At 45.3% G+C, this 57,671-nt stretch carries 52 protein-coding genes (1 of these 52 running past the window's edge); 5 read left to right on the top strand and 47 right to left on the bottom strand.

Annotation, left to right across the window (positions count from 1 at the left end; translation table 11 throughout):
* A protein-coding gene (gene polC / locus AAC978_RS10505; protein WP_341547989.1) for a DNA polymerase III subunit alpha crosses the window boundary here: on the top strand, positions 1-2,038 show its 3' end. It extends 2,354 nt beyond the left edge of the window; only the last 2,038 of its 4,392 coding nucleotides appear in the window; the start codon falls outside the window, past its left edge; it ends in the stop codon at positions 2,036-2,038.
* Between the two features lie 194 nt (positions 2,039-2,232).
* On the opposite strand, the gene AAC978_RS10500 is transcribed toward polC, so the two are convergent.
* From AAC978_RS10500 to AAC978_RS10485, 4 genes are all read right to left on the bottom strand, one after another.
* Positions 2,233-2,637: a hemerythrin domain-containing protein gene (locus AAC978_RS10500; RefSeq protein WP_341547988.1), complete on the bottom strand. Its 405-nt coding sequence runs from the start codon at positions 2,635-2,637 to the stop codon at positions 2,233-2,235.
* Positions 2,638-2,881: 244 nt separating this feature from the next.
* On the bottom strand, positions 2,882-4,408 hold the full coding sequence (locus tag AAC978_RS10495) for a sensor histidine kinase (RefSeq protein WP_341547987.1): 1,527 nt from the start codon (positions 4,406-4,408) through the stop codon (positions 2,882-2,884).
* Positions 4,405-5,088, bottom strand: a complete 684-nt coding sequence (locus AAC978_RS10490) for a response regulator transcription factor (protein WP_341548025.1) — start codon at positions 5,086-5,088, stop codon at positions 4,405-4,407. Before AAC978_RS10490 ends, AAC978_RS10495 begins: the two co-directional genes overlap by 4 nt.
* 98 nt (positions 5,089-5,186) lie before the next feature.
* The gene (locus AAC978_RS10485) at positions 5,187-5,519 is read right to left on the bottom strand and encodes a hypothetical protein (RefSeq protein ID WP_341547986.1); all 333 of its coding nucleotides are present in this window, start codon (positions 5,517-5,519) and stop codon (positions 5,187-5,189) included.
* A 268-nt stretch (positions 5,520-5,787) separates the two neighbouring features.
* Between AAC978_RS10485 and ilvA the strand changes: the two genes are divergently transcribed.
* Positions 5,788-7,035, top strand: coding sequence for a threonine ammonia-lyase IlvA (gene ilvA, locus AAC978_RS10480; protein WP_341547985.1), 1,248 nt, complete (start codon positions 5,788-5,790; stop codon positions 7,033-7,035).
* A 136-nt stretch (positions 7,036-7,171) separates the two neighbouring features.
* Entirely contained in the window at positions 7,172-7,702 is a 531-nt protein-coding gene (locus AAC978_RS10475) for a DUF6512 family protein (protein WP_341547984.1), read from the top strand.
* Between the two features lie 62 nt (positions 7,703-7,764).
* Here AAC978_RS10475 and AAC978_RS10470 read toward each other — a convergent pair whose 3' ends face one another.
* The 3 genes from AAC978_RS10470 to AAC978_RS10460 form a co-directional block, all read right to left on the bottom strand.
* The gene (locus AAC978_RS10470) at positions 7,765-8,454 is read right to left on the bottom strand and encodes an aspartate/glutamate racemase family protein (protein ID WP_341547983.1); all 690 of its coding nucleotides are present in this window, start codon (positions 8,452-8,454) and stop codon (positions 7,765-7,767) included.
* 152 nt (positions 8,455-8,606) lie between these two features.
* Entirely contained in the window at positions 8,607-9,389 is a 783-nt protein-coding gene (locus AAC978_RS10465) for an energy-coupling factor transporter transmembrane component T family protein (protein ID WP_341547982.1), read from the bottom strand.
* Positions 9,383-11,086: an ATP-binding cassette domain-containing protein gene (locus tag AAC978_RS10460; RefSeq protein WP_341547981.1), complete on the bottom strand. Its 1,704-nt coding sequence runs from the start codon at positions 11,084-11,086 to the stop codon at positions 9,383-9,385. The genes AAC978_RS10465 and AAC978_RS10460 overlap by 7 nt, the downstream gene beginning before the upstream one ends.
* Before the next feature lie 417 nt (positions 11,087-11,503).
* Here AAC978_RS10460 and AAC978_RS10455 point away from each other — a divergent pair, with 417 nt between their 5' ends.
* Positions 11,504-12,040: a biotin transporter BioY gene (locus AAC978_RS10455; protein ID WP_341547980.1), complete on the top strand. Its 537-nt coding sequence runs from the start codon at positions 11,504-11,506 to the stop codon at positions 12,038-12,040.
* 311 nt (positions 12,041-12,351) lie between these two features.
* Here the strand turns inward: AAC978_RS10455 and AAC978_RS10450 are convergent, their stop codons facing one another.
* The 3 genes from AAC978_RS10450 to glnA form a co-directional block, all read right to left on the bottom strand.
* A complete protein-coding gene (locus AAC978_RS10450) occupies positions 12,352-12,855 on the bottom strand; it encodes a putative immunity protein (protein WP_341547979.1) in 504 nt (167 codons plus the stop codon).
* Positions 12,856-13,087: 232 nt separating this feature from the next.
* A complete protein-coding gene (locus AAC978_RS10445; protein ID WP_341547978.1) occupies positions 13,088-13,660 on the bottom strand; it encodes an ANTAR domain-containing response regulator in 573 nt (190 codons plus the stop codon).
* A gap of 36 nt (positions 13,661-13,696) precedes the next feature.
* Positions 13,697-15,025 (bottom strand): type I glutamate--ammonia ligase, encoded by a 1,329-nt coding sequence (glnA, locus tag AAC978_RS10440; protein WP_341547977.1) that lies wholly within the window; start codon positions 15,023-15,025, stop codon positions 13,697-13,699.
* 323 nt (positions 15,026-15,348) lie between these two features.
* Between glnA and asnB the strand changes: the two genes are divergently transcribed.
* On the top strand, positions 15,349-17,202 hold the full coding sequence (gene asnB, locus AAC978_RS10435; RefSeq protein ID WP_341547976.1) for an asparagine synthase (glutamine-hydrolyzing): 1,854 nt from the start codon (positions 15,349-15,351) through the stop codon (positions 17,200-17,202).
* A 316-nt stretch (positions 17,203-17,518) separates the two neighbouring features.
* On the opposite strand, the gene AAC978_RS10430 is transcribed toward asnB, so the two are convergent.
* The 37 genes from AAC978_RS10430 to AAC978_RS10250 form a co-directional block, all read right to left on the bottom strand.
* Positions 17,519-19,612, bottom strand: coding sequence for a putative bifunctional diguanylate cyclase/phosphodiesterase (locus AAC978_RS10430; RefSeq protein WP_341547975.1), 2,094 nt, complete (start codon positions 19,610-19,612; stop codon positions 17,519-17,521).
* 378 nt (positions 19,613-19,990) lie between these two features.
* Positions 19,991-20,965, bottom strand: coding sequence for a 2-hydroxyacid dehydrogenase (locus AAC978_RS10425; protein ID WP_341547974.1), 975 nt, complete (start codon positions 20,963-20,965; stop codon positions 19,991-19,993).
* 34 nt (positions 20,966-20,999) lie between these two features.
* Positions 21,000-21,620, bottom strand: coding sequence for a fumarylacetoacetate hydrolase family protein (locus AAC978_RS10420; RefSeq protein WP_341547973.1), 621 nt, complete (start codon positions 21,618-21,620; stop codon positions 21,000-21,002).
* A gap of 41 nt (positions 21,621-21,661) precedes the next feature.
* Positions 21,662-22,570: a 4-hydroxy-tetrahydrodipicolinate synthase gene (dapA, locus tag AAC978_RS10415; protein ID WP_341547972.1), complete on the bottom strand. Its 909-nt coding sequence runs from the start codon at positions 22,568-22,570 to the stop codon at positions 21,662-21,664.
* Positions 22,571-22,604: 34 nt separating this feature from the next.
* Positions 22,605-23,225, bottom strand: a complete 621-nt coding sequence (locus AAC978_RS10410; protein WP_341547971.1) for a hypothetical protein — start codon at positions 23,223-23,225, stop codon at positions 22,605-22,607.
* Positions 23,222-23,947 (bottom strand): DUF362 domain-containing protein, encoded by a 726-nt coding sequence (locus tag AAC978_RS10405; protein ID WP_341547970.1) that lies wholly within the window; start codon positions 23,945-23,947, stop codon positions 23,222-23,224. Before AAC978_RS10405 ends, AAC978_RS10410 begins: the two co-directional genes overlap by 4 nt.
* Positions 23,944-25,470, bottom strand: a complete 1,527-nt coding sequence (locus tag AAC978_RS10400; RefSeq protein WP_341547969.1) for a tripartite tricarboxylate transporter permease — start codon at positions 25,468-25,470, stop codon at positions 23,944-23,946. Before AAC978_RS10400 ends, AAC978_RS10405 begins: the two co-directional genes overlap by 4 nt.
* A 12-nt stretch (positions 25,471-25,482) precedes the next feature.
* Positions 25,483-25,935 (bottom strand): tripartite tricarboxylate transporter TctB family protein, encoded by a 453-nt coding sequence (locus AAC978_RS10395; RefSeq protein WP_341547968.1) that lies wholly within the window; start codon positions 25,933-25,935, stop codon positions 25,483-25,485.
* A gap of 1 nt (position 25,936) precedes the next feature.
* The gene (locus AAC978_RS10390) at positions 25,937-26,590 is read right to left on the bottom strand and encodes a hypothetical protein (RefSeq protein WP_341547967.1); all 654 of its coding nucleotides are present in this window, start codon (positions 26,588-26,590) and stop codon (positions 25,937-25,939) included.
* A 13-nt stretch (positions 26,591-26,603) separates the two neighbouring features.
* Complete coding sequence (locus AAC978_RS10385) at positions 26,604-27,344, bottom strand: DUF362 domain-containing protein (protein ID WP_341547966.1); 741 nt, start codon at positions 27,342-27,344, stop codon at positions 26,604-26,606.
* Between the two features lie 134 nt (positions 27,345-27,478).
* Positions 27,479-28,501 carry a tripartite tricarboxylate transporter substrate binding protein gene (locus AAC978_RS10380; protein WP_341547965.1) on the bottom strand — a complete coding sequence of 341 codons (1,023 nt, stop codon included), beginning with the start codon at positions 28,499-28,501 and terminating at the stop codon, positions 27,479-27,481.
* 109 nt (positions 28,502-28,610) lie between these two features.
* Positions 28,611-30,278 (bottom strand): dihydroxy-acid dehydratase, encoded by a 1,668-nt coding sequence (ilvD, locus tag AAC978_RS10375; RefSeq protein ID WP_341547964.1) that lies wholly within the window; start codon positions 30,276-30,278, stop codon positions 28,611-28,613.
* Between the two features lie 31 nt (positions 30,279-30,309).
* Positions 30,310-31,122 (bottom strand): sugar phosphate isomerase/epimerase, encoded by an 813-nt coding sequence (locus tag AAC978_RS10370; protein ID WP_341547963.1) that lies wholly within the window; start codon positions 31,120-31,122, stop codon positions 30,310-30,312.
* A gap of 44 nt (positions 31,123-31,166) precedes the next feature.
* A complete protein-coding gene (locus AAC978_RS10365) occupies positions 31,167-32,063 on the bottom strand; it encodes an NAD(P)-dependent oxidoreductase (RefSeq protein WP_341547962.1) in 897 nt (298 codons plus the stop codon).
* Between the two features lie 13 nt (positions 32,064-32,076).
* Positions 32,077-33,096, bottom strand: coding sequence for a 4-hydroxythreonine-4-phosphate dehydrogenase PdxA (locus tag AAC978_RS10360; RefSeq protein WP_341547961.1), 1,020 nt, complete (start codon positions 33,094-33,096; stop codon positions 32,077-32,079).
* Positions 33,097-33,408: 312 nt separating this feature from the next.
* Positions 33,409-35,283: a sigma 54-interacting transcriptional regulator gene (locus AAC978_RS10355; protein WP_341547960.1), complete on the bottom strand. Its 1,875-nt coding sequence runs from the start codon at positions 35,281-35,283 to the stop codon at positions 33,409-33,411.
* A gap of 33 nt (positions 35,284-35,316) precedes the next feature.
* The gene (locus AAC978_RS10350) at positions 35,317-36,363 is read right to left on the bottom strand and encodes an Ldh family oxidoreductase (RefSeq protein ID WP_341547959.1); all 1,047 of its coding nucleotides are present in this window, start codon (positions 36,361-36,363) and stop codon (positions 35,317-35,319) included.
* Positions 36,364-36,378: 15 nt separating this feature from the next.
* Entirely contained in the window at positions 36,379-37,476 is a 1,098-nt protein-coding gene (locus AAC978_RS10345) for an AbrB family transcriptional regulator (RefSeq protein WP_341547958.1), read from the bottom strand.
* A gap of 247 nt (positions 37,477-37,723) precedes the next feature.
* Positions 37,724-38,500, bottom strand: a complete 777-nt coding sequence (locus tag AAC978_RS10340; RefSeq protein WP_341547957.1) for an acyl-CoA dehydratase activase — start codon at positions 38,498-38,500, stop codon at positions 37,724-37,726.
* Entirely contained in the window at positions 38,497-39,651 is a 1,155-nt protein-coding gene (locus tag AAC978_RS10335) for a double-cubane-cluster-containing anaerobic reductase (protein WP_341547956.1), read from the bottom strand. The genes AAC978_RS10340 and AAC978_RS10335 overlap by 4 nt, the downstream gene beginning before the upstream one ends.
* Before the next feature lie 162 nt (positions 39,652-39,813).
* Positions 39,814-40,020: a hypothetical protein gene (locus tag AAC978_RS10330; protein WP_341547955.1), complete on the bottom strand. Its 207-nt coding sequence runs from the start codon at positions 40,018-40,020 to the stop codon at positions 39,814-39,816.
* Positions 40,021-40,182: 162 nt separating this feature from the next.
* Positions 40,183-40,479 (bottom strand): mercury methylation ferredoxin HgcB, encoded by a 297-nt coding sequence (gene hgcB, locus AAC978_RS10325; RefSeq protein WP_341547954.1) that lies wholly within the window; start codon positions 40,477-40,479, stop codon positions 40,183-40,185.
* A gap of 29 nt (positions 40,480-40,508) precedes the next feature.
* A complete protein-coding gene (hgcA, locus tag AAC978_RS10320; RefSeq protein WP_341547953.1) occupies positions 40,509-41,513 on the bottom strand; it encodes a mercury methylation corrinoid protein HgcA in 1,005 nt (334 codons plus the stop codon).
* An 18-nt stretch (positions 41,514-41,531) separates the two neighbouring features.
* Positions 41,532-41,945, bottom strand: a complete 414-nt coding sequence (locus AAC978_RS10315) for an arsenate reductase ArsC (protein ID WP_341547952.1) — start codon at positions 41,943-41,945, stop codon at positions 41,532-41,534.
* Positions 41,946-41,994: 49 nt separating this feature from the next.
* On the bottom strand, positions 41,995-43,071 hold the full coding sequence (gene arsB / locus AAC978_RS10310; RefSeq protein ID WP_341547951.1) for an ACR3 family arsenite efflux transporter: 1,077 nt from the start codon (positions 43,069-43,071) through the stop codon (positions 41,995-41,997).
* Positions 43,061-43,378, bottom strand: a complete 318-nt coding sequence (locus tag AAC978_RS10305) for an ArsR/SmtB family transcription factor (protein WP_341547950.1) — start codon at positions 43,376-43,378, stop codon at positions 43,061-43,063. Before AAC978_RS10305 ends, arsB begins: the two co-directional genes overlap by 11 nt.
* Positions 43,379-43,494: 116 nt before the next feature.
* Entirely contained in the window at positions 43,495-44,454 is a 960-nt protein-coding gene (gene msrB / locus AAC978_RS10300) for a peptide-methionine (R)-S-oxide reductase MsrB (RefSeq protein WP_341547949.1), read from the bottom strand.
* Positions 44,455-44,556: 102 nt separating this feature from the next.
* Positions 44,557-47,691, bottom strand: a complete 3,135-nt coding sequence (locus AAC978_RS10295; RefSeq protein ID WP_341547948.1) for a DUF3427 domain-containing protein — start codon at positions 47,689-47,691, stop codon at positions 44,557-44,559.
* A 98-nt stretch (positions 47,692-47,789) separates the two neighbouring features.
* Entirely contained in the window at positions 47,790-50,045 is a 2,256-nt protein-coding gene (locus AAC978_RS10290) for a DEAD/DEAH box helicase (protein WP_341547947.1), read from the bottom strand.
* Between the two features lie 18 nt (positions 50,046-50,063).
* The gene (locus AAC978_RS10285; protein WP_341547946.1) at positions 50,064-50,381 is read right to left on the bottom strand and encodes a nucleoside triphosphate pyrophosphohydrolase; all 318 of its coding nucleotides are present in this window, start codon (positions 50,379-50,381) and stop codon (positions 50,064-50,066) included.
* A 373-nt stretch (positions 50,382-50,754) separates the two neighbouring features.
* Positions 50,755-51,975, bottom strand: a complete 1,221-nt coding sequence (locus AAC978_RS10280; protein ID WP_341547945.1) for a uracil-DNA glycosylase family protein — start codon at positions 51,973-51,975, stop codon at positions 50,755-50,757.
* Positions 51,976-51,985: 10 nt separating this feature from the next.
* Positions 51,986-52,996, bottom strand: a complete 1,011-nt coding sequence (locus AAC978_RS10275; protein WP_341547944.1) for a radical SAM/SPASM domain-containing protein — start codon at positions 52,994-52,996, stop codon at positions 51,986-51,988.
* Positions 52,997-53,006: 10 nt separating this feature from the next.
* Positions 53,007-53,750, bottom strand: a complete 744-nt coding sequence (locus tag AAC978_RS10270; RefSeq protein WP_341547943.1) for a thymidylate synthase — start codon at positions 53,748-53,750, stop codon at positions 53,007-53,009.
* Positions 53,751-54,060: 310 nt separating this feature from the next.
* Positions 54,061-55,968 carry a heavy metal translocating P-type ATPase gene (locus tag AAC978_RS10265; RefSeq protein WP_341548024.1) on the bottom strand — a complete coding sequence of 636 codons (1,908 nt, stop codon included), beginning with the start codon at positions 55,966-55,968 and terminating at the stop codon, positions 54,061-54,063.
* Between the two features lie 236 nt (positions 55,969-56,204).
* The gene (locus tag AAC978_RS10260) at positions 56,205-56,828 is read right to left on the bottom strand and encodes a flavodoxin family protein (RefSeq protein WP_341547942.1); all 624 of its coding nucleotides are present in this window, start codon (positions 56,826-56,828) and stop codon (positions 56,205-56,207) included.
* A 281-nt stretch (positions 56,829-57,109) separates the two neighbouring features.
* Positions 57,110-57,385 (bottom strand): metal-sensing transcriptional repressor, encoded by a 276-nt coding sequence (locus AAC978_RS10255; protein ID WP_341547941.1) that lies wholly within the window; start codon positions 57,383-57,385, stop codon positions 57,110-57,112.
* 13 nt (positions 57,386-57,398) lie between these two features.
* Positions 57,399-57,542 carry a hypothetical protein gene (locus AAC978_RS10250; RefSeq protein ID WP_341547940.1) on the bottom strand — a complete coding sequence of 48 codons (144 nt, stop codon included), beginning with the start codon at positions 57,540-57,542 and terminating at the stop codon, positions 57,399-57,401.
* Between the last annotated feature and the right edge of the window lie 129 nt (positions 57,543-57,671).

The following is a 57,671-nucleotide window of genomic DNA, read 5'->3' as shown; positions in this document are numbered from 1 at the left end:
GCCCCCTCTCTATCTCAAAACCACCGATGAAATGCTCGAGGAGTTCTACTATTTGGGCGAGGACAAAGCCTATGAGGTGGTGGTCACCAACACCAATCTCATCTCTAATTGGTGTGAGCCCATCAGTCCTATCTCTCAAGAGAAAGCCACCCCACATATCGAGGGCTGCGAGAATACTCTTAGGGAAATTACCTACAGCAAGGCCCATGAGCTCTATGGTGATCCCTTGCCAGAGATCGTCGAGAAAAGGCTGGAGCGCGAGCTGGATTCTATTATCAAAAACGGCTTCTCAGTCATGTATATCATCGCCCAAAAGCTGGTTTGGAAATCCAACGAGGACGGCTATCTGGTCGGTTCCCGGGGATCGGTGGGTTCTTCTGTAGTCGCCTATCTGACCGGGATCACCGAAGTCAACGCTTTACCCCCTCATTACCGCTGCCCTAGCTGCCACTACTCGGACTTCTCCGACCATGACCGGCGAATCGGCTTTGACTTGCCCGATCGAGACTGCCCTGAATGCGGCACTAAGCTCGACAAGGATGGCATCGATATCCCCTTTGAAACTTTCTTAGGCTTTAACGGCGATAAGGAGCCTGATATTGACTTAAACTTTTCAGGAGAATACCAAGCCAAGGCTCATAAATATACTGAGGTCATCTTCGGTAAGGGCACCACCTTCAAGGCGGGAACCATCGGCACCATCGCCGACAAAACAGCCTTTGGCTACGTGAAGAAATACTTCGAAGAAAAAGGCGGCACCGCCAACAAGGCAGAAATTGTCCGCATCGCCAAAGGCTGTACAGGTATCAAAAGAACCTCGGGGCAGCATCCGGGGGGCATCATCGTCGTGCCGAAGGGCCGGGAGATCTTCGAATTCTGCCCTGTTCAGCATCCTGCCGATGACCCCAACTCGGACATCATCACGACCCATTTTGACTACCACTCCATTGACCAGAATCTGTTGAAACTGGATATCCTGGGACACGATGATCCTACGGTTATTCGCATGCTGCAAGATATTACCGGGGTAGACCCGAAAACGATTCCCATGGACGATCCGGAGACCATGTCCCTTTTCTCCTCCACCAGAGCTTTAGGGGTCAGCCCCGAACAAATCAATTCTAAGGTGGGAACTTTCGGGGTCCCCGAATTTGGCACCCGATTCGTGCGAGGCATGCTTTTAGACACTATGCCCAAGGCCTTTGAGGACTTGATCTGTATCTCGGGACTTTCCCACGGAACAGATGTCTGGCTGGGTAATGCCAAAGACTTAATCGATGCCGGTACCGTGACCTTGAGTGAGGCTGTCTGTACACGTGATGAGATCATGACTTACCTGATTCGTAAGGGCCTGCCCCCCAATACCGCCTTTAAAATCATGGAGCTGGTGCGGAAGGGTAAAGCTTTAAAGGATGCCAAATGGCCGGAGTATGAAGCCCTAATGCGCGAGCATAATGTTCCGGAGTGGTATATCGATTCCTGCCGCAAAATCAAATACATGTTCCCCAAAGCCCACGCGGCAGCCTACGTGATGATGGCCTTCCGGATCGCTTGGTTTAAGGTCCACATCCCCTTGGCCTATTACGCCGCTTACTTCTCCATCCGCGCCAAAGCCTTTGACGCTGAATTTATGATCTATGGTAAAGAAAAAGTGAAGGCGAAGATGAAGGAAATCGAGGCCCTTGGCAATCAGGCGGCACCGAAGGACAAGGATCTCTTCGATGACTTGGAAATCGTCCTAGAAATGTATGAGCGCGGCTTCTCCTTCCTACCCATAGACCTTTATCAATCCCACGCCACGAAATTCCAAGTGGAGGGAAATGCCCTAAGACCGCCCCTAAACAGTATCTCTGGCATGGGAACGGTAGCTGCCGAAGGACTCTATAACGCCGCTCAAGAAAAACCCTTCAACTCCATCGAGGATGTAAAAAAACGCGGTAAGATCGGCAATTCCACCATCGATGTCTTGAAGAAATTCGATTGCTTCCAAGGGATACCGGAAAGCGATCAAATGAGCTTCTTTGATTTGATTTCATAAAAAATTATAGCCACGATTCGATAGTCTAGGTAGGCTCCCCTTTCGGTAACAGATTTATTGTTAATCTGCCTACCTTTGGGAGCACACCTTCTAAACCGAATCGTGGCCGTTTATTATCTCATGGACTTTTTAGGCCCATGGGCTCATCTTTGCATATTTCATATATTATTTTATATTTATTTTATTTGTTACTTTTAGATGAGCTGATATATTCTGCGATCTTCAGTGTCTAAACGTTTTGTCAAAGCTGAAATAATCTTTTTAGAAGCCTCTATAAATTGAGGGATATTCTCCTTAATTTTTACTGCAGACATATATGTAGTCTTATACTTCATGAATTCTCCCGCTAAGGTACCCATTTCCGAATAGAGCTGTTGTGCAGTCTTGCGCATTTCCTCATTTTCTGATCCTTTTAGGTTGGGATAGAGGTAATCATCCTCAGATTTTAAATGTAGGACCAGAACACCGGATAGCTTGCTTATCTTTAAGGACAGATCAAAGGCCTTTTGCTCCAGATTCCCAGAGTTAAGCTCTTGGTCAATCTCCTGAACAAGCTGGCGAATATTCGTATGTTGTTTTTTCAGTAAATCATGACTCATTTCTATTCCTCCCTAATGCACCGGGAAGCGATGCTTTATATCCTAATTTAAGGTTACCTTAGGGCGCAACAAAGTGCCGTGACCTGAGTCACGACACTTTGTTATTCTTATCATGCTTGTATACTTTTGAGTCTTGCAAAGCTTGCGAGTCTTGCGAGACTTATGCAAAGCTTGCGAACCTTGCGCGACTTATGATGCCATTATATTTGTGCTTCCATTATTTTTGTCCCTCTTGTCTTCCTCATCAAGCCTTGGGTAGCCTAACAACAAAGCGGCTACCCTCGCCTACTTTGCTTTCGACCCAGATGGTTCCCCCATGGAGCTCTACTAGGGACTGGGTTATGGCTAAGCCCAAGCCTGAACCGCCGTATTTGCGGGCCCGCGAGGAATCACTGCGGTAAAAACGTTCAAAGAGATGGGCCAAATGCTCTTCGGAAATTCCCGGCCCGTTATCCCCTACCGCTAATTCCACACCCGATTCCATAGACTGCAAGGAAAGGCGAATGCTTCCATGGTTCTGATCCGTGTGCTGAACTGCGTTCTGGAAAAGATTAAGAATGACCTGCTTAATTTTATCCACATCGATAGGGACCGGCCCCACCGAGGCCAAATCCAGCCTAACCTCACGGTCCTCAGCCAGCATCCGCAGTTGGGGCTCCATCTCTAAAATCAGGGATTTTAGATCCTTCCCTTCTTTTTCCACGTCAGGAGAACGATCGAGCTTTGCCAGTAGGAGCAAATCCTGAATTAGCTTTTTCATTCGTCCTGATTCGGCATACATGCTCTTCAGGGACTTGTCCAGCATATCCGGTTGGTTCTTGGCTCCGCGTTGCAGAACCTCTAGAAAACCATGGATGGAGGTCAAGGGTGTCCGCAGCTCATGAGAAGCATCGGCTACAAATCGCCGCATCTGTTCCTTGGCTTCCTTTTCTGCAGCAAAGGAGGATTCTAACCGCTCCAACATTCCGTTAAAGGAATGCGCTAAGCTGTCGATCTCGGTTTGCCCTTGGGCCACAGGCAGGCGCTCATCGAGATTCCCAGAATCAATGCTTTCCATGGTATCCACAACATTAGACAAGGGAACCAGCGTCCTCTTAATAACTGCTTGGTAAGCCACTAACCCTCCTGCGAGGGCTAATAGAGAAAGCACCATGAAGATGAATACCTGGCGAAATAACACATTATTGACGAACTGAGTGCTCATGCTCACCTGAATCTGCCCGATCAGGCGACCGCGAAAATTCAGAGGCTGAAGCACCACCATCAGCTCTTCACCCCCGGAGGTCTTAACCACCATATAGTCACGAAAGCTCGTTTCCATCAGACCTTCTTGGTATTGATCAGCACTGAGTTGGGGCGATAGGGATGAGTTTCCCCCGCTGTTAAGGGGAGTAACATTTCCGTTCAGATCCACGTAGGCAATGGCTGAATCCATCAGATTCATAGGAACACCCCTAGGCGGATTCTCCGGAGTTCGACCCGGCGCTAATTCCCCCGGCCCATTTTCAAGATTGAAATTGGCATTGATTTCGGCATAGATTAACATCTGGGTCCAAGTCTCTCTGGGCACTGACGCCATCTGGGAGCGGATGCTGGATGCTGTGCTGGATAAAATGAACCCCTTGAGGAAGACATACTGAAATATACCAATCAATACGAGAATGATGGCTAAGAAGAAAAGCGAGCGAGCAAGAAGTTGGAATTTTAAAGAATGGGGATCAACGCTATTTTTTAGAGAAAATCGGTCTTTGCTTGCCTGCCATCTGCTCATAGCAAATCCATCCGATAGCCGGCTCCCCGCAAAGTGCGGATCAAACGATGCTCTTTATCGCCCAGCTTTTCACGCAAGGAGCGAATATACACCTCGACAATATTATCATCCCCGACAAAATCATAGCCCCAAACCTTATCCAGAATCATGGACTTGCTTAACACCAGCCCTTGGTTAAGGATCAAGAACTTCAGCAGCTCATACTCCGTGGGGGAAAGTTCCAAGGCCTTTTCATGAAAAAGGATTTCCTTGCGCCGATCGTCCATGCGCAAAGGACCTACCGCAACTTCTTCCAACAGATGGGGAAACTGATTGCGGACCCGGGCATAGATACGCGCCAGCAACTCCTCGAAGCTAAAGGGCTTGGCCATATAATCATCGGCACCTGTCCTTAAGCCTTTCACTCGATCCTCGACTTCATCTTTAGCAGTCAGCATAATAATGGAGACCTGTTCTAGCTTTTTTAGCATCCGACACACTTCAAAGCCGTCCATACCCGGCATCATAATATCCAAGATAATTATATGGGGATGGAATTGCTTAGCTAAAGTAATCCCAGCCATCCCATCGGGAGCCGTCTGTACCTCAAACCCTTCGTTCAGCAATCCCATGGCCAGGAACTCTAAAATATTGGGTTCATCATCAATAATCAGGATTTTTATTCCTTTGAGCTTCTGGATAGGTATCACCTCTTTACACGGATTGGAGCTCACACCCTCATTATCTACTACCCTGTTGAAATGATTCTGAGGACTAACTGAAAGTTTGCTGAAGAATACTACTCCTTGGGTAGAGAACTCTGTGAATCGCTTATTTCTTCCACATTCATATCGATAACTTCCCCGTCGGCAAAGCCTCGCGGGGACGGCTGACCAACGGTTGGGTCGAAGCCTTTGAAATTGGTATTGGTATAGACTTTATAAAAAACGCGCCCATTCTGCCCGGACTTCTGAAAGCTCGTTCCTTTTTTCTTGAGGAAAAAGTAAGCGTAGAGGCGATAAAGGGTATAGAGTACCGCTCCAATAATGACGATCCAGACGGAGAAAACCACGGTAGTGATGGCTACAAAGAAAATCGCCAAGCCCCACATGATTCGATAAAGCAAAGGCATACAAAGACCTCCTTAGTATTTGAACAGAATTATATTGAGTTAATTGAGTTAATCGAGTTAATTCATTTAGTTCGTCTATATAAATTGTAGCATACTTCGCACCGGGTTTGAAGTTTTCTCAGCCTTTGTCAACTTTGTGCGGTTGACTTCCCAAAAAAGCAAGAGTATCATAAATAGATAACCTATTATAGAATAGATAGATTCGATGTTCAGCGGAGAAGGTTTAATATCATCCGTGGTAAAGATGGGAAGGGGTAATAGAAATCTGATGGCAAAAGTGGTTTTAGAGGATATCATTAAAGCGGGTCAAACCCTTAAAGGAGTTATTAACAAAACACCCTTACATCGTCATGACCTTCTTTCGGAGAAATACCAATGCAATATTTTTTTGAAGCGTGAAGATCTACAAGTGGTTCGTTCGTTCAAGCTCCGTGGAGCTTATAATATGGTCCAAAGCATTCCCCAAGAGCGACTAAGCAATGGAGTCGTCTGTGCCAGCGCGGGTAACCATGCCCAAGGAGTCGCCTACTCTTGTAAAGCTTTGGGTATTAAAGGCAGTATCTACGTGCCTTCCACTACTCCGAAACAAAAAATCTCCTCCATTAAACGCTTTGGCGGAGAGTTTGTGGAAGTGATTCAAACTGGTGATACCTTCGATGATGCTTTTAACCAAGCCAAAGCTCATTGCGAAGAAGCCAATAAAACCTTTGTCCATCCCTTCGATGATCCATTAGTCATCGCCGGTCAAGGAACCATCGCCATGGAGATCCTCAATGATCTGGAAGTCCCGGCGGATTTCGTCCTAGGTGGGGTCGGCGGGGGCGGTCTTATGTCCGGTGTGGGGATTGCTATGAAAAGCTTAAGCCCCAATACTCAGATCATCGGTGTGGAAGCGACCGGTGCCGCCTCCATGAAGGAAGCCCTGCAACGAAGTGAAGTGATCACCCTCGATACGATCGATAGCTTCGTCGATGGCACCGCTGTCAAACGAGTCGGAGATTTTACCTTTGACATCTGCCAAGAGGTCCTTGATGATGTTATCGTCGTAACTGAAGGCAAGGTATGTACCACCATCCTGGAAATGTATAATGATAGTGCCATCGTAGTTGAACCGGCTGGTGCTCTTTCCATCGCTGCCCTCGATACTTATCAGGACAAAATCAAAGGCAAAAACGTGGTCTGCATCATCAGCGGCGGCAATAATGATATCGAAAGAACTCCGGAAATCAAAGAGCGCTCCTTACTGGATCAAGGGTTAAAGCATTACTTCATCGTGAATTTCCCCCAAAGACCCGGCGCCTTAAAGGAATTCGTCGTGGATGTCCTGGGACCCCATGATGATATCGCTCGCTTTGAATATATCAAATCCAACAATAAGGAAAAAGGCCCTACCCTCATCGGCATTGAGCTTACCCGTAAAGAAGATTATCAATCCCTCGTAGAAAACATGGATAAAAAGGGCTTCCAATATACGGAGATCAATGATAATCCTGAACTGTTTGGCTTGCTGATTTAACAAATACAAGTTTTGCTCGTAAATTATAAAATCCAAGGACTACCTCACCGGTAACCCTTGGATTTTTTGTAGGTATTAGAGGGTAATATATAATATCTTCACTAAGAAACACTATAACTAAAAGGTGGCCGATTATATGCAACAGAAGAAGATCAGGAAATGGGAAATTGTCGGAGTATTTTTCCTCGTCGGTGTTGGTACCTTGTTACATTTTATCTATGACTGGTCCAATCAATCCCAATGGGTCAGTATTTTTAGCCCCATCAATGAAAGCATCTGGGAGCATCTGAAGATGGGCTTTTGGGCATTAGTGCTTTTTTCGCTCCTCGAGTATAGGTTCATTAAAAGCAAAACTCAGAACTTTTTCCTTGCAAAGGGTTTAGGCAGTCTGACTTTACAAGGGCTGATTGTCATTGTCTTTTATTCATATACTGCATTTACAAATAAGCCTATTATGTTTCTTGACATCTCTTCCTTTGTCGTAGGATGTATACTCTGTCAGCTAGTAAGTTACAAAATTCTTACTAAATCAAGACCCAAGCCCGTATTAAATTGGCTTGGGCTTGGCATTCTCCTTGCCAGTGCCACTCTTTTCGTCATTTTTACTTTTGCTCCACCGGAGCTCATCCTGTTCCAAGAGCCCAGCACCTATCTAAAGGGCAAATAACTAAGAATCAACGCGTTGATGGCTGACGATGGGTTCGCTGAAGAGCAGCTGCCATACAAAGATCATTCGAGGGCGAAGCCCACTGCTCCAATTGCATGAAGTAAGGTGGTATCAAATAAGGGCACAGTCGAGTCCTCAGGTTTAACCAAGAGGCCGATTTCTGTACACCCTAGAACGATTCCTTCTGCACCCTGTTCGATTAAGTCCTCGATGATGCTTTTATATTTGGCACGTGATTCATCGACAATCTGACCTAGGCATAGCTCGTTATAGATTACAGTATTTACTATTTCCCTATCAGCATCCTTAGGAATCAACACTTTGATACCCTTAGCCACTAAGCGCGATTTATAGAAATCCTGTTCCATAGTATATTTTGTTCCCAAAAGCCCCACGGTCTTAATTTCTTTAGCAAGAACTTGTTGAGCGGTAATATCTGCAATATGCATTATAGGAATATGGATACCGGCCTGTATCTCATTGGTGACTTTGTGCATAGTATTGGTGCAGATGAGGATAAAGTCCGCACCAGCTGCCTCAAGACTACGGGCAGCCTCTGTTAAGATCTGAGCGGCTTTATCCCATTCGCCATCGCTTTGGCAGACTTCTATCTCCTCGAAGTCAACGCTGTAGAGAACACATTTGGCCGAATGCAGACCGCCAAGCCTTTGCTTAACTTCTTCATTGATGATGCGATAGTATTCAGCTGAGGATTCCCAGCTCATTCCTCCGATTAGACCGATGATTTTCATGGTTACCTCCTGGATGAATATTTTATTAGGTTTGGGGACTTATGATTTCACTACGCTTTTATTAATGAATATTATAAATGGTTTTTCTGAATCTGTATGCCATCATAATAAGGAGTTACTCAAGACTCCTTTTTATTTTGACCTTCTATAAATCAAATCGGAACCAACCAACCATCGATCACAATAGCAATGATTCCAAAAAGCACGAGGAAAACCGCTCCCCAGGTATCACTTCGCTCCCAATCCTTTGTGCCTAGGACTCGATACCCTCCGGAGACATAGCCCCTGGCCACGAGATTTTCTGCCAGTTCTTCGGCCCGACGCAAAGTGATGCGGAGCAGTGGTAGGAGGAGAAAAGCGAGATCCTTGACCTTCCCGGACCAACTTGAAGGCAAGCTTCCTTTTGCTAAACGGGCTTTATAGAGCAAGCCGGCTTCCTCTAGGAGCAAGGGGATGAAGCGCAGGGTCAAAGTGATCAGCAGTGCGAAATCCGCAGCCTTATCCGTGAATCGGGAGAAGGGCGCGACAAAGAAAGCAATGCCTACCCCTTGTTCTGAGGGAAGAGTGACGGCTGTGAAGATCCGAGTGAGCAGGAAGACGAGAAGAATGCGCCAACCAATGATTAAGCCTAGCCGTACTCCTTCTATGGACCAGTGGCCTTCCCAAAAACGCCAGTCCCCTCCCCAGTTCCAGCCCATCATCAGGATATAGAAGGTACCTAACAGGAGGGTGGCCTTTAGAACTGCTTGAAAGTCTTTGGGGGGAATATGACTTATTGCTAACAGAAAGATAAAAGCAATGGTTAAGATGAGCAGGCCTCCCCATTCAACTGTGGTCATCAATAAACCCAGTCCTACCAGACCACCGATCTTCAACCGGGGGTCTGCTTTATGCAAGGGACTTTCACCGGGTAAATATAGCTCTTTTCCTAGCAACGAACCCCAGCCTCCTTAAATCGTCCTACCTGTTCATCGATACCCTTCGCTGGACACTTGAAAGAGACTTTTCCCTCTTCAATTAACCACACTTCGTCAGCCAGATCGCGAATCTCTAACAAATCATGGGTGACGTAAACAATGGTTAGTCTGCCTTTTAATTCCCTGAGCAGTCCGCGAAACATCGTCCATCCTTGTGCATCTAAGCCCAGCAGGGGCTCATCTAGCAAAAGTACCTCGGGCAGAGATTCCAAAGCGGCTGCCAAGGCTATCCGTTGGCGCTCTCCTCCGCTTAGACGTTCAGGGTAGGCGGTGGCTAGCTCGCGAGGAACTCCAAAAACCTCAAGGTAGGCTAGGTTAAGATCAGCCTTGGCCTCCCTCTCTTTTCTACTTTGAAGGTAGAAGACTTCATCTTCTACCGTGTTCCCCAAAAAATATTCCCCGGACTCTTGGAGAATAAGCCGTACTCTCTGCCTTAATTCCCTATTCTCAAAAGTAGCATCCTTTCCAAAGGCGCAAAACTTGCCTTCCGTGGGCTTGATCAAGGCGATTGCACTTTCCAGCAGAGTGGATTTTCCTGACCCCGAGGGACCAAGGATGGCCAAGAAGCACTTATCTTTGATGGTCTCGGTAAGGAATAGTCGTGAGGGGTAATTTGCCACTTGCCACTCCAGAGGGTTACTACCTACGCTTTTTGCTGGCTTAGGATCAGCATTCTCCGCCCGACTCAAAGTTTGGATGCTAAAATATTTATCCCGTAAACTGTCATTTGGGTTACTACTTTCTGGATATCTACTCTCAAAATTGTGACTCCTTGAATTACGATTTTCTGAATTAGCACCCTCAAGATCACCGCTCTCTGAGTCACTACACCCTGATTTACTATTCTTGGGATGACTGCTCTGTGAGTTATGACTCTCTGAATTAATGCTCTCTAAACTATGACTCCCTGAATTACTACCCGCAGAAGTTCTACTCCCTAATAAAATTGATCTACGGAGAGAGCGAATGGAAAGGTTATCGCAAAACTCTCGATCCTGAAGAGCAGAGTGTGGCAAGCCAACATCTATGAGTTTCCCTTCCTTCATCACCCAAATGCGATCTGCTTTGGCAGCTAGCTCAGGATCATGGGTGATCCAGAGTTGAGCCATTCCCTTGCCTTTTTCTTTTAGCTGAGCAAGGCATGCTTCTTGAGCCCTTTCATCCAGCATGCTCAACGCCTCATCGAGGATAAGAAAGGAAGGTTTTATGGCTAGGATGGAGGCCAGAACGAGTCTTTGTCTCTCTCCCCCGGAAAGTGTGGAGGGTGATTGATTAAGCTGATCCCCCAACCCCATTTCACGGGCTATCACCTTCACCATTTCCTGCACTTTTTTCACTTCATAGCCTAAGTTTAAGAGACCAAAGCCTAATTCTTCAGCCACAGTTGCCCCGATCGTCTGGCGGCGGGGATGTTGACCGATGATCCCGATTTCTTGCCAGCGCTTCACCTCTGTCCAGGGTTTGAGGACGTCATCTTGGAGTAGCCTAAGCTCCCCCTCCTCCGGCGCAAGGGAACCGGCCAAGATGCGCGCCAAGGTGGTTTTCCCTGAACCATTGGGTCCCATAAGAGCCACCACCTCCCCTTGCTGCATGGAAAAGTCGATTCTCTCTAGAACGCCATAGCTAATATTTTCGCCTCTTAAGGTCTTATTCATAGTTCGTTCACTCACTTCACAATCTATAACTCAAACTGATCAATTCACTGCATATACTACTGAGTGATTCTTATAGAATACTACAAAGCATCAACATAGCATTCATATTGAGACTCTCCATAGCGTTTATGCTGAGCGTCATCTTCATAACAGTAATATCAAACATCTTCACAACCTATATTCCAGGGTTTTCTCAGATTCATCCGACTAAAGTTATTTCAAATCTCATGTCAATTACTCTCCAAAACACTCTTGTCAAATATCTTATCATATTGTAAACTAAAATTCACTATCAGGTTTACAATACATATCCGTTTCAAAAGTATGTCTGTACATCGCTCTACTCTACACATTTCCACTCCATATCACTCAAAGTAAAAGACTAAATAGCTCACACAGAAAGGATGACTTGCACCTATGGATATCCGCTCCCTTGCTAAAACTGCTGCCATGGCTGCTCTACTTTGCTTAGCTGGAATGCTTGCCCGTTGGGCTTCGGCTGCTTTGATTCCTTTTAGTTTGCTCCCTCTTTTCATTATGCTGACCGGCCTTATTCTCGGACCAAAGTATGGTAGTCTAGCTGTCACAGTCTATGTATTTTTAGGTTTGCTTGGCTTACCTGTCTTCGCCAGCGCTCCCTTTGGGGGAATCGGTTATATCTTGAAACCATCCTTTGGCTATCTTTTAGGGGATATTGTCGCTGCCTATGTGGTCGGTAAGCTCTACAACCGTAAAAGCTTCCTTTCCGCCATGCTGGCGGTCATCGCCGGGATTGGTGCCTTATATATCGTTGGCCTCAGTTACTTCTACCTCGTCATGCACTTTGTTTTAGATAAGCCTACCACAGTGGCTCTCGTCGTTTCCACCGGATTCCTTCCCTTTATCTTCGGCGATCTAGTTAAAGGATCTATCGCCGCCTGGGTCGGTAATCAAGTGGTCAAGCGTTCTGTTTAGGATCTTATTTATAGAATTGTGCATAAGGCCAAAAAAGGAACAAATAGTGAAGGCCAAAAAATAAGTCCTATAGTAGATCACAAGAAATATCTCAAACAATATCGCGGTAGAATTTTAGCTAAAAGCTCAAAGAGGAAAAGCCAGAAAAGAGGAAGAGCCAGACTTAACAAATCCGGCTCTTCTTCTTTTCTTATATGCTTACCATCAGTTATGCTTACTTTTGTTATATGTTTACCATCGGTTATGCCTACTATCTCTTATGTTTACCATCGCTTATGCTTACTATCGGCTATGCTTACTATCGTTTATGATTACAATTCATTCTGTTTCAGACTTCGCTTTTCGCTTAATAATCTTTCCTTATTGGGACGGGTATCATCAGCTAAAAAGTCCGCCCACTCATATCCAAGTTTGTCTGTATTGTTCTGCCAATAAAGAAGGCGCTGATAATAATAGTCAATTTTCTCGCTTACTGGCTTTTGGTATTCTTTCTTGTCGCACTTTAAAACAATAGCTGTTAGTTCATAAATAACAAGTCCTAAAGCATGGGTTTCAACATGAACTGTCGCTCCCGCATGGCCGATTGCATGAGCTAAGGCACTGTACTCATCATCGTTTATCTCTTTTGCTACAGCATGTGCATCTAATATGGCTCTCTTGGCAATTGGCATTTTGATTTTACCCCTCGCCCAATCCTCGCAAAGCTCTAAACAGGTTCTGGGTCTTCGTTCATCGGCATACTTCGTTTCAAATCGCTCCAAGGTCAGTTTTGCGCAATCCAGCGCCCACATCACAAGGGTTCTGTGATTTTGCAACTGAATTAGGTTTATCAATCTTTGTAAAGATTGGCTGTCACGAGAAAACAATATTTTGTTTCTTTTTTTAATTTGAGTTCCACATCCGAAAACACTGTATCGCTCCCCTTCCTCAAGCTATGCCATTAGCCATACATGCTTAAACTCAACAAGATGTTCCTGGTCGTTAGCTTTCATTATGCCTCCGATTTAATTTCTTTGTTAGTAATCTTAATGAGTTCTGCGAGCACTGCTACTCATATTTCTTGATAATATCTTCCGCTACCTGAAGCTGTGGGAGCCGGAGATCCATGGCTTGCTTTTGAATAAAGCGGAAGGCCTCGGGTTCACTCATCTTCCCCTTCTCCACAAGCAGCCATTTCGCTTTTTCAATGAGCTTCCGCTCCTCCATACGTTTCTTTAGGCTATCGCGCTCGTTCTTTAACTGGAACAGAGAATTCCTGACGGATAAAGCAAAGCGGGCGCTTTGGGTTAGGGTAAGGCGATTGATGGGCTTTGGGAGGATCATGGCCCCCGTGGATTCTAGGGCATGCTGCATATAGGGGATTTGGTCCGGTCGAGCGATAACGATAATTCCCGCACCTGTTTTCTCGTGGGCATCCAAGACAAGATCGATCCCAGGTTCGTCAGGAAGTGGTGTACTGATGATAATTAAATCAGGCTGAGTATTAATAAACTGCCGCCGTGCCTCGTTGGCCGAATGAGCGCAGCTTACCGGATAATATCCTTCTTTGATCAACGTGCTTTCCATACTGCCGGCTACTTCAGATTTTCCACAGACGATAAGAACATTCCCTGCGCTCATGATTAATCACCCCTTTAGGCAGCAGGGCTTCGATGCTCAATAGTTTTTGAGATAATGATCAATCTCCCACTGATGAACCGTCGTATCATAGTCCCGCCACTCTTGGGCCTTAGCAATGGTATATTTCGTAAAGATATGCTCGCCGATGGTGGCATGGATCAAGGGGTCCTTCTTCATTTCTTCAAGGGCGATTTGGAGATTGGAGGGTAACCGATCCAGTTTTAAGAATTTCTCCTCATCGGGAGTTAGATTATAGATGTTGATATTGACCGGTTCAGTCACCTGAAGGTCGCGGTTTAGGCCATCGAGACCAGCCTCTAAGAGCAAAGCTAAGGTCAAATACGGATTACAGCTGGGATCGGGGCTGCGCAGCTCAAGACGGGTTCCCTCACCCCGTGGGGAAGGTACACGCAATAAGGGGCTGCGGTTCATGGGCGACCAAGCGATGTGGACCGGTGCTTCATAGCCCGCAACTAAGCGTTTATAGGAGTTGACTAAAGGATTGGCGATGGCCGTAATCCCTTTGATATGCTCTAATAATCCCGCGATGAATTGCTTTGCTGTCGCCGAGAGCTCCCCTTGAGTCTCAGGATGGTTAAAGACATTTACCCCATCTTTGGCTAGGGACATGTTGATATGCATGCCCGACCCATTAACCCCTTGGAGTGGCTTGGGCATAAAGGTCGCATGGAGGCCATTGCGTTGGGCAATGATTTTGACTACATATTTGAAGGTCATGATATTATCGGCTGCCGTTAGGGCATCCGTATATTTAAAGTCGATCTCATGCTGTCCGGCGGCGGATTCATGATGAGAGGTCTCAATCTCAAAACCCATCTCTTCTAGGACCAGACAAATCTCTCGTCGGGTGTTTTCCCCTTGGTCAATGGGGGCTAAATCGCAATAGCCAGCGCTGTCATGGGTCGTGGTGGTCGGTTGTCCCACATCGTCGGTATGGAATAAAAAGAATTCGCACTCGGGGCCCACTTGGAAAACATAACCCTTTTCTTGGGCCTTTTGCAGGGTTCGCTTAAGAATATAACGGGGGTCCCCTGCGAATTGGGAGCCATCATGGTTCTTGACATCGCAGATGATTCTTGCCACTTTCCCTTGTTGCGGACGCCAAGGAATCAAAGCAAAGGTACTGGGGTCGGGGAGCAGCAGCATATCGGAGGCCTCAACTCCCGCAAACCCCGGTACAGCCGAACCATCAAACATCACTCCCTGCTCGAGGGCTTGCGGAAGCTGGTTATCCGTGATGGCAATGTTTTTCATCCGACCAAAAATATCCGTAAACTGCAGACGAATAAAACGGACATCATTCTCTTGGACAAATTTCAGGCACTCTTCTTTGCTAAACTGCATGAACGACACTCCTTTCTAATGGGCCAAAGGGTACAAAAAGGGCGCACCAAGTTCCCTATTAGGGTCCTTAGAACGCCTTTGTTCTATTCCTAATCTTATAACATTATCCCTTGCATCTAACACTATCCTTTGCCTAAAAACGAAACCCTACGATTTATCTTATACTTTGCGTAAGTCCTCTGTCAATATGAGAGCGTCATGGATGCTGTATTCATTCGGGAAGACTAGCACGCAACTCGAGCTCTTGCATATATTGAACAGAGACAAAGGAGTACTCTGCCGGGTGCTCCTTTGTCATTTTTTATTTGTGAGGTGCTTTGCTGATGTGCTCTATACTCGGTTTAATAAATTTTTCACGGAAGCTATTACCCCCAGATATTCAATATCTTAACCAGGCGGGGAAAACTCTGTCCCATCGGGGTCCGGATCAAAATGGCCTTTATTATGGTGAGCATTTTGCTTTTCAACATAATCGCTTAGCCGTCATTGATATTGAAAAGGGCAGACAGCCCATGACGACCAACCACGAAGGTTTCGAATATACCATCGTCTACAACGGGGAGCTCTATAACACAGAGGATCTACGCCGAGAGCTGCACGGTTATGGTGTCAAGTTCGAAACCCATTGTGATACAGAAGTGGTGCTGTACAGCTATATCATTTGGGGTGAGCAATGCTCCGCCAAGCTCAACGGCATTTATGCCTTCGTGGTTTATGACTCCCGACAAGGGCGAGCCTATCTTGCCCGGGACCGCTTCGGGGTCAAGCCCTTCTTCTATACCTTCGTGGACGGTGCCCTGCTCTTTGCTTCGGAGCTGAAGGCGATCCTACAGCATCCCCAAGTGAAGTCTCAATTGGGTTACGAAGGTTTATGGCAACTCCTCTATATGATGCCCGTTAAAGAAGAAGGCGCCGCTCTTTTTAAAAACATCTTCGAGCTTCCGCCTGCCTCCCATGGGTTTTTCTCACCAGACTCCGCAGGCGAGCCACAGGGTTTGCGATCCTCCAAATACTGGACCTTGACGGCCTACGAGAACAAGGAGAAAGAATCTACCATCGTCGCCACGACACGCGAGCTTTTGGTAGATGCCATCCAACGTCAGCTGGTCGCCGATGTCCCCCTCTGCACCTTTCTCTCGGGAGGACTCGATTCCTCAGTTATTACGGCAGTAGCCGCCCAAAGCTATCGGCAGAGAGGAGCGCAGCTCTCCACCTACTCCTTTGAACACGCCGGGAATAAAGAGCATTTTCAACAAACCCTATTTCAGCCGCAAAGTGATGATGAATATGCCGTCTATTTGGCCGGCTACCTAGCTACCCACCATCAGATCCTTACGGCGCAGAAGGAAGATTTGGTCGAGGCCTTAGAGGACGCCGTGCGCTATCGGGATTACCCCGGCATGGCGGATATCGACTCTTCCCTGCTCTACTACTGCCGCGAGGTCAAGAAACAGCATACGGTTGCCCTCTCCGGCGAGTGCGCTGATGAAGTCTTCGGAGGGTATCCTTGGTTCTATCGACCCGAGATGCTCAGCTCCGGATTCTTCCCTTGGATTCATGATCCCTATGCCCGCATCAGCTTATTTAGGCCTGAGGTAGTTCGCCCCCAGGAGGGATTTGGGTATACCTCAGAGCTCTATCGCCAAAGCGTGGCGACCTGTCCAGTAGTTGCCGGAGAGTCAGAGGCGATGCGCACCTCGCGGATTGCCAGCTGGCTTTCCATCAATTACTTCATGACCTCACTGCTAGAAAGAAAGGACCGCATGAGCATGGCCTCCGGGCTGGAAGTGCGGGTCCCCTTTGCTGATCATCGGCTGGTCGACTATGTCTATAACGTGCCTTGGGACATTAAATACAGAGATGGAGTAGAAAAATCACTGCTCCGCGCTGCTATGGAGGATTATCTCCCCGGCAAAATCCTTTATCGCAAAAAGAGCCCCTTCCCGAAAACCCACGACCCTGAATATGAAGCTTTAGTGTATCATCTTTTCCAAAAGCGCTTCGAGTCGGGGAGCGGGATGCTGGCAGAGCTCTTACAGCAGGATGTGCTTGATCGCCTTGCCAGCCCGGGGAATAACACCTGGTTTGGGCAGCTTATGGGAGCACCCCAACTCATGGCTTGGCTGGTTCAGCTGGATTTTTGGTTTGAGGAGTATAGGATTGAGCTATGCTTGTAAGGGAAGGATTCAGCTGAGCGTGATAAAATCTGCTGCATGTTAATAACTACTGTGATAAGATCTACGGCATGATAAGAATTACAGCAAAAAAACAAGCGTCGGCATATGAACTGGGTTCGGTTCATATGCCGATGCTTTAATAAAACTGAACTGCTACTTGTCAAACACGCACTAATCCGGGCTTATCTCCGCCTCTATAGACGGCGGGTGGCAGCGAATAGGCCAGTCCAGTATGGTCTCGGCTAACGTTAAGAAGGGTTCAATCCACCTCTGAACGAAGCCTCGTTCAAAGGGCCCATATAAATAGGCTAAACTCTTAGGATGACGCGGCAATCTGCCGAGCAGAGGGTGGAGTTTTCTCATCTGAACTACTGGGCTGGATGGTTCCCTTTTTCATCAATTTCTCAAACTCTTCCTTGCGAACCGGGCGGCTGTAGAAATAACCCTGCCCATAATCACAGGCCATATCTTTGAGGATAACCAATTGCTCTGCTTCTTCAATCCCCTCCGCCACGACCTTCAGATTCAAGTCATGAATCAGATTAATCATATGTTTGACGATCAGGTGGTCGTACTTAGTGGTGGAAATATTTTTAATGAAGCCGATATCAAGCTTAACCACATCAATGGGCAATTTTTTCAGGTAGGTTAAGGAAGAGTAGCCGGTGCCAAAGTCATCCAAAGCAATTTCAATGCCCATGGCCTTTATCTCTTTGAGATTCCTTCTAGAGGTCTCCAGATCCTTCATCAAGGATGTCTCTGTGACCTCAAACTGAACGTTTTGAGCTTCGAGTCCTGTTTCTAGTAACAGCTCCTTGACTTCCTCGTTCATCTCGACGGAGGTAAGGCTCTTGGCCGACAGATTAATCGAGATTTTTACATCAGGATACTGAGATTCCAGCCACTGCTTTTTCTGCCTTAAAGCTGTTTTTATAACCCACTTTTCGATATTGTAGATTAGTCCTGTTTCCTCTGCTAAGGGGATAAACTGATAGGGAGGAATAAAGCCGAGCCTTGGGTGGGCCCAGCGAATCAGGGCTTCGGCACCGATTATGCTCTCATCTGCCATATTGATGATCGGCTGATACAAAAGATGAAATTCATCATATTCAATGGCATGCCTTAAGTAATTAATTAAGGCAAGCTGCTCTAACATCTTGTTTTGCGCTTCTAAGGAGTAAAAACGATAATAATCTTTTCCGTTCCTCTTCACAAGATACAAAGCAATATCGACATTCTTAAATAAGGTCGCCAGATCCTCCCCATGTTCCGGGTAAAGGGCGATCCCAATACTTGTGGATATATAGAATTCATGATTATCCACTGTCCAAGGCCTTCTTAAGGAGTTTTGCAAATCTAGGACTGTAAGGGTGATGTCTTCTTTTTCATCTATCCCCTCATAGATAATCGCAAACTCGTCTCCCCCCAATCTGGCTACAAAGTCAGCGGGGCTTGTATGCTGCTTGATTCTATCTGCAATATGCTTGACCAGTAGATCTCCAGAGGCATGGCCTACTGAATCATTAACATTTTTAAAATTATCGATATCCATGTAGAGTAAGGCGAACTTCTGCGCCCGATTCCTGCTAATAAGCTCATTTACTTTCTCTTCAAAAAAGAACCGATTAGGCAATCCGGTAAGACTGTCATAGTAGGCCGAGGCATGAAGCCTATCTTCTAAGAGCTTCTTCTTCGTTATATCTGTTTGGGTACCGGCAAGACGGATAACCTTATGCTGATCATCACGGATCGCCCTCGCCTTACAAAGGATCCAGATATACTCTCCAGTGCTTCTCTTCATTCGATAAACGATTTCCAAGAAGTCACTTTCCGATCGGAGATAGTCCTCTATCGTTTGCAGGGTCTCTTCCCGATCATCAGGATGAAGCGAGGCAAGCCAAGCATCGTAATTAAAATCAACCTCACCCTCCTTATAGCCGAGAGTGTCGGTATATTTTGCAGAAAAATAATAGACATCACTCTCTAAATCCCAGTCCCAAATACCACAGTCCGAGCCTTCAACTGCCAGTTCCAATCTTTGTTCACTTAGGGCCAAAGCATTGCGATGTTGCTGTAGTTTCTGAATACTGTCAGCTAACTCTTTGATTGCTATTTTAAAAAGGTTCAGTCTACTGGAAACCAAGAAAAACAGTAAAAGCATGGTTAAAAATACATAGACCACACCCTTATAGGTCTGCATCTGTTGATAGACTTCCATACTGCCGCCAGCAAGACTTTTGGTCAATTGATCAGAAAACAAAATCCAGAGCATACCAAAAAGCCCATAAATCAAGGTGATTTTTACAGACTCTAATAAGGGATTAATTTTGTATTCATTCTCTATGAAATAGCCGAATCCCTCGAGCTTATTTTTTCCAAAGTAGAGCTTCAGTCGGTCACGAATCCCCAATGTTTCTCAACTCCTGTTCTAAGTGAGTATGAGACCCTCCGGCGAATACTATTTTAAAAGCAATGTAAAAGCTATATAAAAGTCTGTATATGTCAGGTAAATATGTGAAAAATGGTCCATCTCAGCCAAAAATAGCCAATTCCATTGTATCGAACTCGATGCGAAAAAACAATAGATAATAGAGATTTTGTAGTATTTTGTCTATTTTGAGGATTGATTTAACATAAGAGCCTCATGACATAGTAAAAAGGACCAAGGCAAAGCCTTGATCCGCTTCAAGAGACTTAGGAAATTCAACCTTATAGGGGGGAACTAGGGAGATTCAACCTTATAGGGGTAGGCAGATTTAACCTTTAAGAGGTCTAGACAGGTTAAGCCTTATATAAGGGACTGTAGTTCAGGGACAATATGGGGAGGTCTTTCACCTTTCAAACCTTTCACCAGGTTTTCCGCTGCCAACATCGCCATCGCAAAGCGTGTACTTGCCGTGGCCGAACCGAGATGGGGTAGGGTCACCACATTCTTGAATTGGAGTAAGGGATGATTAGGGTTGACCGGCTCTTGCTTATAAACATCAAGACCTGCGCCGCGGATCCTTCCCTCACGAAGAGCTTCCGCCAGCGCCACTTCATCCACTGTTTCACCCCGTGAAGCACTGATAAAAATGGCCGATCGCTTCATGAGGCTAAACTCTCGGGAACTCATGAGATTCACTGTTTCTGGAGTTAGAGGGGTGAGAAGCACGACAAAGTCAGCTTTGTGAAGGAGGTCCTCAAGGGAGCAATATCGGGCTGCATACCGTTCCTCTGCTTCGGGTTTGCGCGAACGACTATGATAAAGAATGTTCATAGAAAAGCCCAACCTTGCTCTTTGGGCGAGAGCATTGCCGATGCGTCCCATCCCGATGATGCCTAGCGTTTGATGGTGAACATCGATACCGAAAAGCTCGGCCGTGACCTTCTTGTTCCATTGGCCGTCCTTTACATAGCGGTCTAGCTCTCCTATGCGACGGGCAGTGCCCAGCATGAGGCCAAAAATCAAATCAGCGACAGTGTCATTCAATACATCGGGGGTATGGGTTCCCAGGACCTTCTTAGCTTTCATATCCTCAATAACGAAATTATTATACCCTACGGAAATATTAGAGACTATTTTCAGCTTCGGTGCAGTAGCAAGAAGTTCCTGATCGATTCTCTCTTGATTGATCAAGAGCCCCTTGACTTCCCCTAGCTGCTGGAGAAGCTCACTTCGGGGCATTTCCCCGACACCCTCCCACTTTGTATATTCGCAGTGCTTGCCGATAAAGTCCTCAACCTCCTGGGGGACCTTTCGTGCGATAAAAACTTCAGACATCAGTACACAACCTTCCGAAACACGCGATCCTCACTTAGTCACCGATGAACAGCTCTCCCACTTTTTCTTCCTTCCATCTTAACACAAGATGATCCCCTTTAGCTGTTTTTCCCACCCCGGCCGGTGTACCCGTAAAAATGATATCGCCTTCATCTAACCCGAAGTGTTTCGCTGAAAAATCTAGGATCGTAGGAATATCAAAGATCATCTCTTTGATATTTCCTCTTTGCATCTCGACACCATTCATCTCCAGGGTAAAGTCAAAGCTAGCCGCAGCCTCAAGGCCTTCGAAGGGAAGCCATTGTGATACAACTGCAGAATTAGGGAACCCTTTGGCCAGCAACCAAGGCAGTCCTTTTTTCTTCAACTCATCTTGTACCTCTCTTAAGGTAAAATCGATTCCTATAGCGATTTTATCAATAAGTTCTTCAGCCCTCGTTCCGGGTTCATACCTTTTACCGATATGGACAACGAATTCTACTTCGTAATGCACATCTCCCTGATCCTGTGGCATTGAAATCGTCTGCCCCTGCCCTTCAACTAAGGCATGGGTGGGTTTTGCAAAAAGGAACGGAGAAGTAGGTACTGTATTCTTGAGTTCCTTTGCATGCTGCATATAATTGCGGCCGACACAATAAATGTTTTTGATAGCCATTTCCATTCCTCCATAATATAGCATTTTATTACTTTTACTGATTAGTTACACGGTACTTTTACGCGGCACTTTTCCTCGGCTCGCCTAATAATAGTCCTAAGCTGCTCTCTATCTTCGTCCCCTAAAGGCAACAAAGGCTTCCGGGGTTCTCCACCATATAAACCCATAAGCTCCAGGGCAGCCTTTAAGCCACTCACGCCCCAGCGAGCAGTTACCGAATTATTAGCCTCAATCAGATTCAGTTGTAGAGCTCTGGCCTCTGCAAATTGGCTATTCTCTACAAACTCTTGAATCCGTGCACATTCGTTGGGAAAAACATTGGCTAAGGCTAGGGTTCCTCCAACAGCACCTAGGGCTATGCTTACAAACAAGAAACTCGCAGACCCCGCAAATACAGAAAAGTCATCCGGCGTAGTGTGAATAATCTCCGCAATCTGGACAATATTGCCGCCGGAATCCTTGATGCCGATAATATTCGGATGGGTAGCCAATTCAGCGACCAGTTTAGGGGATAGATTAATGCCGGAGTTACCGGGCATATTGTAGAGAATGATAGGGATGGGGCTAGCCTCTGCCACCTCCAAGTAGAACTCCTTCAGTACACGATCGTTCATAGCCTTTTTGAAATAGTTAGGACTTAATACCAAAGCTGCGGAAGCACCTGCTTCGGCAGCCAGCTTATTTAGTTCGATGGTTCCATGGGTTGTCTCGGTACCTGTCCCCACAATAACCGGCTTCCTGCCTTTAGCTTGAGTACACACCGCGCGAATAAGCTGTTGCTTTTCCTCATCGCTTAGCATGATGAACTCACCGTTGGAACCCAATACCACTATGCCCTCGAGTTTGGAAGACAGCCAATACTCTAAATTACTTTCCAGTTCAGCAAAAGCAATCTGGCCATCTTTAAATGGAGTAGGAATCGGGGCATAGATACCACAAAGTTTGAACATACTTTTTTCCTCCTATCTATGGCGATTGCCGTGGTTACTTTTGAGCAAGTAACTTTTCGGCCCGTTTTTGATTGAAAATTCCACAATAACAGGGCCTAGCCAGAACTGTTGATGCTTCTCTAGGTGTCATTCGTCCATCGGCAACAGCCTTTTTTACCTGTCTGACAAGACCGGCTGCAATCATGCCATGACCGCACATGGTGCTAAGGCACATCACATCTTCTTCCGGTAGCAAATCCGTGGCACCATGAATGCCTAATGAAATACCCGCGGAATGAGGCTTCAAACCCACTACCTCGCAAATTTCCTGTACTTGATCGACAAGCCCCGTGACCACCACAGACAAGCCAACCTCTTCCTCCTTTAGCCGTTCAAGAACATGAATCACCTTTTCACGTTCATGGAAAACGCACATAACTGGGGAGTTATCTTCGGTCTTAGCTATCAAAGCCTGGGGATCAATGCCTAAGGTAAGGTTTTCCTGGGTAGTCAGAGAGCCTAGATTTGTTGGACCTTCCTCAAAAACAAGCTCTAATGTGCGTTGCACCTTGGGAGTACAGCCAACATGGTTAATTCCCATGGCCGGTCTGGAGATGAACACAAAATCCTCCGTAAAGCTCGCTTCTGGTCCTACCCGATGCAGTGAGTGAGTCATATTCTATCCTCTCCCTTCGGCCGCCCGAGCCCCACATTAACTTTCATATTCCGAGGCACATTGATGCCTAGTTCAGCTAAACGTTCCACTACAGGCAGGCTGCCGTCCGGTTCAAACCGTGCCACAATCCCCCAAGAAAAAATACATCGAGCCCGACTAGCAGCTTCCGTAATTTTACCCACACAATCCTCTAATTGAGATTCAGGAATAACAAACTCCACAATAGCGGATAAGACCTTTTCGTTGCGCACATCTTCCTTGATACTACCCGTATGGGCATCCTCCATGAGATGGGTTAAAGGATTATTCGGCTCGAATTCGACTCCTGCTTGAGCCAGGGTAGTGGTTATTACCTCAACATCACCTAAGCGAGTACCTACCCCAGGTCGGCCAAATTCTAAGGCCATGCCCAGGTATCCCCGCTTAAAGCGGTCGGTTACATCGTTGGTTTTGACCTCCTCCGTACCCCGTCCACGCACTCCTGTATTTTCATGTTTGGCTGTGGGATCGCTAAATACCTTACGCACAGAACGTGGCCACTTCATTGTCTCCGGCGATTCATAAAACGCTTCACCCGGGCATTCGATTTGGCGAATGCAGATACCACATTCTACACATTCATCTTGGTTAATCTGAGCCGTATCCCACATCTCTATAGCCCCCAAGGGGCAATAGGGGATACATTCACCACAGCTCATGCATAATTCACCATCGATTTTCACTTCAGTCCCTCCCCAACAGAAGGTTTACCGCTTTTTCTCATCCGATCGATAATCTTTTTAATAAATGGCCAAGACACAGCGAGGATGGCGATGGCTAAAATTGTCCCTGAAATAGGTCGGGTGAAGAATATCGCCGGGTTGCCATTGGAAATAATCAGGGATTGTCTTAAGGAGGTTTCTAGCAAGGCCCCTAATACCAGCGCCAACACCATAGGAGTCGCAGGAAACCCCAACTTCTTCATGAAAAAGCCCAGTACCCCGAACATAATGGTCAAACCCACATCAAACATGCTGTTGTTTAGGCTATAAGCTCCGATGAGGATGAACCCCATAACGACAGCATTGAGAACGGGTGAAGAAACATTCAATACCTTGACAAATAAGGGTACGGCCAGCAAGGCGAGAACCAACAGCAGGAAGTTGCCAATATACATACTACCGATCAGACCCCAGACAAAGTCTGGATTGTTCGTAAAGAGCAGGGGGCCCGGGCTTAAACCAAACATCATCAATGCCCCTAACATCACTGCTGTACTCCCCGATCCGGGAATGCCTAAAGTAAGGAGGGGAACCATAGCACCAATGGAAGCGGCGTTATTGGCTGATTCCGGTGCAGCAACTCCCTCAATGACTCCAGTCCCAAATTTATCACCACGTTTAGAAACCTTCTTGCCTACTCCATAGGAGATAAAAGAAGCGATGGTCGCACCGGCCCCCGGAAGCATGCCAATTAAGAAGCCAATTCCGGTACCTCGTGCAATATGAGGTGCTGAGTATTTCCAGTCTTCTTTAGTAGGAAGCTGTTTGCGCCAGCTCAAATCCTTTTTGCTAAACTTGATCTTTTCCCCTTCTTCGCCGATCACGAGCAGTTCCGCAATGCCAAAGAGGCCCATGGCAACCGGGATAAAATCTATACCCTCATAGAGTTCATAGGTTCCGAAGGTAAAACGGGGAATTCCTTGAACCAGATCTAAGCCGATGGTTGCTATGAAGAGGCCGATCAAGGCTGACATATAACCTTTAGCCGGAAATTTACCGGTCATCCCCCCAATGGTGGTTAAACCTAGGACCATCAAAGCAAAGTATTCCGGCGGACCAAAAGTAATGGCAAACTCAGCTAGGGCCGGAGCCAAGAACATGAACATTATGACACAGGCGGTTCCACCGATAATCGAGGCAAAAGCAGCCATACCTAAGGCCTGACCGGCCCGCCCTTGCTTAGCCAGTGGATGACCATCCAAAGTAGTCATCACCGCTGAGGCATCGCCAGGTACATTGATCAAAATAGAAGTAATAGATCCACCATACATAGCACCATAATATATCCCAGCCAGCATAATAATTCCGGCGACGGGTTCTGTCCCAAAGGTCAGCGGGAGGAGAATTGCAATCCCTGCTGATGGCCCAAGTCCCGGTAGAGCGCCAATGATGATTCCGAACACGACCCCGATAACACAATAAAGCAGGTTCATGGGATCAGTTGCTACAGATAAACCCATGGCCAGATTTTGTAGAGTTTCCATTTATTCCACCCCCTAGAATCCAAAAATACCGGTAGGCAGCGGCACCCCGAGAACTGTATCAAAAAGGATGTAAGCAGCGATGGGAGTCACCACAGTAATGGCAATCACCTTTTTCCAGCTTGTTGGTCCTGTGAACTTAGCGATGGCTCCTGCCATCAAACCAATGGCCAGACTAAGACCAAGAAGCTTCGTTAAAAGCATGACGGCAACAGCACTTCCGATAATAATTCCCGCGTTTTTAAATTCACTAGAATTAAAAGGTTGGCCCTCTTCAACTTCATATTTGGTAAAGCTTTTAAAAAAAGGCACTAAGGCAAGCACCATGATGAGTACTGCCACCCACCGCGGGAGAAAACCGGGACCGGGAATTCCTTTTAGGATATAGTCTAATTTCTGAGCTCCAATAAAGACTGCGAGCCCAAATAAAAAGATAATGATGCTAGTAATCCGATTGGCCATGCGCATATTACAAGCCCTCCCCTCCACTATCTTCATTATGAGGAGCCACTCTCGCCAAGATGGCTTGAGCACGGTCTGGGTTATAAATACCGCAGACGCAGGGATGACCGATTTTGATGGCTGCCTTCGCTGGTGACATTTTACCCTCACGCACTTTTGTGACAGTCTCCTCCACAAGGATCTTAGAAATCAAGCTATGCCCGCACATGGTGAGAAGCTCTAACGCCTCCTCGGGAGGTAATTTCTTTTTTTTTCCCCAAATATCTAAGGAGAAGTTAACGGAATGAGGCTTAATTCCATATTCCTTACACAACTCCAGAATATCCATCGTGGGGCCGGAAACTGTAACCGACATTCCCAAATCTAATTCCAGCAGGCGTTCAATAGCCTGACGTATTTTCTCCTTACTCGCAAAATTACAACGCACACGCGGAATGTCCATTAAATTCGCTCTAATCTCCTCGATGTCCACGCCGGAAAGTATAGTTCCCGTTTCATTTGAGCCAATATTGGTGGGGCCGATTTTCCAAACCTCTTCTAGGACTTGCCGCAATTTATCCTTTGAACCGACATGATTGATGCCAGAAGCTGCCGTAACCAGCAGGACATAGTCGTTTTTTAAGTCAGCTTCTCCACCTCGACGATGCAATGAATGGGTCATCCTCTATCCCTCCCTATGCCTCACGGACAATTTTGTAAGGTCTGCCCATGCCTAGATTGACTTTGGCGTTGGCTCTAGGCTTCATTCCTAAACGTTCTAGTTCCGGCAACGCTGGTACACTACCATCCTCTTCAAAGCAACAGATAAGGTCGAGGGAAAAGGCTGTATCCAATTCCTTGGCTGTGCCTTTGATGGTTTCTAAAATTTCCGCCATATGTTCGAGCTTAACCGTAAATTCCACAATGGCGGAAAGAACACTTTCACTTTTATATACTTCTTTAAAAACACCCTTAGCTCTGTCTTCTAATAGATGAGTCAATGGATTGCCTTCTTCATATTCAATACCGTAGGGAGCTAAGGCCTTAGTCAGCTTCTCCACTTCGGCAAAGGTGGTTCCGATACAGGGTCGCCCCATTTCGATAGCAATACCGACCTCACCACGGCACACACGGCCAGTGACATCGTTGGTCTTGACTTCCTCAGTTCCCCTGCCAGGTACTCCGGTCACCCCATGGACTGTGGCAGGATCACTGAAGTAGCGTCTCACTTCTCGGGGCGTTCCTTTGATTTGTTCATAGGGTTCGTAGATAGCTTGAGGCGAACATCTTACCACTCTGGGGCGAATACAATTGCCACATTCCACACAGAGCACTTGATCGATCGTAGCCTTTTTATCCGACATACTGATGGCTCCCGTCGGGCAGTAGGGTACACATATCCCGCAGCCAATGCACTTCTCTTTATCAATGAGCATCAATTTCCCTCCTTGAGTGTGTACTGTCACATTTAAGTGCATGAATTCACAAGGCCTTCTAGCTATTGATCATGGGAGGACGAGGAGGAGGCTTCAGCTTCAAAAAAGCCTCCTCCGATGGTGCTATTGAGTCATTACTTTTCTACTTTGTCTAAGTACTTGGTATACATATCATTTTGGGCTTGGCTAGCTTGCAAGAACTCATCCGGTCCCATAAGCTTTTCTTCCATGAAATTATTCTTGACAAATTCTTTCCATGCTGGAGTATCAGTAGCTTTTTTGAACATATCATGCAGATAAGTCACAGCCTCTTGAGAGATACCGGAAGGAGCTACAACACCCCGCAGCTGAGATAAGACCACATCATGACCCAGTTCTTTTAAGGTAGGAACATCCTTCAGAATCCCACCGGCACGATCTTCGGTAGTAACTGCTAAAGCTCTCATTTTACCCGCTTCAAGCTGTGAAGCTGCTTCGCTTGGCCCTAAGAAGCCGAAGGTAACATGGCCGCCAAGGACGGATGTCATGACTTCCCCACCACCGGCAAAAGGCACATACTTCATTTGCACCCCTGCACTATCACTGAGGGCATAGAATACAACAGCATCCATGGAGAGACCGCTAGAACCACCGGCACTGATGGTTTCCGGTTTGGCTTTAGCTGCTTCTAGAAGTTGTTCCATGGTTTGATAAGGAGAATTTGTCGGGACAACGAGCAAAGTCGGGTCTTCAGCTACAGCGATGATATGGGTGAAATCTTTATAGGATACGGGGGATTGGCCCGATAAAGGACCCGTATAGAAGCTAGAGCTCACTGTACTTAACTCATAAGGGTTACCTTTGTGATCATTAGCCACATAGGACCAGCCTATGGAACCAGAGCCACCAGGCTTATTAATGACGTTAATGTTGGTGGGATTCAGCTTATTATCAGCAACAGTCTTCACTAGAGTACGACAGAATACATCGCTGCCACCGCCCGCTCCCATGGGCACTATAAATTCAAAATCCTTTTCAGGAAAACTTGCAACTTTTTCCGTGCCGGAACTTGAGCCTTTTGCTTGATCACCACTACTACTGCTGCTACAACCCGCTATCGAGCCTAACAAAAGTAATAGTGCGGTTATCATCACCATTGACCGAAAATACTTTTTCATAGCTCCAACTCCTTTTAACTTTGTCGTTAATATAAGAACCTTAGCCCTTCCTCCCCGAATACCGTAGCCTACCTTTTAGACCCACCTCACCTCCCTCCAACTCGCTAATTTACTCAAGAATTGCACCTTTGTCCGCCTGACTAACGTTGCGTGCATAGACCCCTAAAAATCCCTTAACCGTTGACTTTTTTTGTGGAGGGAGGTTCGCTAGGCGCTTGCCGATCTCTTCCGGACTCACCTGCAGGTTCAGTGTCTTGTGTTCGATATCGATTTCTATGGAATCACCATCCTGGACAATAGCAATCGGTCCTCCGACGCAGGCTTCTGGGGCAACATGCCCAATGCAAAAGCCGCGGGTCGCTCCGGAAAATCGGCCGTCGGTGATCATGGCAACACTGTCGCCCAGACCCATGCCCGTGAGCAAAGCAGCGGGAATGGACATTTCTCGCATCCCCGGCCCCCCGGCGGGTCCCTCATTGCGGATGACTAATACATCCCCCGGTTTGATTTCCTTGGTCATGATGTGCACCAAGAGATCCTCTTCCGATTCGAAGGTTTTGGCGATCCCCACCTGGCGTTTTGGTGCGTCTTTTACACCGCTAACCTTGATCACAGCGCCATCCGGTGCTAGGTTACCCCTCAGGACCACGATTCCTCCCTTAGGCTGCAGGGGATTATCTAGGGGGCGAAGGGTTTGCCACTTTTTAACCTCACTAAAATGCCCTTCGATGGTCTTGCCAGTCACTGTTAGTACCTCTTTATGGAGCAAGGGGGCAATAATCTTGAGGATGGCCCCGACTCCCCCGGCCTGAAAAAAATCCCACAGGGTGTATTTACTAGAGGGCTTATACTTGGCAACACAGGGGGTGTGTTCCGAAAGTGTATCGATATCATCAAGGGTTAATTCCACACCTGCCTCCTTCGCAATGGCCGGTAAATGCAATATGGTATTGGTTGAACCACCAATGGCCATGACAAAACGCACAGCGTTAGCTATACTCTCCACATTCATAATCTGACGGGGACGCAAATCCTCCTTCACCATCTCCACGATACGCTTTCCCGTCTCCTTGGCTTGGCGTCTCTTTTCCGCATAGACCGAAGGAGTCGTCGAGGTGCCGGGGAGGGACATCCCCAACGCTTCGATTAAACACCCCATGGTGTTTCCGGTTCCCATCATTCCGCAAACGCCCACTGTGGTGCAGGTGTCTGTTTCAATGGCTTTGAAGAGCTTTTCATCAATCCGTTGCTTCTGGAAAGCCCCCATAGCTTCCTTAATATCCGACATCACCCATTGTTGACCTTGACTGTCAAAGTGGGGAAGCATAGGACCCGGGGGCAGAAAGATGGTCGGTAGATTAAGGCGGGCGGCAGCCATCAGCATGCCTCCGGGGGATTTATCACAGGAGGGAAGCAACACTAGACCATCAAATCCACCTGAGCCCACCATCAACTCAATTTCCGCAGCGACAATTTCTCGGCTGGGCAGGGAATAGTGCATGCCTACTCCTTGAGCTATGGCATCACAGATAGCTAGGGTGTGGAACTCCACTGGTGTTCCACCGGCGGCCCAAACTCCTGCCTTCACGAATTCGGCAAGCTCTTTATTGGGGTAACTGCCGGGATGGATTTCCGACCATGAGCTGACGACGCCAATGACCGGTTTCCTTAGGTCTTCCTGGGTATAACCCACTGACTTAAACATGGCTCGAGGATAAGCGCCCTTGATTCCCTTAAACAATTCTCGAGAATTGATTGTTTTATTGTCTAGTTCCATTGCCTTATCACTTCACTTTTTCTAGGATCACTCAATTATCGTCGATGAGTGTCTGAATATAGGTATAGGCTTTGGCGGCTGCTTCATAGCTGCTGGGCGTCTGCTCGATCTCCAACGAAAGATAGCGATTATACTCTAAAGCCATTAAGATTCGGATTATCTCAGGGAAATTCAGGCTTCCCGTTCCCGGAACACCCCTTTGGTTATCTGCCAGGTGGATATGGATCGTCTGCTTCTTGGCTTCGATAAAGCTGGCTGCGATGGATTTATCTTCGATATTCATGTGAAACACATCAAGCATGAGGTACAAATTAGGCAGTTGCTGCTCTTGGAGCCAAGCCAAGGCCTCCTGGGTGGAATTAAGGTTGTTGATGGCAAATCGACATTGGGGCTCTAGGGTGATCAGCACATTTTTAGCTACAGCGTAGTCACTCAGCTCCTTAAATGCACAACTCCTCAGGTGTTTTGAACGCGCCTCATCTCCTCGGACAAGATCTCCACGCAATTTACCTACATTAACTTGGGATCCAAACCGGGCGGCTAAATCAATGACTGCCTTTGTCCTCGTTATCGCCTCAATCCGAATCGTCTCATCCGGGGAGGTAAAACATAATCGATCTTCGGAAACCATAGGACCTGTACCGAGGGCAGCCAATTCCAGCTGATTAAGCTCTAAGAGCTGTTCTAATTTCCTCGGGTCGATTTCCCGCGGATCGCGAACAAATAACTCGACTCCCTGGTAACCAATCTCATGCAAGCTGGCTAATATGTCCTTCAAGGCTCCTCCATAGGCTAGATACTTCGCCTTGGTATCCGGCCCGCTTATGGTATAGGCTAATTTCATCCGAGTCCTTCCTTCCCTGTTCACCGCAATCGGTCTAACACCCATTAGTTTTCGGTTGGGGATTTACGGTATTGTACCTGAAGCAGCTCCTCAAACACTCCGATCATACCGCCTTTATCCCGATCACCCAGTCCCCTAAGCAAGGCAACCTGATAGGTCGTCGTCGCCGCGCTGAGTACAGGCATGGGGATACAGAGGTTGGCTGAGATTTCCGCTCCACTGGCCAAATCCTTATAGGCCTGTTTCATCGGATACCCTCCGGTAAAGCTACCCTTAAGAATCGCGGGGATGAAAAACTCCGAGGCATAGCTCCTACCCGTTCCACTGTTGACGACCTCCCCCACCTTCTCGGGATCAAGGCCGAGTTTAACGGACATAGGGAGAATTTCAGCCAGAGCAGCTCCATTGATATCAAATAACAATTGATTGATAAGCTTAGTCAGCTGACCACATCCGCTCTTGCCCATATAGAGGATCTTGTCGGCAATCCATCGGAGATAGGGAGTCACTTTGGTGAAAACCTCGTGCTCGCCGCCGCACATTATGGTGAGGGTTCCCTCCTTAGCGCGCGCCTCCATTCCTGAGACCGGCGCATCGAGAAATTCCACTCCCAGTGCCCCCAATTCCTTAGCAAGGTCCAGCGTGGTACTGTACTTGATAGTGCTCGTATCCACGATGATTTGCCCTGGCCGGAGGAACTGCTTGAGTCCTTTCTTCCCCAGCACTACCTCATACACAATTTCACTGTTGGGGAGAGAGCAAAAAATAATCTCCGCTTCTGCCGTATCCTGTAGTACTCTGGCTACCCGTGCCCCCTGTTGTTTAAACTCGGGGTAATTGTTCGGTGCCTGATCATAGACGATTAATTCATCCCCGCTTTCAAGTAAATTTAAGGCCATCGGTTTACCCATTTGACCCAGGCCGATAAAACCTAGCTTCACTGATTTACCCTCCCTAGCACCTATGTTGTCGATCCATCTCGGCCATTTTAACCACAAGCTCATAGGCACTCTCCCATGCCCCAGGGCTGGCAATCCCTTGACCTGCGATATCAAATGCAGAGCCATGTGAACAGGTGGTAACTGGAATGGGTAAGCCTGCCATCACTGTAACCCCCTGATCAAATCCTTTGAGCTTCATGGCAATCTGGCCCTGATCATGGAACATCGTCACTGCCGCATGATATTCCTTATTGAACAGCTTAATAAACAGGGTGTCGGCGGGAAATGGGCCTTCGGCCTTAATGCCCAAGGCTCTGGCTCCCTCAATAGCTGGGGAAATGATCTCAATCTCCTCCCTACCGCAAGTGCCATCTTCCCCCCCATGGGGATTTAGGGCTGCCACTGCGATGTGAGGGTGGGCAATACCCGCCCGCTTAAGCGTCTTATTCACTAAGTGAATGGACCTGAGTATTCTCTCCTCGCTCAATTGAGCACTAATCTCTTTCACAGGGATGTGACTGGTAACACGAGCAGTCCAGACATCGTCTAGCACGTTCAATTCGCCGCGGTTGCCTTCATACTGAAAAAAGCCTGCCAACAAATCGATCGCCCCCTGCAAGACAAAGCCCGCCTTCTTCATAGCTGCCTTGTTATTGGGAGCAAAGCAGAGTCCATCCATCAACCCTTGCCGACAATACTCCACACAGGTTTGGAGATTGGTTGCTGCATCCTTCCCGCAATCAGCGCTCAATTCACCCATGACTAAATCCGCAGGATTAAATCTCTTAGTATCTAAAACGACGATCCCCTTCATCCTTAAGGCTTCATCCAAAGTTGAGGCTACTTGAAAATCTACGTTGACCCTGGCAATCTGCATTCCATATTTAAATAAACGCTGATCCCCTACGATAATGGAACGAGCATCCCTATCCAAGATTCCCGCGGCAGCAGCTTTAGCCACAATCTCCGGCCCGATTCCTGCCGGATCACCCATGGTGATACCGATAACTGGTTTCATTTCACTGTTTATCAAAACGAGATTCCCTCCCATCCTCAGCGCTACACTATGTAAGTGCAAAATCCATGCCAACTCACTAAATATTCCGAAAACTCTCTATCTTAAACTGCACAACTTTTCTATTTGCCCATACGAAGTAACCTTGCTATATCATATTTCGAATACATTTGGTATATTCTGCCAATTCGAACTATTTACTCAAAATCTCCTTTCGCTTTTCGTGATTTTCTTAACATTTTTTTGCACTGTGCAACTGTTTATTGTTTCATAGAGTTTCATTTGTTTTTTCACCCATGCACAGACATAAAAAAAACCATACTTCCGCTGTTAACGGTCGTATGGTCTAATCTGCTCCCTTTTTCGGCGCCACAAGGTGGTGCGGCTTATTCCTAGCATCTCTGCCATCTGTTGTTGAGTTATTTTACTTGGTTTTTCTTGCTGTCGTTGATTTCGGGTATCCGATAGCGGTGTCATTAGAGTTAACCGAGGCGCCTCTTTAATCCGCAAAACATCCTTGACCTCTTGAGCCCCAATCATTTTGTTCTCAGAGAGTACGGATAAACGTTCACAAACATTGCGCAGCTCACGAATATTACCCGGCCATTCATATTGCATGAGTTCAAAGAGCCCCTCGAAGCTTAGGGAGATTGGCTTATGGCCCCGAGGAAAGTCAGCCAAAAAGGCCTTCGCAAGATCTTTAATGTCTTCCTTACGCTCGCGTAGGGGTGGAATGATTAAGCTGAGTATATCGATGCGATAGAGAAGGTCTTGACGAAACTTACCATCTTGCACTTTTAAACGTAAATCTTCATTGGTAGCCGTAATAATTCGTACGTCAACGGGAATGTTCTTGTCATCTCCAAGTTTGCGGATTTCCCTTTCCTGCAATACCCGCAAGAGTTTTGCCTGTAAACCAAGAGGCATATCGGCTATTTCATCTAAAAAGAGAGTCCCTCGATGAGCTAATTCAAAAAGTCCCACTTTTCCGCCTTTAGCCGCCCCTGTAAAAGCTCCCCCCACATAGCCGAAAAGTTCACTTTCCAGTAACTGTTCAGGAAGTGCCGCACAATTTATGGCAACAAAAGGTTGGTTGCGCCGCATACTGTTGTTATGAATACTTTGGGCAAATAGCTCCTTTCCGGTCCCTGTTTCGCCCATAATCAACACATTGGAGTTCGCAACAGCATATTTTTGGGCAATTCGAATGGTTTTCAGAATAACTTCACTGCGACCGATGATCGCGTCAAAATTGTATTTTGCTGCTAAGCCTTTCTTGTTTAATTTCTGGCGCACATCAATCTCTGCCTTTTGCAAAGTATCGACGTTTTGCAGCATCAATACCGCGCCCTGATTTTTTTGTTCAATGATAATGTTTCTTTTATTGATCACAACCACGCGGTTGTTAATGGTGATGACTTCGTTATTTGTATAGCTTTCCTTATTCAGTTGGGCTTCTTTATAGTGTGGCAAGATGATAGAGAGCTCTTGGCCCGTTAGAAGCTCGTAGGTAGGGATATCCAAAATGCCATAGACCGCCTGATTGTATGCCATGATTAATCCCTGATTATCGTAAGCGATAACCGCTTCATCAGTGCTTTCAAGAATGATCTTAAAAAGCTCGTTTTTCTTGCGTTCTTCGATGATGGCCTTGGCTACGCTGAATGCCTCATTGAAGGCTAAATGATTCGCTTCATATCCCATAGTTATGGCTACAGAATGGATGCCCTCGCTTTTGGCCATGCGAAAAACTGTAAACCCACCAAGAATAACATCGAAGCCTAGACGCTTGACGAAGCTAAAAACATCCGCCACATGACCATAATCCTTGACCGGAAAAACCGTGAGCTGAACATCCAGTGTGTCCTCAATAAAGCTTTTCTCGACCTGAATAGTTTCCGAGAGGATAATGGCAATTTTTCGGGCCTGATAAACATTTTTACACTCCACAATTCCCCTCATGATATCATAGCCGGTGACAGCTAGTTCAACGACACGTGCATGCCTAAATCTCTTACTGAGAGTTAGGAAGTAAATTCCACGGGCAATCACGATGGTATTGTCAACGTCATACTCCATTAGCTCTTGTGGACTGGCCGTTTGTAAGACCTCTATAGAGACATCCTTGGACTCCTTGGCAGATATCAGTTTATTGATAATATCCCGATTGTGGCCAAGGGTCATGGTATAGACAATTCTGATCATAAGTAATCCTCCTAAGTAAGAAGACAATATGACCTATAGCTTGATATTCAACTCTTGTGCAATCACCTGAAGCGAGGCAAGCAAGTCATCGTCCAGAGTGACCCCCTGAACTACTGAGCGCTGCTCTTGTTCCCATTCACGCTCCCCAGGTAGCTTGATTTCTTGGTACCCCGGTGCCAAAGGGATCTGTTTGATTTCTTCAACAAACTGTTCCGTGCGCTGATGATAGGCTTCCAAGGTCAAAAATGCCTCGGCCTTGACTAAAATGACGAAATGACCCACATTAGCCGGCTTATTCTCTTCACTGTATTGCCATGCCACTTCTTTGCCAAATCCTGCACCCACCATGACACCTGCTAAATGTTCCACCGCTAAGCTCAGGGCATAACCCTTGGCACCGGCCATAGGCAGCAAAACACCCGCCAAGGCGGCCTGGGCATCAGTTGTAGGAAGGCCTTCTTTATCAAGGGCCCATCCCTCAGGAATTACTTCCCCTTGGGCGGCTGCTCGGATAATCTTACCACGCGCTACAAGAGAAGTAGCTAGATCCACGATGATATGCGGTTTTTGGGCTCGCGGCAGGCCAAAGGCAATGGGATTCGTCCCAAAATAGGCCTCCTTACCTCCCCAAGGCGGCGTCGCTGGTGGTGAGTCCGTAAGGATTATAGAGACGAAGCCCTGCTCTGCAACAAGCTGACAATAGTAGCCTGAGGCCCCAAAATGGTTGCTTCCCTTCATCCCAATGACGCAGACCCCTGCCTGCCCAGCTTGTTCCATGCCTCGGTTTAGAGCGTGCAGCATTCCCACAGCGCCCAATCCGTTATCCCCATCCACCGCTAATATGCCGGGGGCCTTTTGCTCGATAGTTATCTGCGGCTGGGGATTCACCGCCCCCTTTTGAATACGGCGTAAATAGATAGGAAAGCGGCTTACACCATGGCTCTTGATCCCACGCAGTTCCGCGTAGAGCAGGTTATCACTGACAATTCTCCCATCGGCCTCAGGTACTCCACAGGCAATAAAAGCTTGTTCCATGAACCTTCTTATGACATTGACTTCATAGGTGTTATTGTCTTGCATCACTTCACTCCTTAATCAAATAAACATAGCCGCAATAATCGGGATGCAGGTAATAATGATTAAAAGACGTGCTAATTGCAGTATGCTGATGGTCAGGGTATCGGCCTTCATCTCTTCAGAAACCACGAGCATTTGATTCAGACCACCGGGAGCCGAACTCAATAGGCAGGTAATGATATCCCAATGGGTCAGATGATGTATATACCACCCCACGGCAAGATTACTAAGCACAATGAGCAGGGAAAAGCCGATGATAGGCCACAGCATATCCTGGATCGTCCGCACCACCTCCGGTGAAAACTCTAGCCCGATGCTCATGCCAATCCCTAGTAGAGCGAATTGCATAACAGAGCCAGGAAATTGATACTGCTTTTTGAGCAATACGTTAGCCAGTGCCAAAGCTGTCATTGCTCCAATCACCCCACCCCCCGGAAAGCCCAAGACCAGCAGAAGTAGACCTCCCATCAGGCCAAGACTGTACAGGGATAACTGAGTCCTTAACCCAATTTTTTCTACTGGCTCTACTGACTCTATTAACTCTATTGCCTCGATGTCCCCAGCCGTTAATTGTTGCTTTTGCCCCCCATTCATTACAACCTGTTTTTGCCCAGTTGGTGTTCTCTTCTTTAACCACCGGGCGATAATCGGCACCACACTGATAATGACCACTAAGCGTACAAATTGATAGGTGGATACAATGGGCACTTCGGTATCATAGGCTAAGGCGACAACCGTCATCTCTGAGATCCCACCGGGGGCGGCGGAAAAAAGAGCTGTAGCAATATTGGGTGTAAATTGAAGCAAAAGAAAGGTCATGCCCAAGGTTGATAGCAAAGTCCAAACCGCTATAACTAAAGAGGGGCGTAAGACCTTGCGTAAATCAGACAGCTTCTGGTGATTGATTCTTGCCCCTAAAGACAACCCTATAATGAGCTGAAATATGTTGACAATCGTCAAGGAAAGCTCGGGCAGCCCCCCTCCCAACACTTGATATATACCAATAAAGATCATCGGTCCCATAATTGAGGGTGCCGGAAAGTTGATCTTTTTAAATAACCAATAGCCTGCTAAAGCAAGACCAATCGTTATACTTGCGTTTAGTAATGAAAACATTACTGTAAATTCCTTTTCTTCAATTTTGCTTTTCCTTATTCGTATTCAGCATTTACAAATTTAGCAGTCGATGTAATAACCATTATTTCCCATATTCTGCTTCATTCTACTTCGCTTATAACCGTACAAATTCCTTCTTTATAATTTATGAACTCCTTGATCAACAATACAAAGACCATTAAAAAAAGCTTCAAGCGCCAGTTTGGCAGCTTGAAGCTTTTTTAATCTCGTTAAATACGCTCGGCACTCAGTTCTCTTTATTAGCCGCACAAATACAGGCCCCAATAGCTCCGGCATAGACGGCTTCAGCACAGGATTTAACCTCATAGCCGATCGCTTGGGCTATAGTGTCGATCAGCAACGCGGATTTGGATAATCCGCCAGTCATCAGAAGGGGCTGATCGGTGGTAAAGTCGATTTTACCGGCCTGCTGCTGTATCTTCCGGGCAATGGATTGCAGAACCCCGGCCATGATTTGGGCCCGGTCCTTCTGCATGGCCAAGAGCCCGATGATCTCCGATTCCGCAAAAACGGTGCACATGCTGTTGATGGACACAGCCTCCTGGGAATCGGTAAATTCATCGATATTCGCCAAAGGAATCTCCAGATTATCGCAGGCCATTTTCAAAAAGCGACCCGTTCCGGCAGCGCATTTATCATTCATCAGGAAGTTGATTGGCTTCCCGTTTTGAATCTGGATGACCTTGCTATCCTGCCCGCCAATGTCGATGATACCCTGAATCCCGGGCATCAGATACATTCCTCCATAGGCGTGGCAGGTAATCTCCGTAAACGTATAGTCCGCAAACTCGATGGCCTCCCGGCCGTACCCTGTGGCCGCGATGACAAGCTCTTGACCGTCCAGACCATTTCTTTCCCGCAAGATCCCTAGACTTTCCTCGGCGGAAGCACGGGGATTCCACCCCGTCTTCACGGCCAAGGTATCGATGATTCTCTCCTCCTCCATGACCACGGATTTACACATGGTGGAGCCTGAATCAATACCTACAAAGATCTTTCTCACGAGAGCATTTCGATAAACGCTGCCAGTCTGGTTTTGAGCTGGGCAGCGTCTGAAGTGGAATAGTCGGTCTCGACGCTGATAAAGGGCACCTCTTCTTTTTGCATAAGGTTTCTGATCTGAGCCGTCTCCAGATTGTAGGTATGGCAAGCCTGGAGGGTCATTTCCACCACGCCGTCGACCTTGAATTCATCAACCAGACGAGTCAGTAGCTCCATCCGGTTGGTGTTGGGAGTCATCACCGAGCAGCCGATTTTCAGATAACGGTCGGCAATGGCTTGGTAGGGATCGATGGTTTCATCCACCAGATTTTCAATGGGCTTGATCCCGATACAGTTTTCATAGGCGACCACTACCCCGCCGGATTCCTCGATGGCTTTCACAACCTTCTCAGTGACTCCTGCTAAAGGACAGCCGGTGATCAAAATTCTTTTCGCCGACTTAGCAACATTTTCGACGCCATTAGCCTGATCTGCCTTGACCTTATCGATGGCTTCCCTGATATCCCGCAGCTTGGTCCCCGGGTCAAACTTAAACTGGGAGCCGTAAAGTACCTTCAACTGCTCAGCACCCGTGATCGGCGGAGGGCAAGCTTTGCTGAGCTCATAAAATTCTTTTAAGAGTTTGCGTTCTTCATTTTTAATCTTGATGGCCTTTTTAATATTCTCATCGGTGATGGTCACTCCAAAATCCTGCTCGATTCTTTCCTTCAGGCGCAAGACTTCCTTGTACCAAAGTTCCTTTGATGCTTCATCATTTTGAGATTGGGGAAGCTGCATCACATGGAGGTTTTTGATTTCCCCTAAAAGCTCATACATTTTTTTCTTGCCGTCGCAAGTGGTTTCTCCGATCATCAGATCAGAGAAATACATATATGGACATTTATCGGTGATGGCAAAACCATAGCTGGACTTGATCAGAGGACAAAGATTCCTCGGCAGTACTTTTTCCGCTTCAGGGATGGTTTCATCGCTAAAGGCGCAAAGTCCGACAGGCACGGCCCCTGCAGCAAGCACAAGCTCTAGGGGGGCATAGGTACAGAACACCCCGGCCACTTTCTTACCCTGGTCTTTTAAGTTTTTTACAGCGAGAAACCCTTGCTGTCGCGCCTCACCAAAACTTTCAAATTGACTGGGTAGCTGATTTTCACTCATGTAAGGACCGCCTTTCTTATTATTTGATTTGAGGCATTATCTAATAGCCTCATCGTTTAATAATAAGATGGAAGGATTTAACTTGCAATACTTTATTGTACATTCGTGGCCGGTTAATTGTGTCCTACACAAAATTATGCAAAAATAATGATGGGTATCATTCTATATCGCCCCATTCGATACACAATGATACCCATCATAAACGTTTTCTTGCTTCATTTTTTTCCTGTTGTACTTCGTCTTGTCGCGATGAACTCCTACACCCTGCCTGACGATTTCCATCGAGGAATTCATTTTGCTTGGAGACTGTTTAATCAGATCTAACTGATTAATAACACCGATGACTTGTTTTTTCTTTTTTGCTCCCATATCCACGCTCCTAAAAAGTTCTACTTCAACTTAAAACTATCTACTTATTATAGTATAGCATTTTTCACAGCATTTTTACACCGGCCAAAAAGAAGCAATGACCTCATCATTGCTTCACCAACCATTTTTCAACAGGCATCGTAACAGAATGCACTTGCCGGCTCAGCAACAGCCTCCACTATCAGAGGAACAGTCGCAGCTAGGTTCTGTGCCGGTTAACCAGCCCTTGATAATAGCAGAAGCACAACCCACACCTGGTTTGACCTCTAAGGCATGAAACGAGCAGTTTTTTACGCATGCGCCACATTCGATGCAACGGTCTTTATCGACGATATTTGCTTTACGGTTCATCATCGCAAAAACCTGATGGGGGCATACTTCGAAACATTTTCCGCAGCCTGTGCATCGGCTCTGTTCCAACTTTAAGGTGGAAACGTTTTTTAAATATTGGTGCTTCATACTTACCTCCCTTTCTCCCCTTAATATTTTTAGATAATGCTACCGATCATTATCAATAAGCAACCTATTACAATTGAAATAATAATAGCCGGAATGGCGATCCTCATCTCTTTCAAAACACCGGAAAAGGAAGTGTAAGTTGAAGAACCGGTGAAATTCATGGCTAAATACGCCGATATGGCAGGAAAAACAAGTATATACCCAAGCGCCTGAAGTAAGCTATACCCTGGTTCATAAGGCCATCCATTTAGCCCATTCACCAGAATAGCCCAGACAAATCCTAATAGCCAACCTTTCCAAGCAAAGGCACGCCCGGGGATCCAAGGTAACAACACCGGCGTTAAGACGCTTCCGACAATTACGGCGCCCATATAGCCATAAAAATCAACCCAACCAAAAGGTCCCAGACCCATAAGGTTCAACAAAAAGAGTACGCCAAAAATCATCAAGGATATCTTCATGGTGCCCACAAATTCAATCGGAGTCAAAACCAGCCGATCATAAGTATTGAATTGAACTGTTCTCATTTCAGCGGTAGCCTTCATCCCCGCTTGAATAAACTCCTTTATATCCTTTGCTCTCACCGGTCCATAGGTAACCTTAAATCCCGTATGCTTGGTGATCTCATGGGCACTTACACCCGGAGCGCCTAACTGAGGTAAGATCAGCGTTCGATGTGATACAACTTTATCGAGTTGGGTGATAGCCAAGCGATTGATAAGTTCTGTTGTTCCAAAGGTCCCCTTGCCTGCAGCACACCAAACATTGACCCCTTTGGTGTCAAGAACTAGAATCCATGTGTCTAATCCTGATAATTCTTTGCGCATGCTATCAAACGTCAGTTTATAATTCGCAGTAACGAGCACGGGAGAACTCCCATCGGGGTTCCCCACCCGATAAAGTCCCGGCTCGACTTTATAATTCATTCTGTCAATACCCCAACGAACCTTCCACGCACCCAACTTATCATGGAAGTCCAAATGAGTAGATGTTTGTATGATCTTAATCTCTCTTTTCGTGTCGATGGATAACATATTCCACCTCATCCTCACTCAAACTTTAATTTGACCTCTTACTATCCGCTCTTTAAGCTCTAAAAGCTTATTTTCTATCGTTTTTGCTGTTTGAATAAACTCTACATCGTTTTTCCCCGTTGGATCTTCTAGTCCCCAGTCTTCTCTGTATTTGCATGGTACATTGGGGCAATTAACATTACACCCCATCGTAATCACTATATCCGGTTGGGGGATATCTTGAAGAAGCTTGGAAAACTGCGTTTTTTCCATATCAATAGCATAGAGCTGCTTTATAATCCGCACTGCGTCTTCGTTGATCGAAGGCCTAGTTTCAGTACCCGCTGAATAGGACTTAAATACATCAGCAGCTAGCTTTTTACCAAGGGCTTCAGCCATCTGTGAACGGCAAGAATTGTGAACACAGACGAAGGCAACATTTACTTTGTTCATGTCTTTTTACCTCACGGAAAATCTATTTTGTTAGGACTCACTTTTGTTGTTACATAGTCGGGTTTGCAGCCCCTCTTTTATCGAAATACTTTCTCTTAAAGTAAAAAGCAAGATTAACCAAGGCGATCATCACTGGCACTTCAACCAGTGGACCTATAACGGCTGCGAAGGCTTGATCCGAAGCGATGCCAAAAACGGCAACTGCTACAGCAATAGCGAGTTCAAAGTTATTGCTGGCTGCGGTAAAGGCAAGAGTTACTGTCTGCTCATAATTGACCCCTTGCTTATGGGACATATAAAAACTAATCAAGAACATAATGGCAAAATAGATTAGCAGCGGAATAGCAATGCGGACCACATGAAAGGGCAGAGCCACGATAAATTGTCCTTTTAAGACAAACATCACAATGATGGTATATAACAAGGCGATTAAAGCGAGAGGCGATATTTTAGGTAGAAAGACCTTTTCATACCACTCTTTGTTCTTAACTCTTAAGAAAATAAATCGGGTTAAAAAACCGGCTGCAAAAGGAATTCCTAAATAGATTAAAACGCTCTTAGCTACATCCCCCATGGCAACATGGACCACTTGCCCACCCCAGGAAAGTCCTAACCATTGAGGCAAGACGGTGACAAAGAAATATATATATACCGAATAAAAAAGAATCTGGAAGATAGAATTCAAGGCGACTAGGGCAGCGCAATATTCGTTATCCCCTTTAGCTAAAGTATTCCAAACAATAACCATGGCAATGCAGCGAGCAAGTCCAATGATAATCAGGCCAATAGCATAGTTTGGCATATCAGGTAGTAACAAGACGGCCAAGATGAACATCAACACAGGGCCGATGACCCAGTTTTGAACCAAGGACAGGAGAAGTACCTTTTTATTTTGGGCTACTTTGCCTATTTCCTCATATTTAATCTTTGCCAAGGGTGGATACATCATAATTATCAGACCGATGGCTATAGGCCATGAAATCGTACCAGTACTCATGCTCTCTAAAGTCTTAGCGAGACTTGGAAAGAGGTATCCCCCTAACACTCCTATCCCCATGGCTAGGAAAATCCACAGCGTTAGAAAGCGATCAAGAGTAGATAACTTCGTTGGAGCTTTAACACTCACATTTAAGACCTCCCACATTATTATTTTCCTTCTGGCTTGTTATTTCATCTAGCAGCTTCTTAGCAGCTTCACACCCTTCTTTATTAATTGAATAGTGCATCCACTTCCCTTCCCTCCGACTATCCACAAGTCCGGAATCACAAAGAATCTTCATGTGGTGTGATAAGGTTGATTGTCCGATATGCAAATCCTCAAGAATCTCACAGGCACATCTCTCAGTACTTTGCAACATTTCCATAATCATCAGCCGATTCGGGTCGCCGAGTGCCTTAAAGACCTTTGCATTTTTCTGATATATATTTTCCATAATTATTAAGACCTCACATCTATTTTTATCGATACGTCTATTGTATGACTCACATCGAAAGATGTCAATATGTCACTAAAGTAAAAACGCCTCTTATAGAAGAGGCGTCAGCTGAATCACCGAAACAGAATACTAAAATCACCATACCCCTCCCGCTCCAGATCTTCCTTAGGAATAAAGCGCAGGGCTGCTGAATTGATACAATAGCGCAATCCTTCCGGACCGGGTCCATCCTCGAAAACATGGCCGAGATGAGAATCAGCCTCTCTACTGCGAACTTCAGTACGGGTCATATGATGGCTAGTGTCCGTCTTTTCTTGGATATAACCCTTCAAAAGTGGCTTGGTAAAGCTTGGCCAGCCACAACCACTGTCAAATTTGTCCTTCGAACTAAATAAGGGTTCACCGGAGACGATATCGACGTAAATCCCTTCCTGCTTATGATCCCAAAATTCGTTGCGGAAGGGCGGTTCCGTACCGTTTTCTTGAGTCACTTGATATTGAAGCGGCGTAAGTCGCTTCTTTAGCTTCGGCTTTTCTTTAGTCCAATGCCTCTTAATAAAAGCCTCCCGACCTGAGCCTTGGTGATAAAGCTTATAACGCAAGGAGTTTTTCTTATGATAGCCTTGATGATAATCCTCTGCCGGGTAAAAAGGAGACGCTGGGAGAATGCTGGTCACGATAGGCTTGTCAAAGCGCTTGCTTTCCTCTAATGCCTTTTTGGAGGCTTCAGCAAGGAGTCGCTGCTCTTCAGAATGATAAAAAATGGCTGTTTGATACGATTCTCCCCGATCATGAAATTGTCCACCCGGATCGGTCGGATCGATCTGGTGCCAAAAATGCTTGAGTAATTCTGCATAAGATATCCGTTCGGAATCAAACTTGATTTGCACTGCTTCCAGATGCCCCGTGGTATGGGCACAAACCTTCTCATAGCTAGGATTAGTATCATGACCTCCTGTATAGCCCGATTGTATTTCCATTACACCCTCGATTGAACTAAGTGCTGCTTCAATACACCAAAAGCAACCTCCGGCAAAGGTTGCTTTTTCTATTTTGGGTTGGCTAAAGGTCATATCTATTCCCCCTTAAATGACTCATTATGCGCATGGCGCCTCCCTGACCTTGCATACATTGTATGTTGTCTTCCAAAAAAATGCAATCTACGCTATCTATCGTCAACCTACAATCAATTTATTTGTCTTCTTAATGAATTTTGCAGGGATCGGTTCTTGTAGGCGCCAAATTATATTCATCGGCCTGCTTCCTTCGTGTTTAACATAATCAGCTAACCCCAGAAAGGTATATGGTGCAGCTCCGGCGACATCCGTTTTATATTCACGCACGAAAAGCATAACCTTACTATGTTGTTCTTTATGGTCGATATAGCGTTGACCAGTAACAGATTCCTCAGAGGTTGTGCTCTGGCTTTGCCAGTGGAACAAGCGGTCGTTGATTGAGTAATCATGGTACATCGTGGTTGGCGAGTAATCTTTATCCGATTTATTGAGAGTTATAAAAAAGATATCCGCTTTTCTATCAGGCAAATATTTGACTCCTTCACGAACTGTTGCTGGTTTCATAAAATCAAACGCCACCAAAATCTGGTCTCTAGTATAAGTACAGTGCAGATCGAGCGGGCAGTCAAATCCAACATTTACCGGCTTGTCTAAGAAATCTATCTTCTCATAGTTATAGCGCAAGATCTCCAGTAATTCCGCAAATAGTACTGGACTACCTTTGATATGGCTGACTCCTTCCTTAAGCGACTCAAATCCGCATACTTCCACGGATTTCTGCCATACCGTATAATGAAACATTTGCAGCATCCGCTTCTCTAGATCACTAAAGTCAGTTTCTTCGAAGTCATCTATTCTTGGCAGTACTTCCAGTAAAAAATGTATCCACCTGCGGGAATCCATAGCACAGATTCGTGCAAATGCTTTAGTAAGGACGCTTTCCAATTCTTCTTGAAAATCCTCTCTGACTCCGCTCAACACGCAGAGACGTGTGAAGGAGCCTTTGCTATAAATCGCTTTAATATCCAGATGTGTATATGCGAGAAAGTTGGCAAGATTTAATTCCAAACCGGTATCTTCCGCGAAGCTAGCTAGTCTTGCTACAAATCCTGTCTTATTGCCATAGGAACTGCGAATATTGTCCAGAATATATTCCTTGGCCTTACGTTCCAGTTGGATAAAGCAGCCTCTAGGCAGGGACGTAAAGCCCTCCTTAATCTCACGTTGGACGCTCTTGGTAGAATTCCCTAGTAGAGCGGCAAACTTCTCTTCAAAATTATACTTCCGATTGGCCATGCCAATAAAATCGAGAACTGTCAGACAGTCCTTGTTCTCCGCTAGCCTCAAGCCTCTACCCAGCTGTTGGAGAAAGATGGTGAGGCTCTCCGTGGGCCGCAAGAAAAGAATTGTATTGACTTCCGGAATATCAACGCCTTCATTATACAAGTCAACGACGAAGATAAAGCGAATCTCCCCTTCAACCAGCTTTTTCTTAGCTGTATTCCTTTCTTCGTCACTGGAATCGGAGGTCAGAGAAATCGAGGGAATATGGGAACGGTTAAAGCTATTGGCCATATAGGCTGAATGCTCCTTCGACACACAGAATCCTAGACCCCTGACTTCTTCCAGATCTGTGACGTACTTCGTCAACCCTTTGATAATCATCATAGTTCGCAGATCGTTGTTGGTATAGAGGTTGGAAAGTTCATTTTTCTTGTAACCGCCACGGTTCCATTTCAAGCTGTCTAAATCGACTGTATCAGTAACCCCAAAATACTGAAATGGGCATAAAAGATTCCGATCGATGGCTTCCGGTAAGCGGATCTCAGCTGCGATTCTCTGGTCAAAATAAACTAAGACATCTTTGCCGTCCATGCGTTCCGGGGTAGCCGTCAACCCCAGTAAGATTTGAGGTCGGTAATAGGTTAATAGCTGATCATAACTTGGCGCAGCAGCATGGTGAAACTCATCGACAATAATGTAATCGTAATAATCCGCAGAGGTATGTTCAGTCAATTCTTTAGAATTCAAGGTTTGAATTGAAACAAATACATAGTCCAATTGCCTTGGCTCGTAACCACCCACAAATAGCTCACCGAAGTTTGGATCTCTAAGAATCCCCCGGAAACAGAGCAAGCTCTGTTTTAAGATTTCCTCACGATGTGCAACAAATAAAAGACGACAAGGTTTTCCTTGGTTCTTCTTGCGGAAGCGCAGATAATCAAAACCGGAGATGACTGTTTTGCCAGTTCCGGTTGCCGCCACGATCAAATTGCGATAATGTCCCCGAACCGTTCTTTCCACTTCAAGCTTATCTAGAATTTCCTGCTGGTAGGAAAAGGGCGTAAGATTGAAGTAATAGTTCACTTCAGCTTCTTTATCTATGGCTTTTTCCTGCTTCAAGGCCTTTACTAACCTTTGCTTCTGATCAGGGTTATATGGCTCAAACTCGCGGGAATGCCAATAACTTTCAAAAGTGGCATCAATCTTTTTAATTGTATCGGGCAAATCCTTAGCCGTTGTTTTGACATTCCATTCCAAGCCACTGGATAGCGCTGCGTTGGATAGATTGGATGAACCGATATAGGCAGTAGTGAAACCAGTATTACGGTAAAACACATACGCCTTAGCATGCAGCCGGGTCCGTTTGGTATTGTAGGATATTTTAATTTCTGTATTGGTCAACTCCGCAAGTTCCTCAATTGCTTTGATGTCCGTCGCGCCCATATACGAAGTCGTGATTACTCTAAGCTTACCGCCGCGCTGTGTAAAACTTTTTAATTCCTCAATGAGCAAACGAAGCCCGCTCCATTTAATAAAGGAGACGAGCATATCAATACGGTCGCTAGATAAGATTTCCCTTTTGAGTTCAGTGTACATGCTGGGCTCATGTACCGCTCCGGTGAATAAGGAGCTTGCCGCAAGAGAAGTTACCGGACGCACGACTTCAGCCTTCTCATTGAAAGCAAATACACTGTTTTCTTTATCTATAAAAGCAAACAGTTGCTCTGCCTTCTCATCGAGAGCTAATTCTGTCAGTGCATCTTCTGAAACTTGATCGGCTATAAGCTGAACAATTTGATTGGCTAACGACACTTGGCCTTCGATGTTGCCACCTTTATCCCTAACATTGGACAGGGCAGTTTCCAGTACTTCCGCTAAATATTTGGAAATAATTCGTGGAGCTTCTTCCTGATCGATGGCGGATGACTGAATCAACTTGCCTTCGGCGACGGAGAGCTCTTGGCGAAGGAGCTTATTAATCAGTTGTTCATAGATACCTGTATGTAACATTGATAACTCCTTATTTATTAAATATTTAGCTGTCATTTTCAACCGCTCACAGCTCTTAGATAATGGACTTTCTATAGACTCTCTTCACAATGCTCTTATTACTTATCCTCGTAATACTCGTCTAGCTTTCTTTCACAATGCTCCACTATCCACTCAATTTCTTCTGCAGTCAGCTTCTTAAGCACATGCCGATTGAATTCCACGTACTCAATATCCCGGGACCTCTTCATAAAGCGCATATCTTCAAACCGTTTGAACGGATTCCTAAAGATATTACCCTCAACCTCTTTGCGAGTAAAATTGTCTTTCGTATAGATACAGTTCTTCTTTTCAACTACAAGTCCTTTTTCTTTTCGGTCGCCATAGAATTGAATAAAGTAGTCAATTAAGTCATCTATTCTGACGCGACCGGCTTCATCCCTATGCTTAAACATGGCCATTAACAGTACAGGTTTATATGAAAAACTCATAGTCATGGTCCTGACCATTTCCATGAATTTGTCTTTCATATTAGCAGGGGTAATCAGCTCCCAGTGGAATTGCTCTGCATATTTCTTCACATTTTCTTCTCTGAAGTATTTAAAACTACGCTTTTCTCCCAATGGAATTTCTAAATCAGCTAGAATTTCTCCTTCTCTGATATACCGCTCAACAGTTTCAGTTTGGACATCTACCATCCTGACAAATTCCAGTTGAGAAATCATATCCTTGACTTCATCCTGCCAGTTAAAGAGATCGATCAGCTCATAATCGGTAATATCAATCGGAAAGTCTAGATAAGCTGTCGGTTTCTCACCCTTCGCTAATAAATCCCTGTCCATCTCCCTTTGGGCGTGCGGGGCCAATACCCATTCTCCCGGACGATACTCTTTGATATTAAACATTCGGTGTAAGGAGTACGGCATATTAAATAAGTTAGCGTTATCTATGAAATCAAAGACCATAAGATAATCCTTGCCTTTGCTTTTCCGCATACCCCTACCTAATTGCTGCATGTATAGTGTTTTAGACATTGTCGGTCTAGCCATAAAAAGCACTTCAGTGCGAGGGCTGTCCCATCCTTCATTCAATAGATCACAGGCACACAAAACCTGAAGATCCCCATGCTCATATCGATCCAGGATCTTCGCTCTATCCTTCGTCTTTAACAAACCCGATACAGATGCACTAGGGATATTATTCTCCAGAAAAAGGCTAGCAATCTCCTCTGCATGCTTAACGGAGGCACAGAAAACTACAGTCTTCTTATCTTTGACGTAGTTCAGGTAGGTATCCACAAGTAGGCGGTTTCTTTCCGGCACAAATAGCTTGCTTTCCAAGTCTTGAGAATGGTACTTTATTCCGTTGATTCTTACATTTGAAAAATCAATGTTCGTTTTGATTCTGATACAGCGGATAGGGGTCAATTCACCTATTTCAACAGCGGTTTTCAAGTCGAGCTTATGGGCGATATTCTGAAAAAGTTCGAGAAGATCTTCCCCATCTGTCCGCTCCGGTGTGGCCGTCAATCCCAATGTAAACTTTGGCTGGAAGTGTCCCAGAATCCTTTTATAGGTATTGGCTGTACTGTGATGGCATTCATCGATGATAATATAGCCGAATTCATCAGGATTAAATTGCTCAAGATTATTAACAATACTCTGGACGCTTCCACAAACAACATAATTATTATTGCCTTTCTGTTCGGCCACATATAAACCCGTCTGGGCCTCCGGCCAAAGCTCTTTAAAGGTATCTTGGGCCTGTGAGATAAGTTCCCGCGTGTGCGCTAAGAAAAGAGTTCGCTCTCCGTACTTTTTAGCATCACTAACCGCAGTCACTGTTTTTCCCGCTCCGGTCGCATGATAAAGTAAAGCAATACTCTCCCCTGCTTTTCGCATTTGTTCTAAGTTAGCTATAGCATCCTTCTGGTGATCTTTCAATTCGAGGACTTTGCCCTTTTGTTGAGGCAAATAACCATCAAATAATCGAAAAGCAGGCATTTCACCTACGAAGGTGACTAACTCATCTTTAACTCTTTCCCTTTGATTTTTTAGCTGAAGATAAGCCCAACGGTATACTTTCCACCCGTTATAAATCAAACTGTTTTGCTTCAAAAGATCATCATAATATTTATTGCTGGATACATGCTGAGGATTATGATATCGCTCCCCATCTATCTCGATAGCAATTTTCATATCCTCATTTTCTAAGGCGAAATCTATATATCTATGATTGCCGTTGATATCAACAAAAGGAAACTGAAGAAAGAGAAACTCTGATTTCTCCGGTCCAAATAGATCACAAAAAATCTCAATAAATAAGTCCTCGGCAATGCTGCCTGCGTGGGAAGCGTATTTAGTCTGTTTCTCCATGTTGTCACCGTCCTACTGTTATTCGCTAACCTCTACCAATAAAATGCGTTTTTGAAAGGAACCCCTTTCTTCGGCTTTATTTTGACGAATGCTATTGAAGTCCCCAAGCGAGACTTCTTTATACCGGAGAATAGCATAAATCACTTCAACCAAATCTGCGAGTTCCTCTATACTATCGCTTTCCTGATACTCCTGCAGTTCTTCAACAAGTTTAGCGTCCAGGAGTCTTTTATAAGTAACGTCATCGAGTATCTCAGTTATTGCTGCCTTGCCACTACTCTCAATAATTTCCGGAATACGATCCCGTACGAGTTTGTTGTACGTAATTTTTGCCATGATTACCTCCCTGCGCCACCCTATAACGACTTATGTGCAGATAAAGCCAAATAACTGATTAAAAATAATTCTTACATGGTCGATTTTGATTTTTATTATACTTCTCCTGATTTCCGTCAATTCCTGCTTATTCCAAAATAAGCACGAATACTGGCGCCTAATCTACTTTCAATTACACGGAAAAAGGCTTCTCAGGAGTAACAGCTCCAGAGAAAGCCTTTGAGTATGGTAACATTCACAAATAGGAAGCCAATCTGGCAAAAATAATAGGCTGAAGACGATCATCTAAATATTCTATTTGTGGACCAGAAAGTCTTTTTTCCTTATGTATAATAACGGTTCATACAAACCATTTATACTAATAATTTTGAGTTCATTCATCTTCATTTTTTAGTGAACTTTCATTAGCAAGTTGATCTTTTATTGATTCGGAAACCTCTTCCCTACTCAAATCTTTATTGATTGAACCATGAATGTTTATTACCGTGTCATCCTTATATAAAACAGGGACCTTCAACATCTTTATACCTTTCTTTTCTTGCCTCAATACATATTTCATTGGTTCAGTTAAATAAACCGCTGTTTTAATTGCTGCGTCAGAATAAGACGAATACTTATCTAGTACTGAAAAAATATGAGCTTCTTCTGTATCCGTAAACATTTGACTAACTGAGCTGCCTTGATGTGAACGAATATATGGTTTCTTTTTAATAAAATACATATCAAAAAAATCATCATTTATCTTAATCATGTTCTGTAAAGAAGGTATCCACGGGCCTTCTTGCATTCGTAAAAATATACTACCGCTAACACTTCTTCCAGCATTTTTAATAAATCCAAGATCAATAAGATAAAGGAGTTTAGTCAACTTAAAAAGAGACAACTCCTGACAATAATCCACAATGATTTTAGCAAGTGAAAGTAATTTGTCATTTAGCTGTATATTTTTTTGTCTATTAGATTCAAGCTTCCTATTTTTCAAGCCCTTAAGTGGATCTACTATATGAGAAAGTTTTATAAAATCAGCACGTTGATTAGCAAATGATCTATGTATTAGAGCTCGTGGTCCCATATGGTACAATGGGAAGAGTTTCATCCCGTTCCATTCCACACAATTTCCTACGTTCTTACTTATTAAGTAGTCATGTTTACAAAGTATTTTCAAAGCATCAAGGGCCTTCGCTCCTAAAGTTACAATAATAGCAGGACTTATAATCTTTATAGTCATTTCTAAATAATAACTACAGTTTTCTATCTCAGCTTTTGTAGGCGTAGAGTTATTTCCATTTTCATCCTGGGGATTACATAATATTGCATTTGTTATGAAGACATCATTTCTATTCCAACCAATGCTACTTAACAGTAATTCAAAGTTCTCTCCTGTTTTATCACCACACAAAGGAATTCCAGTACTTTCCGCTCCCAGTCTTCCCGGTGCCTCAGCAATAAATAAAACCTTTGATTCTAAATTACCATTGTATTTTGATAAGACTTTTTTCATATGACACAATCTCTCACAAAGATCACAATGAGTTACAGAATTTAAAAGTTCGTTAAAAGCGCTATCCTTATTAATGTTTGGTAAGGAGCTCATGGTATGCCTCCTAATATCTTGTACAAGCTGGATCCTTGTTTGGACTTAAAGACCGATTCAAAATATATTTCTGAGCCAAACAGCCAGTTAAGCATTTAGAAAATAATGAACAAGTTTTACATATTCCTTCAGGGGAAGCTTGAATTGATTCTCTGACAGTATTGAAATACGGGGATTTTTCCCAACAGATTGAAAGGGTATCATTTTCGACTGAAGAGTGTTCATCTGATTTGCAAATAGTTACGGAACTAATCTGTTTGAATGCATCACAAGGATAAATTTTTAAGTCTGAAGAAATTATTAGTCTGTCTCTGGCAGCCATACATTTAGGATTTTCATTAAGTAACAAAACATTATATGGAGAACCGGTTCTGACTTCAAATCCTTCTTCTCTCAAGCGTCTTATTGTAGTAGCAAGTTTGTAATTTTCTTCTTTCGATAACACCTCTAACATTGTACCACGACCTTGAGGAACAAATCTTAAAACACTTACACGACGAACACCCAATCCAGATGAAAACCTAACAACATCTTCCAGCTTGTGATATGACTTTTTTAGAGCAACGAAATGAATCTCCGTTGCAATCCCATTTTTATTAGCTGCTTCAATTGCTGCCAATGTGTCATCAAAGCTATCTTTTTTACGGGTTACTCTATTATGTTCTTCTCTCTTATCAGAATACAGACTAAATATAGCTGTAGTCAACCCAGCAATAGACAAATTCTTAAAAACTTCATTAATATTATTAACGTTTCCAGATGTATAGAGATTCACATTTAAACCATTGTCACATGCGAATTTCACAATACTATCAATCCCATTCCAGACAAGAGGCTCCCCTCCTGAAATAGATAATTCCTTAATGCCTAGATCTATTGCTTGTTTAATTAGCTCAAGACATTTTTCTATAGTAATCTCTGTTACTTGGTTCTCATTAGAATCACTAGAGCAGTGAACGCATGCAAGTGGGCATTTCTTTGTAACTTCAACTTTCATTTCTTTTAATTCATAATTCGGCATATATTCCTCCTCAGTCCGAGATAAATGAATTAGCAATCTGAAGTAATTTCCTTTTATCATTAGGCACATCCGCGTGAGAAGATACACATGTTAAGCTACCCATACTTGAGTTGGTTTCTTTAGCAATGTAATGAAGCAATTTACATAAGCCCAAATAATTACCATATGCTCTGCTACGAAAATCATGGTTTCTATACACAGCTAACAAATTGATTATCTTTCGGTGGTCTTCTGGATTTTCAACTTGGATCGTTAAGTAATTAAGACAGGGGGCCCCCATTATCTTGTTGAGATCACGGTTGGGTTGAGGAATCATAATTACGTGAGCTGCACAGTAATTTGTTCGACGACTATTAATATTGTCAATTATGCTTCCCAGCTGATCAACCTCTCCTGCAGTGGTTGGATAACGTATCATTCTTTCAAAATACGTACCCCATCCAGAATGTTCCATTTTCCTAGTAATCTTAAAATACCTCCAGTAGGCTTTATAAAGCTTCTCCCTTGTAGTTATTCCAGATTTATAACTCTTAAACGGGAAAATTGTATAGGCCACTTTGTCAGGCTCAATCAATTTCTTATGACTAAGTGCGAACTTACGCATTTCTTCATGCATAGTTGAATTAAGCATAGAAGGGTTTTTAATTTGAACAACCAAATTCCAAAGCTCCCAACGGTTCTTAGATAAAGCGATAATCGCTTTGGCCCAAGCCGTTTGGAATGATTCTTCGATTATTAACTGTGGTGGATTCATCTTGACACCTCCTTGATTTAATTTGAGTTTAATGCCAACTAAGTATATTATTCTTATATATCCGACATACCACTATCTGGGTATTCCACCGCTTCTTATATATTTCTTCCTTTTTCTATCAATTCCTGCATGTTTCCAGAATAAGCAAATAGTTTTAGAATTTACAATTAAATCCTCAAAATCACAATACATCGCAAAATGTTCCTAGGACACTGACACATTCAAAATTTACTGCATCATGCAAAAAAAAGATCTGACCCGCCCAAAAGGCAAATCAGACCTTGCATGCACTTTTTATTACGCTCTCTCACTAACTCATCTCCGGCACATACTTCGTAGATGTAGCCGAAGTCGACTCATTCTTCGTCTTCCAGTTCAGCAGCAGAGCAGAATTAATAATAACCAGCACCGACCCTGCATTATGCACGAGGGCACCCATGACCGGGCCCAAGCTGCCATTGGCAGCAAGGATAATGGCGCCAAAGTTCAGTATCAAGGAGAAAGCTAAATTCAGCTTGATCGTGCGCATCATCCTTTGGGAAAGTCCCAGCAAATGAGGCAGTTGACTGATATCATCGCCCACGAGGGCAATATCCGCAGCCTCTACCGCAATATCGCTACCGATGCCTCCCATAGCAATTCCCACATGGGCCTTCTTGAGAGCCGGGGCATCGTTGATGCCATCCCCCACCATGCAAACCAGTTCGCTTTTTTCTTGATAGCCTTCAATGGCCTTAAGTTTATCTTCCGGAAGGCAATCCGCATGGACATCTTGGGCGGGGATCTGCACTTGGGTTGCGATATGATGGGCAGCTTCCTTGTGATCTCCTGTCAAGAGCACCGGGTGGATGCCCATTGCTTTTAGGCTTTCGACCATGGTGAAGGAGGTTTCCCGCAGAGTATCGGATAAGGCGGCCAAGCCCACCACTTGGTTATTCATGGCTATATAAATGACGGTGCTGCCTTCTTTGGTGTAGGCTTTTGCCCCTGCTTGAACTTCCGGAGACAGGTCGATGCCATGTTCTTGTAGGAGTTCGGCATTCCCCGCATAGATTTCTTTTCCATCGATGAGGGCCGAGACCCCGCGCCCAGGAATCATCTGAAAGCTCTGGGGTTCACGGAGTTGTTGACCGGTGGCCTTATAGCTGCTGACGATGGCCTTGCCGAGGGGATGTTCTGAGTTCAATTCGGCAGAAGCTAAGTAATTATAAAGTTGCTCATGGGTCAGTCCCTCGGCATAGCTTTGGACTGCCACAACCTTCGGTTTACCATAAGTCAGGGTGCCGGTTTTATCAAAGGTCATCCGCTTCACTTGGGCCAGACGCTCCAGAGCGTCGCCCTCGCGGACGAGAATCCCGTATTTGGTGGCGTTGCCGATGGCGGCCATAATGGCGGTGGGTGTGGCAAGAACTAATGCGCAAGGGCAAAAGACGACTAAGATGGTGACTGCACGAATGATTTCACCGGTGAAGTACCAGGTCAAGGAGGAAGACAACAAAGCTATGACGACGATCCAGGTGGCCCAGCGATCAGCAATGCCCACAATCTTCGCTTTATCGGCATCGGCTGATTGGACTAAGCGAATCATCCGTTGGAGGGAGCTATTCTCCCCGACCACTGTAGCTTGCATATCAAAGGCTCCAAATTGATTCACGGTCCCGGTAGCGACCTCATCCCCTTCCTGCTTGTCGACCGGTAGGGATTCTCCCGTCATCACGGACTGATCTACCGAGGTCTTGCCTTTGATGATGAGTCCGTCGGCGGGGACTGTCTCTCCGGGAAGAACCCGCAGCACATCGCCGACCTGAACCTCTTCGGCAGGGATCAGCTCTTCCTGATCCTGCTTCATCCGACGCGCAGTCCGGGGCGTGATATGGATCAATCTCTCAATGCCTGCTTGCGCTTTCGCTACGGTCAAGGTTTCCAGCAAGGCCCCAATCTGCATGATGAAGGCCACTTCCCCGGCCGCAAAAATCTCCCCGATGGTGACTGCGGCGATTAAGGCTAAGGAAACTAATACGTCCGCCTTGATATCGAAGCGAGTGAACAGTCCGATGGCCCCTTCTTTAATAATGGGAAGACCACAGAGAATAATGGCCACCCAAGCGGGGTCAAGCGGGAATTGGCCGGCATAAAAGAAGCTCAGAATCAGGGAAATCCCAGCCAGACTTATAAAGAGGATGCTTCGTTTGGTCTCATCCGTAAAGAATTCTGTCATACTCTTAAAACTCATCTCCACTCTCCTTTAGATAAAGAATTTTCTGTAGCAATATTTCATGATTATAATATACCTATAGGGGTATAGGTTTGTCAAGGAGGGTAAAAGAACTAGGGGCTATGCGAAACTTAATATTTCACACAGCCCCTAGCTATCACAACCCTTAGTTAAAGAACTAACATTTTAGTGGTAATAGATTTACAGCGTTCTAATCAATACACTCGCCGATTATTGCGTTATCCATTCAACTGCTGAATCAGCTTGACCATAGTCCTTCCGATCTGTTTACATGAGGCAACCGTTAATTCATCATCGGTTGCGTTGCGCCTCCAGATGACCTTGTCTTCCTTAAAATCTTCCATCAGAGAACCCGTCACACCTGCATAGGTCAGCGGTCCAGCCGGGTCGCGCGAATCCACGACGTGTATCCCATGGGCCTGCATAAAATAATCCATAATCCTTAGGGTAGGTTCTTGCCCACCATGACGAAGGCCGGCATTTGTTATGGCTGCTCCTACTTTCCCGGCAAGAAGATTTTGAGTCATATGTAGATAGCGGGTGCGATCCATGAAATTCTTCATTAGGGTTGTCACATTACTCCAATATACTGGCGAACCCAAAACAATTCCCTCAGCTGCCAGAAGCTTTTCACCTACTATAACCATGTCATCATCAGTAATTGAACACTGGGGTTTGCCCAGACACTTATTACAAGAAGTACAAAGCTTAATATTATAATCTGTAAGCTCTAACAACTCGGTTGTAGCGCCTTGGGCAGCGGCTTCTTCTAGCACGGTCCTCAAAAGTGCTGCCGTATTTTTCCCTTTACGATGGCTTCCGTTAATCGCTAAAATTTTCATCTCGTTAATTTCCTCCCAACGTTCCCTTCCTCCACGGGTTCAGTTATTGTAATTTTCTGATTATTATAAGACTAGTATACCGTACTCTACTCTTCATCGAAAGGCCAAAGTAAAGCTTTCACCCTAAACTATTCCTAATTTTCTTCAAAGGGGGTTACCCGGAAAATAAACAGACGCTTGAGAATCTTACATCTCAAGCGTCTTCTTGCTTACTTCTTACACATTTCATTTACAATCAAACTGTCGAACTCATCACCGACTGATGGGTAGGCAATCCCGCCCTAACTCATGCGCGAAAAATGCTCGATGGCTTTGGTGAAGTCCTTGATGGTCCTCTCAGCATCGCCATGCTCGATGCCATCCTTGACGCAATGGTTGATATGCCCTTCGAGGACGATCTGTCCGACCTTGTGCAGAGCGCCTTTGGCTGCGTTGATTTGAATGAGGATGTCTTCGCAGGGGATATCACTATCCACCATTTTATCGATGGCCTTGAGTTGACCCATAATCTTATTGATTCGACGATGAATATTCTCCGAATCCATACATTGCTTCACTTAGACACCGCCTCTATTGCATCCTGATGATCAGATTAACACCCTCATATTCCTTATTGTATTGGCCTTTGATTTCATCGCCAACTTTCAGGAAGGGTAATTTTTCTGAAACGGTTATATTGGCTCTAAAGACATCCTTTTGACCTTCGAGGAGCATTCCTGTAGTAGTCAAAAATGAGCTTTGTCAAAAAGAAGACCTCACGTTACAATTTGAAAGGACTGTTGGCCAACAGAATCCAATCAAAATAACGGAGGTCATCCCAAATGAATTTTACACAAAACGAGA

This window comes from Desulfitobacterium sp. THU1, from assembly GCF_038181555.1.
Lineage (GTDB): Bacteria > Bacillota > Desulfitobacteriia > Desulfitobacteriales > Desulfitobacteriaceae > Desulfitobacterium.
The sequence above is the reverse complement of the archived record's forward strand: the minus strand, read 5'-3'. Positions and strand labels throughout refer to the sequence as shown.

What these genes read in the sequence shown, in the direction of transcription:
- AAC978_RS10290 (WP_341547947.1), bottom strand. Translation starts at nt 50,045, where the DNA reads ATGGAGAAACAGACTAAATACGCTTCCCACGCAGGCAGCATTGCCGAG.
- AAC978_RS10285 (WP_341547946.1), bottom strand. Translation starts at nt 50,381, where the DNA reads ATGGCAAAAATTACGTACAACAAACTCGTACGGGATCGTATTCCGGAA.
- asnB (WP_341547976.1), top strand. Translation starts at nt 15,349, where the DNA reads ATGTGCTCTATACTCGGTTTAATAAATTTTTCACGGAAGCTATTACCC.
- AAC978_RS10275 (WP_341547944.1), bottom strand. Translation starts at nt 52,996, where the DNA reads ATGCCGAATTATGAATTAAAAGAAATGAAAGTTGAAGTTACAAAGAAA.
- AAC978_RS10370 (WP_341547963.1), bottom strand. Translation starts at nt 31,122, where the DNA reads ATGAAATTAGCCTATACCATAAGCGGGCCGGATACCAAGGCGAAGTAT.
- AAC978_RS10455 (WP_341547980.1), top strand. Translation starts at nt 11,504, where the DNA reads ATGGATATCCGCTCCCTTGCTAAAACTGCTGCCATGGCTGCTCTACTT.
- AAC978_RS10445 (WP_341547978.1), bottom strand. Translation starts at nt 13,660, where the DNA reads ATGAGCGCAGGGAATGTTCTTATCGTCTGTGGAAAATCTGAAGTAGCC.
- AAC978_RS10400 (WP_341547969.1), bottom strand. Translation starts at nt 25,470, where the DNA reads ATGGAAACTCTACAAAATCTGGCCATGGGTTTATCTGTAGCAACTGAT.
- AAC978_RS10305 (WP_341547950.1), bottom strand. Translation starts at nt 43,378, where the DNA reads ATGGAAAATATATATCAGAAAAATGCAAAGGTCTTTAAGGCACTCGGC.
- AAC978_RS10280 (WP_341547945.1), bottom strand. Translation starts at nt 51,975, where the DNA reads ATGAGCTCCTTACCAAACATTAATAAGGATAGCGCTTTTAACGAACTT.
- AAC978_RS10270 (WP_341547943.1), bottom strand. Translation starts at nt 53,750, where the DNA reads ATGAATCCACCACAGTTAATAATCGAAGAATCATTCCAAACGGCTTGG.
- AAC978_RS10475 (WP_341547984.1), top strand. Translation starts at nt 7,172, where the DNA reads ATGCAACAGAAGAAGATCAGGAAATGGGAAATTGTCGGAGTATTTTTC.
- hgcB (WP_341547954.1), bottom strand. Translation starts at nt 40,479, where the DNA reads ATGAAGCACCAATATTTAAAAAACGTTTCCACCTTAAAGTTGGAACAG.
- AAC978_RS10470 (WP_341547983.1), bottom strand. Translation starts at nt 8,454, where the DNA reads ATGAAAATCATCGGTCTAATCGGAGGAATGAGCTGGGAATCCTCAGCT.
- AAC978_RS10500 (WP_341547988.1), bottom strand. Translation starts at nt 2,637, where the DNA reads ATGAGTCATGATTTACTGAAAAAACAACATACGAATATTCGCCAGCTT.
- AAC978_RS10315 (WP_341547952.1), bottom strand. Translation starts at nt 41,945, where the DNA reads ATGAACAAAGTAAATGTTGCCTTCGTCTGTGTTCACAATTCTTGCCGT.
- AAC978_RS10420 (WP_341547973.1), bottom strand. Translation starts at nt 21,620, where the DNA reads ATGGCTATCAAAAACATTTATTGTGTCGGCCGCAATTATATGCAGCAT.
- AAC978_RS10355 (WP_341547960.1), bottom strand. Translation starts at nt 35,283, where the DNA reads ATGATCAGAATTGTCTATACCATGACCCTTGGCCACAATCGGGATATT.
- hgcA (WP_341547953.1), bottom strand. Translation starts at nt 41,513, where the DNA reads ATGTTATCCATCGACACGAAAAGAGAGATTAAGATCATACAAACATCT.
- AAC978_RS10295 (WP_341547948.1), bottom strand. Translation starts at nt 47,691, where the DNA reads ATGTTACATACAGGTATCTATGAACAACTGATTAATAAGCTCCTTCGC.
- AAC978_RS10410 (WP_341547971.1), bottom strand. Translation starts at nt 23,225, where the DNA reads ATGACTCACTCACTGCATCGGGTAGGACCAGAAGCGAGCTTTACGGAG.
- AAC978_RS10460 (WP_341547981.1), bottom strand. Translation starts at nt 11,086, where the DNA reads ATGAATAAGACCTTAAGAGGCGAAAATATTAGCTATGGCGTTCTAGAG.
- AAC978_RS10385 (WP_341547966.1), bottom strand. Translation starts at nt 27,344, where the DNA reads ATGCTCATTGATAAAGAGAAGTGCATTGGCTGCGGGATATGTGTACCC.
- ilvA (WP_341547985.1), top strand. Translation starts at nt 5,788, where the DNA reads ATGGCAAAAGTGGTTTTAGAGGATATCATTAAAGCGGGTCAAACCCTT.
- AAC978_RS10425 (WP_341547974.1), bottom strand. Translation starts at nt 20,965, where the DNA reads ATGTCTGAAGTTTTTATCGCACGAAAGGTCCCCCAGGAGGTTGAGGAC.
- AAC978_RS10495 (WP_341547987.1), bottom strand. Translation starts at nt 4,408, where the DNA reads ATGAGCAGATGGCAGGCAAGCAAAGACCGATTTTCTCTAAAAAATAGC.
- AAC978_RS10250 (WP_341547940.1), bottom strand. Translation starts at nt 57,542, where the DNA reads ATGCTCCTCGAAGGTCAAAAGGATGTCTTTAGAGCCAATATAACCGTT.
- msrB (WP_341547949.1), bottom strand. Translation starts at nt 44,454, where the DNA reads ATGACCTTTAGCCAACCCAAAATAGAAAAAGCAACCTTTGCCGGAGGT.
- AAC978_RS10485 (WP_341547986.1), bottom strand. Translation starts at nt 5,519, where the DNA reads ATGCCTTTGCTTTATCGAATCATGTGGGGCTTGGCGATTTTCTTTGTA.
- glnA (WP_341547977.1), bottom strand. Translation starts at nt 15,025, where the DNA reads ATGCAGTTTAGCAAAGAAGAGTGCCTGAAATTTGTCCAAGAGAATGAT.
- AAC978_RS10335 (WP_341547956.1), bottom strand. Translation starts at nt 39,651, where the DNA reads ATGAGTGAAAATCAGCTACCCAGTCAATTTGAAAGTTTTGGTGAGGCG.
- AAC978_RS10395 (WP_341547968.1), bottom strand. Translation starts at nt 25,935, where the DNA reads ATGCGCATGGCCAATCGGATTACTAGCATCATTATCTTTTTATTTGGG.
- AAC978_RS10350 (WP_341547959.1), bottom strand. Translation starts at nt 36,363, where the DNA reads ATGCAAGACAATAACACCTATGAAGTCAATGTCATAAGAAGGTTCATG.
- dapA (WP_341547972.1), bottom strand. Translation starts at nt 22,570, where the DNA reads ATGTTCAAACTTTGTGGTATCTATGCCCCGATTCCTACTCCATTTAAA.
- AAC978_RS10345 (WP_341547958.1), bottom strand. Translation starts at nt 37,476, where the DNA reads ATGTTTTCATTACTAAACGCAAGTATAACGATTGGTCTTGCTTTAGCA.
- ilvD (WP_341547964.1), bottom strand. Translation starts at nt 30,278, where the DNA reads ATGGAACTAGACAATAAAACAATCAATTCTCGAGAATTGTTTAAGGGA.
- AAC978_RS10330 (WP_341547955.1), bottom strand. Translation starts at nt 40,020, where the DNA reads ATGGGAGCAAAAAAGAAAAAACAAGTCATCGGTGTTATTAATCAGTTA.
- AAC978_RS10260 (WP_341547942.1), bottom strand. Translation starts at nt 56,828, where the DNA reads ATGAAAATTTTAGCGATTAACGGAAGCCATCGTAAAGGGAAAAATACG.
- AAC978_RS10265 (WP_341548024.1), bottom strand. Translation starts at nt 55,968, where the DNA reads ATGACAGAATTCTTTACGGATGAGACCAAACGAAGCATCCTCTTTATA.
- AAC978_RS10380 (WP_341547965.1), bottom strand. Translation starts at nt 28,501, where the DNA reads ATGAAAAAGTATTTTCGGTCAATGGTGATGATAACCGCACTATTACTT.
- AAC978_RS10390 (WP_341547967.1), bottom strand. Translation starts at nt 26,590, where the DNA reads ATGACCCATTCATTGCATCGTCGAGGTGGAGAAGCTGACTTAAAAAAC.